Below are 46,836 nucleotides of genomic sequence, written 5' to 3'. Positions count from 1 at the left end.
CCGCATCTACATCTTCATTATCCAATGGAGATGCGGTACGCTCAATATACGAGGTCCGACATTCGGACAAACTGAGACGAAAACGGAACTTTTCAGCGTGTCCAAAGTTCCGAAATGTCCGAATGTCGGACCTGACCCCGATTTATTCTTGCTCCGGTTCGCCGGGTTTGCCGCTGTCGTCCTTGATCTTGACGCCGCGCCGGGCCAGCCCCTCCCGCAGCAAAAATTCGATTTCCGCGTTCACGCTGCGCAGGTCGCGCGCGGCGAGGCGTTGCAGCTCCTCCCATAGCGCGGGATCGATGCGCAGCGGATATGCTTTTTTACCTGGACTCGCCATGCTTTTCGGCCGCTAGTTGTAGAGGGTGCCCGTGTTGATGATCGGCTGGGTTTCCTTGTCCGAGCACAGCACCACAAGCAAATTGCTGACCATCGCCGCCTTGCGCTCGTCGTCCAACTCGACGATGCCGCGCTCCGACAATCCCTTCAGCGCCGATTCGACCATGCTGACGGCGCCGTGCACGATCTTGGAGCGGGCGCTGATGATCGCCTCGGCCTGCTGGCGGCGCAGCATGACCTGGGCGATCTCGGGAGCGTACGCCAGATGGGTGAGCTTGGCGTCGACCACCTGCACGCCGGCCTCCTCGAACCGCGCTTGCAGCTCGCACTTGAGGGCGTCGACGACCACGTCCATGCCACCGCGCAGCGTGGTTTCGCCTTCCGGCAAATCCTCGGCCTCGTCGTATGCATATTGGGAGGCGAGGTGGCGCAGCGCCGCCTCGGCCTGGATCGCGACGTAACGCTCGAAATCGTCCACTTCGAACACCGCCTGGGCGGTGTCGCGCACGCGCCAGACGATGGCAGCGCTGATCTCGACCGGGTTGCCGCGCTTGTCGTTGACCTTGAGCGTGGGCGCGTTGAAATTGCGCGCGCGCAGCGACAGGCGCCGCTTGACGTACAACGGAAACGCCCAGCGCAGCCCTTCGCTGCGGTCGGTGCCGATGTACTTGCCGAACAAGGTGAGGATCGCGCTTTCGTTCGGTTGCAGCATGAACAGGCCCGTCAGGAAAAACACTGCGGCCAGCAACAGCGCTATCGCGCCGAACAACGACGAAAAACCGCCATTCTCCCCGATTGCCGTTTTAAACATCCACGCGGCGCCCAACAGTAAAACAATGCCGGCGCAGGCCGCCAGGTAGCCATTCGTCGATGAGAACGCCGTTTCGCGGCGAGTGTTTGCACCATTCATGCTCGATTGCTCCTCAGGTAAATGACATCAAAGTGATATCACTTTAGGATCACCTTAGATTATTGTCAAGCAATTTCGGCAACGCATGCGTGGTTCCCACAATATCGATTGTTTTCCATATATAATAAACACACAACAACCACCCGCTCCGCGCGGGACTCATCAAGGAGATACCATGCCCACGTGGGGAAACACGCAGCGCGCCGCAACCTTCTCATCCGTCCTCGCCCTCGCGGCCGCAGCCGCGCCCGCCCCGGCCATGGCCGCCGAGCCGCCCGTCAAGCTGGCCAGGGTCGCCGGACCTTTCCAGCCGACCGCCGCCTCGCTCAAATCCTATCAAGTTCCCGACTGGTTCCGCGACGCCAAGTTCGGCATCTGGTCGCACTGGGGACCGCAGGCGGTGCCGCGCGCGGGGGATTGGTACGCCCGCAACATGTACATATGGAATTCGCCGCAGTACAACCATCACGTCAAGAACTACGGCCACCCGTCCAAGTTCGGCTACAAGGACATCATCCCCTTGTGGAAGGCAGAGAAGTTCGACCCCGAAGGCCTGATGGCGCTGTACAAGAAGGCCGGCGCGCGCTACTTCGTCAGCATGGGCGTGCACCACGACAATTTCGATCTGTGGGACTCGCGTCACCACGAATGGAACGCCGTCAAGATGGGGCCGCGCCGCGACATCGTCGGCGACTGGCAAAAGGCGGCGCTCAAGGCCGGCTTGCGCTTCGGCGTGTCGGAGCACCTGGGGGCCAGTTACGGCTGGTTCGCCACCAGCCACGGCTACTCGCCGATGTGGCCGGAGTTCGGCGTCGATTACGACGGCGCCGATCCGCGCTACCAGTCGCTGTACCACCGGGCGCACAACCAGCCCTACCGCGGCACCAAGAGCTGGTACACCAGCGACACCCGCTGGCACCAGCAATGGTTCAACCGCATCACCGACCTGGTGAGCCGCTATCAGCCGGACCTGCTGTACTCGGACGGCGGCCTGCCGTTCGGCCGCGTGGGGCGCACCCTGGTGTCGAACTTCTACAACGCCAGCATCGCCGCGCACGGCGGCAAGCTGCAAGCGGTCTACAACCACAAGGACATCGGCACCGGCGAGTTCATTCCCGAGGCCGGAGTGCAGGACATCGAACGCGGCGTGGCCGAAGGCATCAAGCCGCTGCCGTGGCAGACCGACACCTCCATCGGCGACTGGTTCTACAGCGAAGGCTACAAGTACAAGACGACCCCGGAAGTGGTGCACATGCTGGCCGACATCGTCAGCAAGAACGGCAACCTGCTGCTCAACGTGGTGCAGTACCCCGACGGCAGCCTGCCGCCGGAGGCGCTGACCTTCCTGTCGGAGATGAGCGAATGGATGGGCGTGAACGACGAGGCCATCTACGGCACCCGTCCGTGGAAGGTCTTCGGTGAAGGTCCGACCAAGGCGGCCTCCGGCCACTTCCAGGAGAACACCGCCTACACGCCGGAGGACATCCGCTTCACCACCAAGGGCGACGCGCTGTATGCGATCACCCTCGGCGTGCCCGGCCGCACGGTGCGCATCCAGTCGCTGGGACGCAAGGCGGGGCTGGAAGCCCGGCCGGTCAAGGCGATCGCCTTGCTGGGCAGCGCCGAAGCGCTGAGCTGGGAACAGCGCGACGACGCCTTGACGGTCACGCTGCCGTCCTCGGTGCCGAGCAAGATGGCGTCGAGCCTGCGCATTTCGTTCTGAACCGTCATTCGCCAATGGCGCCAACGATTTACTACGACGAAAGGAATGGGCCGGCGTGCCTCGACCGACGGTGCATGGCGCTTTCGGCCGGAACCACTCGACGATTCATCGGCCCCGTCGACGGCTCAAGCCGGGATGGGCCGGATGGCCGCGCGGCGGCGGCGGCCGCCAGCGTCCGCCGAGCTGAATCGGGGTGGCCGGGGACGGGCTAAACAAAGCCGTGCGAGAGCCGTCTTACACCTGCGGGCGTTGCGCACCGACAGACGCGGCGTTGCCGCCGCCGTAAGATGGCCGCACTTAACAGGAGAAACCAAGCCCATGCTCAGATCCGGCCCCCGGCCCACCTGGCGCCACGCCATGGGCGCCTTCATCGGCGTCCTCGGCCTGCTGCTGCTGACACGCGACCTGGCGCTGACGATCGCGTCGCTACCCATGCCGGCGCAACAGGCGCTGACCGCCGGTCTATGGGCCGCCGCCGCCACGGCGGTGGGCACCCTGCCCGTGCTGCTGGCGCAGAACTTTTCGCAGCGCAGCTATGACGCCGCCCTGGGCCTGGGCGGCGGCATTATGCTGGCGGCCACGTCGTTCTCGCTGGTTTTGCCGGCGATTAACGCCAGCAAGAACGCCGGCGCCAGCTCGGCCGTTGCCAGCATGACGGTCGGCGGCGGCATCCTGATCGGCATGCTGCTGGTGATGCTGCTGGGTTACCTGGTGCGTTCCGAGCAGGTGCTGGGCGACCGCGCCGACACCACCGCCATGACCCGCGCCTGGCTGTTCGTCGGCGCGGTGGCGATACACAATTTGCCCGAGGGCCTGGCGATCGGCGTCGGCTACGGCGGCGTCGACGCCGCCAAGGCGCACACGCTGGCGATGGGCATCGCCATTCAGGACATCCCGGAAGGACTGGTGGTGGCCATCGCCCTGCGCTCGGTCGGCTACGGCCGGGTGTTTTCCGCGGTGCTGGGCGCGATGTCCGGCGTGGTCGAACCGCTGGGCGCGGTCGGCGGCGCGCTGCTGATCGAGGCCAGCGCCCGCTTCCTGCCCTGGGGCCTGGCCGGCGCGGCCGGCGCCATGCTGTACGTGATCTGCCACGACGTCGTGCCCGAGGCGCACCGCCATGGCCACCGCAAGACAGCGTCCTGCGCGCTGGTGATCGGCTTCATCGTGATGATGGTGCTCGACACGGCCCTGTCCTGAGTCGGATGGCGCGGCCTCCGCTAGGAGCCGCCCAGTTGCGACTCGATCGCGGCGGCGCCCTCGGGGTCGATGGCGCGCACACCGTCGGTCAGGGTCGAGACGGCGCTGCCGCAGGCGAACACCAGCACATCACCATGGCGGCATTGGCGGTAAGCCGCGCGCAGCGCCTCGGCCGCGCCGCCAAACGTTTGCATGGTCGCCGGCCCGGCGGCGGCGCGCACGCCCTCGCCGATGACGGCCGCCGCCTCGCCCGGCGGCCGGCCACGGGCCTGCGACTCGTAGACGAACAGCACGTCGAAAGCGGCGGCGCAGGTTTCGCCGATGCGGCGCAGGTCGGCGTCGCGCCGGTCCCCCGGCGACGTCACCACGCCCAACACGCGCGCCCCCGGCGTGCGTCCCGCCATGCCGCGCGCCAGGTCGCCCAGCGCGGCGTACGCGGCCGGATTGTGCGCGTAATCGAGCACGATATGGAAGTCGCGCACCGCGAAGATATTCGAGCGCAAGGGATTGGTCGCCGCGTCGGAGACGAAACTGGCCAGCGCCGCGGCGATGTGCGCGGCGCCAAACCCGGTCGCGTGCAACGCTGCCGTCGCCGCCAGGCTGTTGGCGATGTTATAGCGGGCCATGCCGCCGACGGTGGCGGGAATGGTGGCCGCGCCGATGACCGGCTGAACGGCGCGGCCGGCGCCGTCGGCCAGCACGATCGTCTCGTCCTGCAGCCACACGCCGCTGCCGCCGCCGGCCAGATGCGCGAGCAAAGTGGCGTTGGCCGGATCCATGGAAAAGAAAATTATCCCGGCATCCGGCGCCAGGCGCGCCCGCGCGTCCACGCAGTGCGGGTCGTCGGCGTTGAGCACGGCCGTTCGCGCGCCCGCGATCACCGTCGACTTGACCCGCGCGAGATCCTCGACGGTCTCCACGCCGTCCAGGCCCAGGTGGTCGTCCGAGACGTTGAGCATGACGCCCACGGCGCAGGCGTCGAACGCCAGGCCGCGCTTGAGCAGGCCGCCGCGCGCGGCCTCGAGCACGGCGAAGTCGACTTCGGGAGAACCGAGGACGGTGCGGTGCGACCAGTAACCGGTGCAATCGCCCTGGCCGACCATGCGCTGGCCGATGAAGATCCCTTGCGTGGTGGTGTGGCCGGTGCGCAGCCCCGCCAGCCGCACGGCGTGCGCGATCATCAGGGTGGTGGTGGTCTTGCCGTTGGTGCCGGTGACCGCGATCACCGGGATGCGGCCCTGGCCCGGCTGCGCCAGCATCCGGCGCGCCCGCGTGGCGGCGTCGGCGACATCGGCCGGCGCGCCGGCGCCATCGATGGCGGTCACCAGCGGTCCTGATTCGCTTTCGACGACGCCCACCCGCGCCTCGGCCAGCCCCAGCTTGGCGGCGGCGCCGAGGCACAGATGGCGCACCTGCGCCGACGCGTGCAGGGCGCCGTCCGCGCCGACCGGCACGATGGCGAGCGGGCCGTCTTCAAAGCTGTCGATGACGACATCGCCGCCGGCCGCGTGCACCAGCGCGAACGCCGCCGTCAGCTCCGCTTCGCTGGTGCAGCGCCATTGCCGGTCGTCGCCGGTCGCAAGGCGGCGCTTGACCACCGCCTGCCAGTCGTAACGGCGGCCGACGCGCAACGCGTCCTCCAGCCGGTTGACGGTGGTGCCGGCCGGGACATCGATATTCGCCTCGACCATCAACGCCCGTGCGAGCAGGCGGTCGCGCACGATGGTGTTGGTCAGCAGCGGCGTATCGGCCACCGGCGCGTCGACGAAGCGCCACTGCCGGCTTCCCCACCCGAACTGCACCAGATCGGCGTGCTCGCTGGCGCGCAGCACGGGAATGCCCAGCGCCCGCGCCTGGCCGACCAGTTCGCCGATGCGCGGCGGCAACGCCAAGGCCCTCGACAACGCGCGCAGCGCCGCGTGGGCTCCGGCGGCGTCGTAGTCTTCGCCGCGCATGGCGGCGCCGACGATATCGGTCGCCATCGCCAGCGCCCGCTGCGCCACGTGCTCCAATGCGTACTCGATGACGACACGGCGCTGTGCCGAGCCGGGCGCCAGCGCTTCCGCATGGGCGAAATCGAGCGCGTGGCCACAGCAGCGCTGCAACTGCAACGCGGCCTGCGCCACCAGAACGCCGACGTCCGTGCTCGCGGCCGAAGGCAAAGGCGACGCCACTTGCCGCGCCACGGCGCTGGCGACGTCCGCCAGCGGCACCTCGGTGGCATCGAACGAAATGGTGGCGGCAATGCACGGAAAGCGGCTATACAGATTGGCGCCACGCAGCAAACGCTGCCGTAATACCTTCATCATCATACCTTCACCGGGCAGCGGCTTTTCTGGCCAGCAGCATGACGGCGGCGATGCGGTCGACGCCGGCATAGGCCGGGGTATCGAGTTCCTCGCCAAACACATCGGGATCGATTTCCTCGTACTTCCACGACATCCGCGCCGCTTCGAGCATGCTGCCGGCCTGTCGCAGGAACGGGTCCTCGCCATTGTCGATCGCCACGCCGGTGTACAGCAGCAAGGTACCGCCGGGCGCGAGCCGCGCGATCGCCGCCTCGACGATGCGCAGCGACAAACCGGCCCCCAGCTCGCCGCCGCCGTGGCGGTAGGCGCGCTGGTCGGGGTCGAGCAGATACGGCGGATTGGAGATGATCACGTCGAACTCGCCCTCCAGGCCCGACAGCATGTCGCTGTGCACGCAGGCGACATTGCCGACGCCGGCCAGCCGGCAATTGACGTCGGCCAGCGCCAGCGCCCGGTCGTTGATATCGACGGCGTAGACTTGCGCCTCCGGGAAGCGCTGGGCCAGCATGATCGCGCCCGGCCCCGCGCCGCAGCCGATGTCGGCCGCGCGCCGCACGCCGGCGCCGGGACTGGCGGACAGTTGGTCCAGCACCTGGCCGGCCGCCCGCACGAAACGGTAGGTGTCCGGGCCCAGAAACACCGAGTCGGCGTCGCCGGTCGGATAGGCCGAATGGAAGTACAGCCGCTGGCCGATGGTCGAGGCGCGCACCGTGCTGCGCAGAGTGCCCGCTTGTTCCCGCAGCACGCCGGCTTTCCGCATCTGCCCGAGAATCGCCGCGTCGATCTGGTCGGCGCTAAACGGCTTGTTCCAGCCGAACACGTCGCGCAGGCTGGGCGCGCCCTGCGGCGCCGCGCGGCTCAATACACGGCCGTGGGTGGCGGGCGTGACGGTGGTGAACCGGTAGCCCTGGCGCTGCAGCAGCGCGGCCAGCGCCACCAGCTCGTCACCGGCGGGGGTCGCAGGCGCCGTCATTCGGCACCGGCGGCGCTGCCGGTCTGGGCGCCGGCGCGGCCCTGGGCCGACGACAGGCGGAATTTACTGCGGCGGTCACCCATCAGGTCCTGCAGCGCGCGTACGCTAAGGCCGGTCGCCTCGTGGATGCGCACCAGCAGCGCGCCGCTGACCGGCATGCGGTGATGACGGATTTTGCTGATCACGGGGGCCTGGATATCCAGCAAGCGCGACAGTGCTGCGTCATTGCGCAGCTGCATTTTTGCCAGGATGGTGTCGAGCATCGCGTTTGGATCGTAGGGTTTGGGTTGAGACATGAAAGCTCCTTGCTAGAAATGCCTTATTATTAACATTTTACCGGGCAAAACGAGCCTTGTTCAATCGCGCGCGGCGGTAATTAACAACGTATGTGTGTGCCATCACACGATACAGGCATTTTCGTTACCGCTTTTTGCTGCGGGTGGCCCGGATCACCGTTTTTGCTTGCGCTCCCGCTCCGTCCGCGGCCGGGGTTTGCGCCGTTTATCATTGTTCGTTTGCGTTTTATCAATCCCCCCCCTCGCTGGCGGGCCAACATCGATTCGTATCAACGCACTTATTTTTACGCGCGGGGCGGACATGGACGAGCACGAATTGCGATCCCGCATGGCGGTCGAGGCGGCAGGCATGGCGATCTGGGACGCCACCGTCGTCAATGGAGACGTTATGGATGGGACCATCCACTGGTCGGCGCCCGGCGCCGCCATGGTGGGCCTGCCGGCGCGGGAAACCGACCAGCCATTCCCGCAGTTCCTGGCGCTGGTGCACGCGGACGATCGCGACTCGGTGCTGCGCACCATGCAGGAGGCCGTCGACGCGGCGGGCCAATACCACATCGGCTATTGCGTGCGCCCGGCCGACGGCGCCGTGCGCTGGCTGCGCGCCGAGGCCAAGGTGCTGTGCGACGCGCTGGGCCGGCCGGACCGTACGCTGGGACTGATCCGCGACATTTCCGAGGTGGTCGAAAAAGAACGCGTCGCCGACCAGCGCGAACGCGTGTCCGAGGCCACGCTCGACTGCATCGGCGACGGCGTCATCACCACCGACGCGCACGGCGCGACGCGCTACATGAACCGCGCGGCCGAGCGGCTGACCGGGTGGACGCGCGAGCGGGCCGCCGGACGCGACATCGTCGAGGTGCTGCCGCTGGTCGACGAGGCCGGCGGCCGCCCGCTCGACCACACCGTCTACAAATGCCTGCTCAAGCGCGAAGCGGTCGGGCCGCCGGCGCGCGCCATGCTCGTCACGCGCGACGGGCGCCGCATCGCCATCGAGGACACGGCCGCGCCGATCCGGCTGGCGGACGGCGAAATGCTGGGGGCGGTGGCGGTGTTCCGCGACGTCACCCACCAGCGCGCGCCGTCGAGCCAGTTTTCCTGGCACGCGAACCACGACGTGCTCACGGGCCTGTGCAACCGGCGCGAGTTCGAGCGGCACATCGCCAACGCGCTGCACGTGTCGAAGCAGGACGACCACACGCACGCGCTGCTGTATATCGACCTCGACCGCTTCAAGCTGGTCAACGACACCGCCGGCCCCGCCGCCGGCGACGCGCTGCTGCAGATCCTGGCCAACCTGCTGCGGCAAAAGATGCGCGAAAGCGACGTGCTGGCGCGCCTGGGCGGCGACGGGCTGGGCGTGCTGCTGGGCCATTGCCGGCTCGACCAGGCGCGCCTGATCGCCGAGGAGATCCGCCGGCTGGTCAAGGACTTCCGCTTCGTCTGGGACGAGCACAGCTTCGGGACCGGCGCCAGCATCGGCATGGTCGAGATCAGCGCCGACAGCAAGTCCGTCAGCGACGTGCTGATCGCCGCCGACGAGGCCTGCCACATGGCCAAGGACCAGGGGCGCAACCGCATCCACGTCTATTCGGAGGGCGACGCCACGCCGGCGCGGCGCCACGGCGAGATGATGTGGGTGCCGCGCCTGAACGACGCCATCCAGCGCGACGGCTTCGAACTGCACGCGATGCCGATCGTGGCGTTGCAGGGCAACCGCCGCGGCCACGAGGAGATCCTGCTGCGGTTGAAGGCCGACGGCGGCGAGGTGATCCGGCCGGACCGCTTCATCCCCGCCGCCGAGCGCTACCACATGATGCCGACGCTGGACCGCTGGGTCATCCGCGCCGTGTGCCGCCACCTCGCCGGCCAGGCGCCGGCCGGGGCGCCGGAGCGTGGCGCGGCGCCGCCTATGCTCTCGGTCAACTTGTCGGGGCCGTCGATGAACGACGACACGCTGCACCTGTTCATCATCGACCAGTTCGTCGACAACGGGGTCGACCCGGCGCGGATCTGTTTCGAGATCACCGAGACGGCGGCGATCCGCAACCTGCCGAAGGCGCAGGACCTGATGTCGCGGCTCAAGCTGCTGGGCTGCCGGTTTTCGCTGGACGATTTCCGCAGCGGCCTGTCGTCGTTCGGCTATCTGAAATCGCTGCCGGTCGATTTCCTCAAGATCGACGGCTCCTTCATCCGCGGCATCGCGCAAAATCCGGTGCACCGGGCGATGGTCGAGGCGATCCACAAGGTGGGCCGGGTGATCGGCATCCAAACGATCGCCGAGTTCGTCGAGGACACGGTGACCCTGGACGTGGTCAACAACATCGGCATCGACTACGCGCAGGGCTACGCGGTCGGCCGCGAGCGCGCCCTGCACGGCTGAGCCGGGGGCCGCCACGGCGCTATCGCCCCACAAGCATCCAACACCGCCAATCGATGGCCACACGACCTGATGTCACTACGGAGACACGTAGGGCGGATTAGCGCAGCGTAATCCGCCATGCACGCGCCGCCGGCGGCCGATCACCCGGCCAGGCCGGCCGCCCGCCCCAGCTCCTCGGCGCTGGCCGGCTTGGTCAGGTGCAGGTCGAACCCGGCTTCGGCGGCCCGCTCGATATCCTCCTTCTGCCCATACCCGGTCAGCGCCACCAGCCGCAGCGGCGCCTGGCCCTGCGCGCGCCGCAGCGCCGCCGCCAGCGCGTAGCCATCCATGTCCGGCAGGCCGATGTCGAGGATCGCCACCGCCGGCGCGTACTGGCGGAACTGCGCCAGCGCCGCCTCCGCGCTGTGCAGCACGCGCACCTCGTGCCCCAGTTGTTCGAGCAGCGCCGCGCCGGACGTGGCGGCGTCGACGTTGTCGTCCACCAGCAGCACGCGCACCCCGGCGCTGGCGCCGCGCGGCGCGTCCGGCGGCGCGTCCGCCGCCGCCCCGCTCAGCGGCAGCAACACCTCGAAGCGGCTGCCCCGGCCGGGACCGTCGCTGTCGGCCGTCACGGTGCCGCCGTGCAGCTCGACGAGCTTGCGCACGATCGCCAGTCCCAGTCCCAAGCCGCCGGTGCGGCGCTCCAGCGTCTGCGGCGCCTGCATGAACGGCTCGAACACCCGCGCCAGCAGTTCGCGGCCCATGCCGATGCCGTTGTCGCTGACCACCAGGCGCGCCCGGGCGCCGTCGGCCGCCAGCGACACGCGCGTGTCGTCGCTGCCGAAACGGACCGCGTTCGACAGCAGGTTGTTGAGCACCTGGGTCAGGCGGCTGTCGTCGCCGCGCACCCACAGCGCCGGCGGTGCCGACAACATCACCGGTTGCGGCGAAGCCGCCACCGCGTGCCGCACCACGTCGGCGAAATTGACTTGCCTGGCGTCGATGCGCAACTTGCCCGAGGTGATGCGCGAGACGTCGAGCAAGTCGTCGACCAGGCGCCGCAGGTGGTTGGTCTGGCGCCGCATCACGGCGCGCTCGCGCCGCGCGCCCGGCTCGTCGCGCATGTCCATCAAGTCGAGCGAGGTGACGATGGGGCTGAGCGGGTTGCGCAATTCGTGGCCCAGCACCGCGAGGAACTCGTCCTTGGCCCGGCCCGCCTCGCGCGCGCGCGTCAGCGCCTCCTCCTGGTTTTCCATCGCCCGCTGCAGCGAATCGAGCAGCAGGGCCCGCTCCCGCTCCTGCGCGGCGCGCTGGCGCTCGGCCTCCTCCAGCGCCGCGCCGATCAGCTGGAACTCGGCGATGCGCGACGGCACCACGGTGACCGGGGCGCCGGTGCCCAGCGCCGCCGCGCCCGTTTGCAGTCCCTTGATCGTGGTGACGATGCGCGCCGACAGCAGCGAGGCGATGCCGATGCACACGGCCAGCGAGGCCAGCATGCCGGCGCCGTAGACCGCCAGGCGCTGGTAGGCGGCGGTGCGCAACTGCGCGGCCGGCTGCCCCACCACCACCGTCCAGCCGTAATGCGACAGCGTGGTGTAGGCCGAGACCACCGTCTCGCCCTCGAGCGTGTCGGCGGTGCCGACGTTTTCCGACTTGGCGCTGCCGATCAATTGCCGTAGCGACGCGCTGGGCGTGCCGGCCACCGTGCCGTCCTGGTTGCGCGACCGCGCCACGATCTTGCCGGCGGCGTCGATGATGGAAATGACCGAGCCCTGCGGCATGCTCTGGCGCTGGATCATCTGCACGATGCGGTCGGGACGGATCACGGCGGTGAGCGTGTAGAGCTCGCCGTCGTCGTCGATCACCGGGATGCGCACCGGAAACGCGGCGCGGCCCCGCGTACCGCGCAGGATATGGCCCACCACCGGCTGGCGCGTGGCCAGCACGCGCTTCAGGCTTTCGGTATCGACCACCCTGGGCGGCGCGGCGTCGCGCCCGGCCATGGTATTGAACAGCACTTTGCCCTTGTCGTCCGTCAGGATCAGGGCCTGCCATTCGGCCTGGGCCTCCGCCAGCCGGAACGCCACGTCATAGAAGCCGTCGACGTCGCCGGCCATCAGCGCCGGCGCGCGCGCGGCGCTGGCGAGCATGGCGACCGAGGCGTCGAGTTCGGCGTCGGCCGCGCTCGACAACGCGCGCGCCAGGTCGAGCATCGATCTTTCCTGTTCCCGCAGTTGGTACTGGCTGGCCGCGTGGATGCTCCACACGCCCAGCAAGGCCATGGGCAGCAATCCGATCGCGGTCAGGATGATAAGCAGGTGCCGAAGCGACAAGGTTCGCCTGGTGAGAAAAGACATAGAAAGCGTGATGGATGATCGAACTTGTCAATCTACATCAAAGCAAACTAAACAGGGGGGCGCGGCGCGTAAAAAAACCACATGGTGGATTACCGCCACGTAATCCACCAAAAACCCCCTACTCCAGGAACGCGTCCATGATCGCGGTCGGCTTGCCGCTGTGGTCGAAGGCCCCCATCGGATAGCCTTTCCAATCGTAAGCCTGCGGTTCCCAATAGAACGCGCCGACGCCCTTGCCGTTGTCGACCTGGCGCACCTTGGCGATCAGGTCGGCGATGATGGCCTTGCCCTCGGGATGGTTCCACGGCGCGCCCACCTCGGCCAACATCACCGGCTTGCCGTAGCGGGCGGCCAGGTCGTTCATATTGTGCAGGCAGGCCGCCGTCGCCGCCCGCCAGTCCACGCCCTTGACGGTGGTCGGATAGGCGGACGCGCCGATCACGTCGAACTTGCCGCCGTGGGCCAGCAAGCCGTCGAAGTTCCAGCGGAACTGGCGGTTGTCGTGGCAGTTGTCCACATGGACAATCACCTGCGCGTCGGGGAACACTTGCTTCGTAGCATAGTAGCCGCTGGCCACGAAGCGCGCGTAGTGGTTCATGTGGACGCCGGCGGCGCCTTCCGGCCACAGCATGCCATGCGTGGTTTCGTTGCCGACTTGCACCCATTCCGGCGTGATGCCGGCCGCGCGCAGCGCCTCCAGCGTGTTGCGGGTATGCTCGCCGACGGCCTTGGCCAACTGCTCGACGCTGTAGCCCTTCCACGCGGCGGGCTTGAATTGCTTGCCCGGATCGGCCCAGTTGTCGCTGTAGTGGAAGTCGATCATCAGCCGCATGCCGGCGGCCTTGGCGCGCCGCGCCTTGGCCAGCACATCGGCCAGACCGTTGTAGCCTTCGGCGGGATCGACCCACACGCGCAGGCGCACCGCGTCCATGCCCTGTTCCTTGAGCGTGACGAACACATCCTGGCGCTTGCCGTCGCGGTTGAGGAAGGGACGGCCGGCCGCCTCCATTTCGGTGATCCAGCTGATATCGGCGCCTTTGGCGAAGCCGCCGTCGGCCGCCTGGACGCCATTATGCTGCAGTGCGGCCAGCACTATGCCGGCCGCCAGCGCCGTCGCGCGTCGCGTGATGGCGGTCATCAGTCGTGGAAGGCGTCGACGACCTTGCGTTTGCCCAGCATGAAGGCGTCGGCCACGTGGCGCAGCGGCGCCACGTCGACATCCGAGCCGCCGGTCTTGACCAGTTCGGCGAAGCGGCGGTACAGCGACGGATACTCGGCCTCCTTCTCCAGCGGCTGTTCCTCGCCGGCTATCCACAGGCGCGCGCCGCCATCGCTGAGCTTGACCTCGCCCTGCGCGGTGCCGACGACGATGTCCCAGCTCTGCTTGCCGGTCTGGCGCCAGTCGAACTCGGCGTGGACGGGCACGCCGGCGGCGTTCTTGAAATGCAACTCGGCGGCGATCGGCGCGTCGCGGTTCTCCGGGAATTCCAGGGTGGCGCCGGTCAGGAACACCAGCGACGGCAGGATCTCGGTGACGATCGACAAGGCGTTGATGCCCGGATCGAACACGCCCAGGCCGCCCGCCTGCCAGATCCAGTCCTGGTTCGGATGCCAGTGGCGCACATCCTCCTTCCAGGTCACCTGCATATTAATAGGCGGGTGCGCCGCCAGGTAGGCCTTGGCCGGCTGCACCGCCGGCGCGTAGCGCGAGTGCCAGCTGGTGAACAGGGACACGCCGTTGGCGGCGGCCAGCGCCTCCAGGTCGGCCACCTCGGACAGGGTGGCGCCGGGCGGCTTCTCCAGGAACACATGCTTTCCGGCAGTCAACGCCACGTGGGCGGCGGCGTAGCGGTACTGCGGCGGCATGCACAGCGAGACCGCTTCGATCTCGGGCATGGCGGCCAGCATTTCCTCGATCGACTTGAATCCCGGTATGCCTTCGATGGTGTGGTTGCGGCTGGCCGAGGCGACCAGCGCGAAATCGGTGTTGGCGGTGATCGCCGGCACGTGCTGGTCATGGACGATCTTGCCCACGCCGACGATGGCAAGTTTGATTGGTGACGTAGCTGACATAGATAAGCATCTTTCTGAAAAGTGAATCGCGGGCTGAACTGCGTGCCGAATTACCTGCGACGCTATCCTAAAGCCTGCATGGCGGCGCAACCAATCATTTTTATCGTTGTAAATATACTCAAATGACATGACAAATTTCCCGCCGATTGCTGCGGTGCAACAAAAAATGAGGCATCCGTACAACTCATCCTTAAATAAGTGAAAGTAAGTGTAAAAACGATAAGTGTGTGATTGAAAATGCAAATCAAAAGGTGCTACTATCGGTCTCAGTTACACCCCCCTGATGAACCACCCCCACCTTCGCCGAGGATTGATATGAAATTAAAATCTGTTGTTGCAACTGCCGTGCTTGCTGCAGCGTCGTGGAACGCTTCGGCGGCCGTCTACGACCTGGGCACCCTCGATCCATCCGGTTTCGATACGTCGAGCCTGTTCTCGGCCAAGTTCGCGGCCAACACCGCGATCAACGACACCTGGAACTTTACCCTGGTGGAGCCATCGAGCACCTCGTTCGCGGCCCTGCAGACGTTCGCAGTGAGCGCTGGCCAAATCCTGGACTTCTCGGCAGTTCTGAACGGCACCAACCTGACCCAAACCTTCGGCGCCGGTTCGCAGACGCTGAGCTGGGTTGGTAGCCTGGCTGCCGGCACCTATAGCGTCAATGTTACCGGTACCTCCGCCCTGGCCAATTCCCAGTACCTCGCCACCGTGTCGGCCATCCCGACCCCGGTGCCGGAGCCAGAGACCTACGCCATGATGCTCGGCGGCCTGGCCCTGCTGGGTGCCGTTGCCCGTCGCAAGGCCAAGAAATAATCGCGCAGACCTAGCGCTTCGGTAACAAACCGGCGCGCCGGCCAGCCATCTCCCCGATGGCCGGCCGGCGCGTTTTTTTATGCTCGTGCATTCCGTTATTACCTGCCATATGCTGCATAGCGAACATAAGACCCCGCCCTATCACCTTACAATCCAGCAATAACTGCATACTGTAAGGACACCCCATGAAAAAGCTCCTGACGGCGTTCGGCGCGATCCACGCGCTGATCGCGTTCCTGTTCGCGGCCGCCGCGCTGTTTCTCATCGCCATCAGCGCGCGCATCGGCTGGGACGCCGCCGCCGGCGAGCTCGGCCTGGCCGCCGCCCAGCAGGTGATCGAGGCGATCGGCATCCTGGCCGCCGCCGTGGTGGCGCTGCAAATCGCCGAGACCATCATCGAGGAGGAAGTGGTGCGCGACGCCGACATCAGCGCGCCGACGCGCGTGCGGCGCTTCCTGTCGCGCTTTTTCGTGGTGGTGGTGGTGGCGCTGGCGATCGAGGGCCTGGTGGCGACCTTCCACGCGGTGCATGACGATCTGGCCGGCCTGGTGTACGTGGCCGCGCTGGTGGGCAGCGTCGGCGTGCTGCTGGCGGCCTGGGGGGTGTTCGTGCACCTGAACCGCTCGGCCGAGGAACTCGAGCCCGAAGCGATGGAAAAAGCCCAGTCGGAAGACCACAAAGTGCAGACCTAAGCCCTGGCCGCGGCCGGCGGTTTTTACCAGTACTACGATCTGGTGATATCTGCCATATCGAAAAAGATATAGGACATTGTTTTTTATTCATTGGCAAGATTACGGGATTGGCTCTACCATATTCCTCCCGCTTGTTGGAAAGGAAAGATTATGGCAGCGCCCATTTCATCTGCTCGCACTATGGAGACGACCTCGTCTCCCGTTGTCAGCTATCGTGCGACGATGTCGCTGCTTGCAAGTCTGTTTTTTACCTGGGGTTTCATCACGGTAATTAACAACACGCTGCTGCCGCACCTGCGCAGCGTATTTGACCTGAACTACACGCAAACCACGCTGATCGAGTCGGTCTGGTTCATCGCCTATTTCGTCGCCTCGATCCCGGCCGCGCGCCTGATCGAACGCATCGGCTACAAGAAATCCATCGTCGTCGGCCTGGCCATCATGGCCGCGGGTTCCTTGATGATGATCCCGGCGGCGCGCCTGCCGTCGTATCCGGTCACCCTGTTCGCGCTGTTCGTGATCGCCTGCGGCATCGCCCTGCTGCAAGTGGCCGCCAATCCCTACGTCGCCGTCGTCGGTTCGCCGCAGACCGCCTCGTCGCGCCTGAACCTGGTCCAGGCGTTCAACTCGCTGGGCACCACGTTCGCGCCGTTGTTCGGCGGTTACCTGATCCTGGGCCGCTCCAACTCGGGCACGCTCGAAGCCGGCCAGGTGCTGTCCCAGGCCGAGCGCCTGGCCGACGCCCAGGCGGTGCAACTGCCGTACCTGATCGTCGCCGGCGTGCTGATCGTGCTGGCCGTCATCATCGCCCGCTTCCCGCTGCCGGAAATAAAATCGTCCAGCACCAGCCGCGTGAGCAAGGAACAGCGCGGCAAGCACTCGCTGTGGCGCCACCGCAACCTGGTGTTCGGCATCCCGGCGATCTTCATCTACCTGATCGCCGAGATCGGCGTGGCCAACCTGTTCATCAACTTCGTCTCGCAGCCTGAAATCGGCAACGTCAACCACCAGACCGCGTCGACCTACCTGTTCATCCTGTGGGGCGGCATGATGGTCGGCCGCTTCGTCGGCGCCGCGCTGATGCGCACCGTCTCGGCCGAAACCGTGCTGGCCGGCGCCAGCATCGGCGCCGCCATCGTGATGCTGATCGCCACCTTCACCACCGGCCACGTCGCCATGTGGGCGCTGATCTCGGTCGGCCTGTTCCACTCGGTGATGTTCCCGACCATCTTCACGCTCGGCATCAAGGGCCTGGGCCCGATGACCGAGGAAGGCGCCGGCTTGCTGATCATGGCCATCGCCGGCGGCGCGCTGGTGGTGGTGCAGGGCTGGCTGGCCGACATCTACGGCCTGCAGATGTCCTTCCTGCTGACCGCGCTGTGCGAAGTGTATGTGCTGTTCTACGCGTTGTGGGGCTCCAAGGCCACCAACGCCTTCCCGGACCAGGAAGCCAGCCCGACCTAAGCTGGACGCGGTCGCCGCCCTCCGCGGGCGCGACCAGGATCCAAGGCCGATGCCGATGCCGACGTTACACAACGTCCGCGTCGGCCTTTTTATTTCCGCGGCACGTCACTTCGCCCAGGCCGGATCGCGTCCTCGTTACCGTCCCCGCCGTGCGCGGCGACGATGCGCCGGATCGCGTCCTTGTAGCTGTCGCGCAGCGCCGGCGTTTCCGAATGGTAGGCGCCCACCGCGTCCCAGTTGTTGCCGTACTTGAGCATCATCTTGCGCAGGTGCCAGGCCGCGACGTAGACGCTCACGCACGGCTGCATCAACTGCTCGGCGGCGATGCCCCAGCGCTTGAGCTCGGACTGGTGGATGGAGTTGATCTGCATGATGCCGTAGTCGACCGAGCCGTTGTCGTTGCGGTGCAGCGCGTCGGCCCGGCCGTGCGACTCCTGCCAGGCGATCGCCCGCAGCACCGCCGGGTTCACGTGCTGGTAGGCGGCCGCCTCGTCGAAGCAGTCGGCGCGCGCGGCCGGCGCCAGCGCGCAGCCGGCCGCCAGCGCCAGGGCCATGGCCGGCCGGCGGCCCATCAGCCGCCCTCCGCGCGCACCGGGGCGGCCGGCGGCGGCAGGTCGGCCCAGGCCCGTATCATGTTCGGCGGCGCCGCCGTCGCGTACAGCTCGCGGTCGCTGGTCATGGTGAAGTTCGAGGTGGCCACGGCGCCGAAGTTCAGGCCGGCGACATCGCTGGCCGACTGCGCCTCGAACGCCTGGATCTGCATCGGCACCCACGAGCGCTCGTCGTTCAGTTGAGCCATCATGTGGGCCGATATCTGCGCCAGGCGCGGATCGTCCGGGTTGCGGCGATGGATGGTGGTGGCCAGCGCGGCGCTCTCGTCGAGCCCCCGGCGCACGTCGGAACGTATCCGCGAACGCATCGAGTAGTGCTGGCCAGGGCCGGCCCAGTTGTCGAGCTTGGCGATGAACTTGTCCATTTCATCCTTGGCCTTGTCCGCCCCGTGCACCGCTTCGAACACTTTCTCGTACTGGGCCTGGCGGCTCGGCTCCTGCAGCATCGCTTTGAAGTGCCCGGCGTCGCGGTGCTCGACCTCGCGCAGCGTGTACGTCTCCGACAGGCGCCCGTTCTCGACGAGGGCGCGGAAGGTCACGTTCATGCCCTGGTCCACCAGGCTGAGGTTGGCCTGCTTGCCCAGCAGCGGTATGGGCGCGTTCAGCACTTCGGAGGTGGGCCGGCCGGGATCGGGCTGGATGCTCAAGCGCTGGTCGTCGGGCGTGACGATGTGCAAGGTGGGGCCCGGCTCGCCGTTGTCGACCGGGATGCTCGGACTGGTGATGGCCGCGCCGGCCGTGAGGTTGACCTGCAGGCGCGAGTTGTGGTTGTTGCGCACCATGCGGTAGGCGCCGGTGTTCTCGGTGCGCTTGTTGTTGGCGGCCGAGGCCCAGTCGGTGCTGACGGTGAGGGTGCCGCCGATGCCGATCGATTCATACGGCTTGTGCAGCGCCACCATGCCCGCGCGCACGTTGCCCGACGCCATGGACGTGTGGCGCAACGTTTCGGCCGACTGGTTGTGCCAGCCGATCGACAGGGTCGGGCTGTCGAAGAACTCGTTGGCGATCTTCTCCCACGATTGTTCCGGCACTTGGCGCTCGCCGCCTTCCGCCTTGGCCAGGCCGAAGGCGAAGTCGATGAACCGCACCATGTCGTCGCGCGCCAGCGCGCTGTTGAAAGTCATGCCGTCGGCGTTTTCCGGGCGCAGGGTGCGCACCATCACGCCACGGGTGTAGCCCTTGTCGCCGGCCAGCGGCGTGACCGTTGCCGACGCGCCCGCCTGGGCGCTGAGAATTTTGGCGAAGCCGGCGCGGATCGAGGCGCCGAAGCCGCCGCCGAGCGCGCCGGCGCCCTGCTTCTGCGTGCCGAGGAACAGTTCGCCGCCATGGTGGCTGGTGCCGAAGCTGATCTGCGCGGTGTGGCTGCGCACGCCGCGCACGTCGGCGATCGGTCCGGCCGCCCCCGTGACCACGCCGCCGGTGACCAGGCCGCTGATCTTGCCGGCCACCTTGCGCAGGCCGACCGTCAGCGGCGCGACGTTGACACCGACCGCGCCGCCGCTGCCGGCGGTGACCACGTTGCCCCACGAGGCCTCCTGGACGAAGGTGCGCACGTACTGGTGGGCGCCGTCGGCCGTCATGGCGGCCGGACGGTTGCGGGCCGGGTCGATGGTGTTTTCCGCCTGGCGCAACGCCTTGCCGAACACGGTCTCCTTGCTCAGCGTCGGCGGTTCGCCCGCCACCGCCGCGCCACCATCGGCGTGCGCGGTCGGTACGCTTTCCGGCAGCCCGCACTCGGCGCCCCACTTGCGCAGATCGGACACCCCCACGCTGTGCCCTTCCCAATGTCCCAGCTTGGCGGCGATGGCCGCGGCGGCGTCCGGCACGCCGTGATCGGCGGCGATGCGGTCGGCGATGCTTGCCAACGCGGCGGCGTCGAACTTGTTTCCCATCGGGCGCCGCGGCGTCGCCTGGTCGGCCGGGTTCTGCAGATACGCCATCAGCGCGGTACGTTCAAGCTCCCGCGGCAGCGGGGTATTCCGGTCGGCCAGTCCGGCCTGCATCGCCTGGTGCTGCGGGCTGCCGGCCTCCGGCAGCCGGGGCGCCAGTTGCTTGCCCAGTTCGTCCATCGCGGTGCCGACGTACTGGTCGAGATTGATCACGTCGTCGTCCGGGTGCATCAGGGCGGCGTTGTTGACGCCCAGCGAACGCATCGGCGACAGCGGCGACTTCTTCTTGCCGAACACCTGGTTCACGCTGGCGGCCGTCATCCTGGCGCGCGCCTTGATGAACTTGCCGTTCTTGAGCGGATGGGCGAAGTCGAAGGCCACCGAGGCGTTCTTCTCGTGCTTGGCCGCGCGCGCCACGTATTTGCCCATCTTGGCCAGCCGGCCCTGGGTCTTCGACAGCTCGGTGCCCGGTCCGCTTTCGCGGAAACCCTGCTTCCACGAGAACACCGAGGTCTTCTCGGCCGGCGTCAAGGCGGCGTACGGGCTGGCGGCGCCCGCCACCGCCGGCGCCTTGTGCATGCGCAGCTCGATAGCCAGCACCTTCTCGGCCAAGGTCGCCCGGGTGGGGGCGGCCGACACCCTGAGCGAGGCGCGTTTGCCGCTGCCGGCCAGCGCGTTGGCGATGCCGGCGTCGGCCCCTTCCTGCGCGACCTGGCCGACGGCCGTCAACAGCCGTTGCAGGCCGGCCTGGCGCTCGGGCGCCGGCGCCGGCCGCATCATCGTCATCAGCGCGTTGAAGCCGCCGGCGGTGGACGCCAGCGTCGCCGCCGTGTGCAACGCGTCCAGCGCGGCGCCGGACAAGGTGCCGGCGTCCAGATGGCGCAGCGTTTGCTCCATCGCCTCCCCCGACGTCAGCACCCCCAGCGCCGCTTCCGCCCGCACGGCGTCGCGGCCGCACGCCAAGGCCAGGTCCTCGGCCACCAGCACGTGATTGGTGTACGAAAACCGGGTCGGCGCGGCGACGTGGACCGCGTTCGAGCCACCGGCCTCGGCCGGTTCCAGCGCGGCGAACAGCGCGTTCCGCACGCGATGCGGGTTGGTCATCGCCTGCAGGGAGCCCGGACCCGGCAGCGGGAACATTGCCCCGATCTCCGCCTCCAGCGTGGCGCGGTCGGTCAGCGCCGGCATCGGCTCGGCCGGCTTGTCGGTCATCGCCGGCTTCGGCACCTCGGGGGAGATCTGCGTGACCGCGTTGCGGATGGTCTTCTGCATCTTGTGGTGGTCGCTGTTGAGCAAGCCCTTGGCGAACCCCGCGGACACCCCCGGCGGCTCCGGCGTGCCGCGCTGCGGCGCCGGCGCCTTGGCAAACACCTCGCCGGAGATCGGCAAGTGCATCCCCTTGCCGGGCGCCTGGCTCACCCGGGCGAACAGCGACGACGTCTGCGTCGATTCGAGCTTCGGCGACGGATGGGGCATATTGGAGGCGACATCGGCGATGTTGCGAAACACCGGGGGCGCCGGCGGCTCCCGGCGCGGCGATGGCGGCGGGGTGTGGTGGGGCGAGGACGGCGCCGTCCCGAACGACGACGAGGTGTCGCTGTTGAACGAATGGAAGGAATCGTGGGACCCTTCGCTGTTGAACGAGTGGAAGGAATCGTGGGACCCTTCGCTGTTGAACGAGTGGAAGGAGTCGTGGGACCCTTCGCTGTTGAACGAATGGAAGGAGTCGTGGGATTCTTCGCTGTCGAACGAGTGGAAGGAGTCGTGGGAACTCCCCCCCGATGCCTCGCTACGCCGCGACGACGTTGCCGAGCTGCTGGTTTCTGTCTTGGCGCCACCTCCGCTGCCGCTAGATTTCGGCAACTTCCCCTTCACTCTTGGGCCGCTGCCGCCGCTACTCTTCGCCCACCGCGGTACGAACCCCTTCAATGTCGACAGCACGTGGCTCCCGCCCGCGCTTGACGAAGCCCCCTTGCCGCGACGCGGCGATCCGGTCGGACTCGGCGTGCCGCTGCGCGGATCCGGCAGCACGTCTGTATCGTGGGTTTCGACGGAACGATGCTGACTACTGAAAATGCCGCCGGTTTTAGGCATGTGTATGCTCCCTGAGTTTAATGGTGATGTCCTGCGGAACCACGTGGAGCGGATCGGGCGGGACGCCGTCATCCGCCATGTATGAGCCGCCGACGGCGCCTGGCGGATTACGCTGCGCCAATCCGCCCTACGTGGTTCCATGGTCGGTCGGCGGCGCGGTTCAATCAGCTTAGCCCGCCCCGCCGACGCCGACGCTCGGCAAACGAAGCCGGCGCTCCCTTGGCGAAGCGCCTCACAGCGGCGTGACGATGCGCGGCGTCAGCAGGAACAGCCGCTGGAACTTCTGCTTCTGGTCCTGCTTGTTGCGGAACAGCCCCCCCAGCAACGGCAGGCGCGACAGCAGCGGCACGTCGGTGTTCTGTTTGCTGCTCTGCTCGACCGAGTAGCCGGCGATCAGCAGGCTCTCGCCGTTGCGGATCAGCGCCTCGGTGTCGATCTCGCTGTTGCTCACCACCGGCAACTGGCCCACCAACTGGCCCGTCAACTGGCCGTCCTCGATGTGCACGGTCAGGCGGATCTGGCCTTCGCCACCGGCGTCGGCCGTTTGCGGCACCACCATCGGCAACACCCGCAGCGAGGTGCCGGCCGACACGCTGTACAGGTCGGACGACTGGTAGCCGGCCACCGGCACGTAGAAGGTGGTCTTGTTGTCCATCACCGCCTCCACATGGTCCAGGGTCGCGACCTTGGGACTGGCCGTGATGCGCGCCTCGCTGGCCTGCTCGAGCGCGCTGACGCGGGTCATCAGGAAGCGCCCGGCGCCGCCCAGCACGGCCGTCAGCGCGGCGCCGGTCGGCGTGGCCGCCGCGACGCCGGCGGCCACGCCGTTCGGATTGGCGAAGCCGTTCGGATCGAGCGAGCCGGGGAAGGCCAGTTGCGCGGCGTTGCCGGCGCCGGTTTCAAAGTCCACATGGCTGCTGCGCAGGCGCCAGTCGACGCCCAGCTGCTCCAGGCCGTTCTCGGTGACGTCGATGATGCTGGCGCTGATCTCGAGCACCTGCGGCCGCGTGTCGAGCGCGGCGATCAGGCGCTGGTAGTCGGCCATCTTCTCCGGCAGGTCGCGGATCAGCACCGCGTTGGTGCGCGGATCGGGCTGGATGGTCGGCATGTCCTCCTCGGCCCCGCCGCCAAGCCCGCCCCGGTCGGCGCCCCCGCCGCCCGGCAACGGCGCGGCGGCGTCGGCATAAGCGCCTTGGGCGGCGCCCTGCGCCGCCCCGGGCAGCGGCGGCTTGCGCGCGGCGTTGTCGCCGTTGCCGCCCAGGCCGGGCAACGCGGTGTTCCAGAAACTGTTCGCGGCCGGCGCCGGCGCCGCCTCGTTCCTGGCCGCCACGCTGCCGACGCGGGCCACCGACGGCGACGACAGCGGCGCCATCTGCGCCATCGGCGCGTTTTTCTGGTACATGCCGCGCAGGATGTTGGCCACGCCGGTGATGGTCACTTGCTGCCCGCCCACCTTGAGCGGATGGTCGGCCGCCCACGCGTATTGCAGCGGGAACACCCGCACCGCGAGCGCCCGCTTGTGCTGGTGGTCGACGTCGATCTTGCGCGCCAGCTCGCCGATCAATTCCACGTAGCGCGGCGGCCCGGACACCAGCACGGTGTTGGTCTGGTCGTCGTAGACGATGGCGAAGCGCGGATCGGCCACGCGCAGCCGGGCGACGGCGCTGCGCAGGTCGGCGGCGCTGGCGTGCGACAGGCCGATCGAGACGCTGCGCGCCTCGTTGGCGCCGGCGATGTAGAGCACCGTGCCGTCGTAGTACCAGACGAAGCCGAACGAGGCGGCCAGGTGGTCGAGGAAGCGCTGCGGCGACTCGCTGAAGTTGCCGGTGACGTTGCCCTCGACCTGCGGCGAGATCGAGGCCATGACGTTCTGGCTGGCGGCCAGCGCGCGCAGGATTTCCTTGAGGTCCTTGTGGTCGGCGACGTACTTGATGGAGCCGGTCTGCCAGGGGATGCGCGAGGCGGCCGGGACGGCCGGGGCGGCGGCGCGCGGCGGCGCCGGACGGTCGGCGGCGCCGGCGATGGCGCGGGCCGGCGATGCGGCCAGCGCCGCGGCCAATGACGCGGCTAACAGCGCGCGGCCGGACGAACGGCGCGGCGGGGTCGAAATCTTCATGGGTTTCCTGTATGGCGGGAGGGGATCAGCGGCAGGCGCTGGCCGAAGGCGCTTCGTTGAACTGCTTGCGGTAGCCGCGTATCAGCGACGACCGGCTTTTCAAACCGAGCCGGTTGGCGGTCTTGAGGATGCCCTCGCCGCCGCCCTGCTCGGCCAACAGCTCGGCGCGCACGGCGTCGAGCCGCAGGCGCCGCAGCACCGCCGTCGGCGACATGCCCAGGCGCTCGCGGAAGGCCAGTTGCAGCGCGCGCTCGGTGACGCCGATGTGGGCGGCGATCTCGCCCGTGCTCAGGTCGTTGTTGCGGTAGTTGTCGACGATGTAGCGGTAGGCGCGGCGGTACTTGGCCGGCAGGCGCGCGCTGATGTCGTCGCTCGGCTGGCCGACCGCCTCGCGCACCACGCCGTCCAGCGCCTTGATGACCTGGGTCTCGCTGCGCAGGCACTGCAGCGCCTCGCTGGTGTAGCCGGCGTAGAAGCGCAGCGCGTCGTCGGCGTTGCCCTTGAGCATGGCGATCTTGGCCTGGCAATAGCGTTGGTCCAGGCTCCAGCGGTGGGCCCGGCTGTCGGCGCGCTGGCCGCGCTGCAAGGTCTGCTCGGCCAGGTCGAGCTGGCCGCCGGCCAGCGCCGCCAGCGCGATCTCCACGTGCACGCCGCTCGAATACGCCAGGCAGCTCCAGCGGCGCGAGCGGTCGACATGGCGCTGCAACGCCGTCATCGCGTCGCGCTCGCCGCCGGCCAGGCGCAACAGCAGGCCCAGGCAGGCGTGGCGCTGCGCCGCCAGCTCCGGCGCCGGCCGGGCGGCGTCGCACCCGGCCATCGCGTCGGTGAAGCGGCGCAGCAGCGGCCGGGGATCGGCGGCGGCCGCGCCCGGCTGCCAGAACACGTGGTCGCGCAGGCCGGCCGAGCAGCGCACGGCCAGTTGCACGGCGCAGTCGAGCGCCAGCAGGTCGACCAGCAGCGCCCAGCGGGCGTCGTCCGCGGCCGCCGCCAGCGCGCGCGCGTGGCCCAGCGCCTCGTCGCAGGCGCCCTGCTGGCCCAGCTGATGGTGGATCAGCGCCACCCCCAGCATGGCCTCGATCTTTTGCGCCGCCGACGCCGCGCCGTCCTGGGTGACGCGGGCGAAGCATTGCAGCGCCGCGCCGTAGCGGTGCAGGCTGAGCGCCTGCCAGCCGGTGTTGCGGCACGAAACCACGCGCAGCTCGTCGTGCGATGGTTGCAAGACCCGCAGCAGCTTTTGCGCGCGGCGGAAATGTTCTTCGGCGTCGACCTCGTGGCCGAGCAGCAGCGCGGCGTCGGCCATCGCCTGGCAGGCCGGCGCGGCGGCGGCGTGGCCCGCGCCCGGCCCGTCCGGGCCGGCGCTGCGCTGCGCGTGCCGCAGCGCAGCGTCGAAGTCGCCGTCGTGCATGGCGCGGGCGTACGATGGCAGCTGGTCGGCCTGCGACAGCGCGGAAACGAGTGCGAAGTAGATCTGGAACATGGGCGTCACCTCATCGGAATAGCGGCATTGGAATGTCGTTCGTCGGTCACCCGCTGCGCGGCCGGGGCGGCGCCGGGGATGCACAGATGATGACCGGGCGCGGCGCCGCTGGCGATCCCGCAGATGTCGGGGCGACAATACCCGGCGGCGTGCGGCGGACCCGACAATTGTCGGACGGCCGCCCGCCCGCACGCTTCGCTGAATCGTGCATCTTGGCAACGTTGCAAGTGGTAAGATCACGCCCAGCCGAACGGCCATTGACACGGAGGATGGATGACGGGTGCATCGGAATTGACGATATTGCTGCTGGAAGACCAGGGGCTGGTGCGGGCCGGCATGCGCGAATTGATCCGCATCGCCCAGCCCGGCGCGCGCATCGAGGAGGCCGCCGGCTACGACGAGGCGGTGGGTAAATTGCGGGAACAGCGCTTCGACCTGGCGTTCATCGACATCGACCTGAAGTCGGCCAAGAGCGGGCTCGATCTGCTGAAATATTTGCGCGAAGAGCAGCTCGAGACGCGCGCCATCATGCTGTCGGGGCGCTCGGAGCGGCCGCTGGTGCTCGAATGCATCAACGCCGGCGCCTGCGGCTACATTCCCAAGGACATCAGCAGCGACGGCGTGTTCCAGCGCGCGCTCGACACCGTGTTCCAGGGCGGGATCTTCATCCCGGTGACGGCCATGGCACGCGACGGCGTGCCGGCGCCCGTCGCGCCGCCGGTGCCCAGCATATCGGCGGCCGAGCTGGGCGTGTCGGGGCGCTGCCTGGAGGTGCTGTACCACCTGTGCCAGGGCTTGCCCAACAAAAGCATCGCCAGCAAGATGCAGGTCGAGGAAGGCACGATACGCAAGGATTACGTGCCCAAGCTGTTCCGGATTTTCCAGGTCACGCGCCGCACCGAGTTGCTGGTCGAGGTGGCGCGGCGCGGCGTGATCATTCCGCCGCTGCCGCGTTAGATCGCGCAATCACGTAGGGCGGATCGGGCGGAACGCCGTAATCGGCCATGCATGCGCCGCCGGCGGCTCGTCAACGGCCGATTACGCTGCGCTAATCCGCCCTGCGTTTTTCCGCGACAATTTCGTCTCAAGAAACGCAATGGAGCCGTACGGCGGCCAGCAACACCTTCGGCGGCAACGGCCGGCACAGCATCGCCGCCGGCCGCCCGGCCGGGTCGGGCGCCGCCGTCGTCGCCTGCCGCAGCGCCTGCCTGGCCCAGGTGCCGGCGGCGCACACCGCGATCAGCGGCGGTGCCGCGCCGAACTCGGCGCTCACGGCCCGCCGCACGCCCTCGGCCATGCCATCGGACAGCACGTCGTCGCTCAGGATCAGATCCGGCATCCGCTCCATCCCCGGTAGCAAGCGCGCCAGCTCTGCCAGCGAGCCGGCGCTGTCGCACAACACCCCGCAGGCCTCGAGGGCTGCCGCCGCCTCCTCCCGCTCGCACTGGCGGCGCGCCACCTGCAACACGTACAAGCCGGTCAGTTCACCGCAGTCCGGTTCGGCGCGCCGGCGCAGCGCCAGCTGCGCCGCCTGGCGCGCGCCGGCCGCCGGCACGAGCAGCCGCGCGCGCGTGCCGGCGCCGGGCAGCGAGCGCAGTTCCAGTCTATGCCGCGGCAGCAACGCCAGCATCGAGGCGACGATGGTCAAGCCCAGGCCGATGCCGCGCGCGCGTTCGCGGCCCGGATTGTCGGCCTGGAAAAACGGCTTGAACACCTGCCGCTGCAACGCCTCCGGAATGCCCTGGCCGTTGTCGACGATGTCGACCCGCCACTGCCGCCCCGCGGCCACCACGCGCGCCAGCACCCTGGGCCCGCCGGCGCGCTCCGGTTCGCTGAACTTGATGGCGTTCGACAGCAGGTTGCGCAGCACCCTGGCCAGCAGCTGGCGATCGCTGCGCACCAGTGCCCGCCCCGGCCACGCCGGCAGCCGCAGCCGGACCGTCACGCCGCGCGGCTCGCTCAGCGGGCGCAGCGCCCGCACCACCTCGGCCACCAGCTCGGCCAGGTCGAAGGCCTCGTCGTCGACGGCCACCATGCCGCACTCGAGCCGCGACAATTCCAGCACCGCGTTGAAGGCGCCCCGCATGGCGTCGCCGGCCTGGCGCGCCATGCCCAGCAGCGCGCCGGTGCGGGCGACGTCGCCGCGTCCGGCCGCGTGCGCGGCCGCGCCCAGCAGGCTGCCGATGGCTTGCATCGGCTGGCGCAGCTCGTGCGCGGCGGCCGCCACGAAGCGCGACTTGGCCAGGTTGTCGCGTTGCGCCAGGCGGCGCTCGCGCTCGCGCCCGCGCACCGCGAAATACCCCAGCGACAGTCCCAGCGACAACAACAGCAGGCAGATCGCCAGCCACAGCCGCTCGGTGCGCAACGCCGCACGCTGCAGGCGGTTTTCCTGTCCCAGCAGCGCCAGGTTCTGCTGCCGCTGGCGCGCCTCCAGCGCGGCGCGGTGGCGCTGCACGCGGCCGTCGAGGATGCGGCCCTCGCGGCGCTCGCGCAGGCGCCGCAGCTCGCGCTGCGCCGCCAGCGCCTGCGGGTAGCGGCCGGCCCGCTCGTAGGCCGTGGCCATCCAGTCCAGCAACAGGGCGACGTAGCGCTCGTTCCTGGCGCGGCGGTAATACGCCAGCGCCCGCTGCACCTCGCGCTCGCCGCGCGCCAGGGCGCCGCCATCCATGTGGCACAGGCCGGCCGTCGCCAGCCAGCCGTCGGGCACCGCGCCGCCGATGGTGGCGCGCAGCGCCAGTCCCCGTTCGGCCAGCCGCAGGCAGTCGCCGTAATCGCGCCGGTCCCACGCCAGACTGGCCAACAGGTCGAGCGCGGCCGCCTCGCGGTCGCGGTTGCCCTCGTAACGCGCCCCGGCCAGCGCGCGCTGGCATTGCTCGCGGGCGTAGGCGGCCCGCCCCATCCGGCGCGCCAGGCGGCAACCGTCCAGGTCCAGCTCCAACAGCAGGCGTGGCAATTGGAAGCGCTCGGCCAGCGCCCGGCTTTCGGCGCCGTACCACAGCGCCATGCCGGTGTCGTCCATGCGCGCGTACGTGGCGCTGATGCTGGCCAGGGCGCGCGCGCGCGCGCCCGGGTCCAGGCCCTGGCGCTCGAGCACGATGCGGTGGTGGGCCAGCGCGCCGGCGAAATCGTCCTCGATCGCGGCGATCTCGGCCACCATGACGTGCGCGCGCAGCGCCATGTCGCCGTCGCCGCCGCGTTCGGCCTCGCCGAGCACCTGGCCGGCGGCCAGCAGCGCGGCGTCGATGTTGCCGTCGATGTAGCGCCATACCTGCGCCTGCAGCCAGTGCGCCCACAGCAGGCTGGCCGGATCGCCGGACTCGGCGCCGAGCACGTCGAGCTGCGCCACCACGTCGCGCAGGCGCGGATCGCGCTGGGCCAGCAGCGCGTCGGCGCGCGCCAGCAGCGCGGCCCGGGCGGCGCCCGGGCCGGCCACCGGGGCCGACGCCGTCAGCGCCAGCGCACATCCCAGCGCGCCCAGCGCGATGGCCAGCCTGCGACCTAGCGTTCGCCACATAGCGCGCGGATCTGCGTCAGCAGGGTCGCCGACGCCACCGGTTTGCGCAACACCACGGCCCGCGCCAGCTCCGGCCCCAGCGCCAGCGCCTCGCTCTCGCCGGTCAGCACGATCACCGGCAAGGCCCGCTCGAACTCGGCCGCCACCGCCCGCACCACGTCGCGCGCGGTGTGCGCGGCCGACAAGGTGTAGTCGGTCAACACCAGGTCGGGCATGCGCTCGAGGCTGGGCAGCAGGGCCTCGAGCTCGGCCAGCGAACCGGCCGGCTCGCACAACACCCGGTATTCCCGCAGCAGGGCCTCGGTCGATTGCCGCACCAGCCGGTCGTCCTCGACATAGAGCACATACAGCCCGGCGACGTCGTCGGCGCTGGCGACGGCGGCCGGCGGCGGCGGCGCGGCGATCGCCTCGTCGTGCGCGGCCACCGGCACGCCGACCGAGAAGCGGCTGCCGACGCCGTCGCGCGAGCGCAGGCGCAAGGTGTGGCGCGACAATAACGTCAGGATGGAATCGACGATCGCCAGGCCCAGGCCCATGCCGCGGTCGCGGTCGCGCCCGGGATTGTCGGCCTGGAAGAACGGCTTGAACACCTGGCGCTGCAGCGCGTCGGGGATGCCGACGCCGTTGTCGACGATGTCGATCCGGCAATGGCACCCCAGCCCGACCACGCCGACCACCACCACCGCCCCGCCCGGCTTGGACGGGTCGCTGTACTTGATCGCGTTCGACAGCAGGTTGCACAGCACCCGGCCCAGCAACTGGCGGTCGCTGCGCACGGCCAGCACGCGGCCCGGGCGCAGGCGCACCCGGATGCGGACGCCGCGCAGCTCGCTGAGCGGACGCAGCGCGAACACCGATTCGTTGACCAGCTCGGTCAAATCGAAGCTGCTGTACTCGGCCGCGATGGCGCCCGACTCCAGGCGCGACAACTCGAGCACGGCGTTGAACGAGCTGCGCATGGCGTGCGCGGCCTTTTGCGCCGTGTCGATCAGGTCGCGGCTCTTGTCGACGTCGCCCCGGCCGATGGCGTGCGAGGCCGCCCCCAGCAGGTTGCCGATGGCCTGCATCGGCTGGCGCAGGTCATGCGCGGCCTCGGCCACGAAGCGCGACTTCTTGTGGTTTTCCTGCTGCGCCTTGCGGCGCGAGCGCTCCTTGTCGCGCAGCTTGAAAAAGCCGACCACCCCCACCAGCAGCGCGATCAGGAAGCCGACCGCCAGCTCCAGCTGGCCGTTGGTCAGCTGCGCCTGCTGGAGGCGGTTCTTCTCCTGCAGCGCGACGATCTCCTTTTGCCGCGCGGTCGACTCGAACGCCGAGCGCATCTGCAAGGTGGCGCGGTCCAGCTCGCGCTGGGAGGCGGCCTCCTGCAACGCGCTGTGCTCGCGCAACGTGGCGAACGCCTCCTTGAACATGCCGGCCCGCTCATAGGCCGTCGCCAGGGTGGACAAGGTATCGCCGATGGCGGCGTCCTCCTTGCCGTCGCGGTACACCTGCAGCGCCGCGCGGATCTCGCCCTCGCCCTGCGCCACCGCCCCCAGGCCGATATGGCACAGGCCGATGTCGGCCAGCGCGGCGGCGCGCGCCCTGTCGTTGTGCTGGGCGGCGCGCAGCGCCATCGCCCGTTCGGCGAAACCGAGGCAGGCCGGATAGCGCCCGGCCTCCCAGGCGGCGTTGCCCATCATGCCCAGCAGGTCGGCCTCGATCTGCCGGTCGCCCACCTTGCGCGCCAGCGCCAGGCCTTGCCGGCAGGCCCGGTCGGCCTGCGCGGGCTGCTTGAGACGGACGTAACTGCCGCAGCGGCCCAACGCCAGGGTCGCCAGCATCGCTTGCGCGTGCAGCCCCTCGGCCACGGTGCCGGCCTGGTGGTTGTAGTCGAGCGCCTGGCGCTCGTCGCCCATCTGGCTGTACAGCGCGCTGATGTTGTTGAGCGCCACCGCGCGGTGGTACAGGTCGCGCTCGCCGTGGCCTTGCAACAGCCCGAGCGCCGTCTTCTGGTGCGCCAACGCGCTTTTGAAGTCGCCCAGTTCCTGGTGGCACATGGCGGCCGTGTCGTGCAACGCGCCGGCCAGGCGGTTGCCGACGCCGTCGGCCCGCGTCAGCGCCTGCTCGGCCAGCAGCGCGCCGTCGGCCGGCTTGGCGTCGAACAGGGCCAGCACGCGCGCGCGGTAGTTTTGCGCCCACAAGGTGCTTTCCTTGTCGCCCGCGCGCTCGCCCAGCGCCGCCAGCTCGTCGATATAACGGCGCGCCTTGGCGTCGCCGGTGTCGATGTAGAAATTGATCAGCGTGTTGAGCGTCTTGCTGCGGTCGTTGAAGGTGGCGCCGGCCGGCATCTGGTCCTGCAGCGCCTGCAACTGGGCGATGGCGCCGGGGCGGTCTTGCTGGAACAGCGCGTTGATGCGCACCAGCTCGGTGTAGACGGGGGTCGGCGGCGGTGGCGCGGCGGCGGCCCGGCCGTGCGGCCAGGCCAGCGACAGGGCCAGCGACAGGGCCGGCACGAGCGGCGCCAGCAGGCCGGAGGAAAGGAGGGATAGGGACGGTCGGGGTCGCATCCGTTCTCCTAGCGCGGCGCCGGGCCGTGCGCGCCCAGGGTGCCGCGCTGGACCAGGGCCTGGAAGTGCTCGAACGTGAACTCGGTCTTGACCTGCTCGACCAGCGCGCCCGTCAGCAGCACCAGCATCAGCAGCGCGATGGCGCCGCGCACCGGCTGGCTCAGCGACGTCGGCTCGAGCTTGTCGGCGGCCTTGGCCACCAGCCCGAAGCCCAGGTCGATCAGCACCAGCACCAGCATCACCGGCGCGGCCAGCTTGACGGTGGCGCTGGCGATGGTGTCGACCCGGCTGATCAAAAAGCTTTGCGTCATGGCGTCGAGCGAGGGCAAGCTGGCCGTCAGCGGCCACCAGCGGAACGATTCGAACAGCGCCCCGAGCAGGAACAGCATGCCGCCGGAGACGTAGAACAGCACGATGGCCATCTGGATCAGCACGTTGGAGATGGGCGTGCTCTGCTCGCCGCGCAGCGGGTTGCTGGTTTGAATATTGTTAAAGCCTGCCATATTGTCGATGATCACTCCCACACTTTGCGCTATCCAAAATACCGACGAGGCCGTATATCCGATCACCAGCCCGATGAACATTTCCTTGCCGACGATGATGAGCATGGTGAGCCCGTCGATCCTGCTCAACGTGTCGGCCGGCTGGCCGGCGGCGATGAACAGGCTGATGGCGTACACCACGCCGTTGCGCACGCCGCCCGACAGCACCTGGTCCGACGCCGCCGGCAGCACCACGAACACCACCAGGATGCGCACGCTGCACAGGGCCAGCAGCATCAGCAGCGCCAGCAAGCCCTCGTGCGAGGACCACAGCGCGGCCAGGCCGTCGTTCAGGGTCACGCGGCCTCCCCGGCCTCGGCCTGTGCTGCGGCGGCCTCGGCAGCGCGCTTGGCCAGCATGCGCGCCAGGCCGGTGTCGGCCGCCTCGTCGTCCTGCGCGTCCTGCGACGCCGCGTCGGCGGCGCGGCCGGCCGCCGCCAGGCGCTCGACGATGCCGTCGCGCCGCGCCGTGGCGGCGCCGATCTCGCGCTGGGTCTGTTCCAGCTCGCGCCGCTTTTCAATAATTATAGCTTCTGCCGCTTTCTGCGCGGCAATTGCCGTATCGTGCTCGCCGGCCAGGCGGGCGCGCCAGGCGTCGTGCTCCAGGTACAGCCGGGGCGTCAGGGCGGCGCCGCCGGCCAGCAACGCGTCGAGCCGGCCGGCGTGCGCGTCGAGCGCATCGCGGCAAACGCCGACCTCGTCGGCGCGCCGCCGGGCCGCCTCGACGCCGGCCGCCAACGCGGCGCGGCGCTCGGCCAGCAACCGCTCGAGCCGGCCGATGGCGCGCGTCTTGACGTCGCGCAGGGTGCGCCAGGCGCGCAGCGCGGCCGGCCTCACCGGGCGATCCCGGCCAGCCGCCGCAACGTGTCGTCCGGCGCGGCGCAGTCGTCGGTCTCCTGGCACAGGAAGGCGTGGATTGCGTCGTGGCGGGCGATGGCCTCGTCGGCCATCGGATCGGCGCCGGCCTGGTATTCGCCGATCTGCAGCAGCGGTTCGACCTCGTCGTACTTGGCCATCAGGCGCCGCAGCCGGCCGGCGTGGGCCCGGTGCTCGGGGTCGACGATCTGGCTCATCACACGGCTCAGGCTGCCGAGCACGTCGATCGCCGGATACTGGTTGCGGGCGGCGATCTGGCGCGACAGCACCAGGTGGCCGTCGAGGATGCCGCGCACCTCCTCGGTGACCGGGTCGCTGCCGCTCTCGTCCTCGGCCAGCACCGTGTACAAGGCCGTGATCGAGCCGTGTTCGCCCATGCCGGCCCGCTCCAGCAGGCGCGGCAGCTCGGCGAACACCGACGGCGGAAAGCCGCGCCGGGTCGGCGGCTCGCCGGCGGCCAGGCCGATCTCGCGCTGGGCGCGGGCGAAGCGGGTCAGCGAATCCATCATCAGCAGCACCCGCAGCCCCCGGTCGCGGAAGTGCTCGGCGATGGCGGTGCCGGTCTGGGCCGCCTTGGCGCGCTCGATCGCCGAGCGGTCCGAGGTCGCGCACACCACCACCGTGCGCGCCATGCCCGCCGGGCCCAGCACCAGCTCGATGAACTCGCGCACCTCGCGTCCGCGCTCGCCGATCAGCACGATCACGTTGACGTCGGCGGCGGTGCCGCGCGCCAGCATGCCCAGCAAGGTGCTCTTGCCGACGCCGGCCGGCGCGAACACGCCCATGCGCTGGCCCTCGCCCAAAGTGGTCAACGCGTCGATGATGCGCACGCCGGTCGGCAGTGGCGTATCGACCAGGCGCCGCGTCATCGGATTGGGCGCCGGCGCCTGGATGCTGGCCAGCTGGTCGCAGCGCAGCGGCCCGGCGCCGTCGATCGGCTCGCCCAGGCCGTCGACCACGCGGCCCAGCAGGCCGTCGCCGACCTTGATCGACAAGGCCCGGCCGTGCCCGCTCACGCGGGTCTGGCGGCACAGGCCCTCGACGCTGCCGAACGGCGCGAGGATCGCCTGGCGGCGGTTGAAGCCGACCACCTCGGCCCGCTGCAACAGGGTACCGTCGGCCTGGCGCAGGTCGCACAACTCGCCCAGCTTGACGGCCAGGCCGCCCACGCGCAGCAGGGTGCCGGTGACCTCGACCACCTTGCCGACGGCGGCGTGGGTCGGCTGGACGGCGATGGCCGCTTCGATGGCGTCGGCCAGCAGGTGCAGCCGATGCGGGACGTCGCGCTTCACGGCCGGTCTCCGCCGTCGCCGGCCGCGTCGTCGCCGGCCTCGCCGTCATCGGCCGCGCCCGCCTCCTCCAGCGCCTGCCGCAGCGACTTGCGCAGCGCCGCCAGTTGCGCCGGCAGGCCGGCGTCGAGCACGCCCGAATCCCATTCGCACAGGCAGGCGCCGACACCGGCGCCCGCGTCTTCGATGATGGTCGGGCGCAAGGCCAGGCCGGCTTCGCCGAACACCTGGCGCACCTTGTAGGCGTCGTCCGGATGCACCGTCACCGACAGGAAGGATGCCTGTTCCAGCTCGGCGCCGACGATTTCGGCGGCGCGCTGGAACAGGCCGTCGCGCCCGGTGCAGGCCAACAGCCGCTGCACCGCCTGGTGGACTATGGCGGCCAGGCGTTCGCGCATGGCCATCAAGGTGGCGCGCTCATCGCGCATGCGGGTTTGCATGCGCGCGTGGTGTTCGTCGAGCGCGCGCTGGCGGCCGGCGGCGTAACCGAGGCGCGCGCTGTTGGCGCTGCGCCGTTCGGCGTCGGCGACGATGGCGCCGGCCTGCTCCCCGGCGGCGGCGACGATGGCGGCCGCGCGCGCGCGCGCGTCCTCCAGCAGGGCCGCGCCGCGCTGTTCGATCGCCTGCCAGCCCTGGTCGAGCTCGAGCACCTGCGCCAGTTGTTCGCGGCGCACCACGTCCGTACCCAGGCCCAGCGGACCGGCCTCGCCTCTCAGCCAAATAACCATGTCAACTCCGGAAACAATGTTGGTAACAGCGCCAGCAGCGCGTCGCTGTCGGTGGCCGCCGGCGCCGCGCGCGCGATTCTGTCGTCGGCCGCCGCCACGGCATCGGCGGCGGCAGGCAACACCAGTTCGATCAGCCGGCGCAGGCTGGGGTCGCGCCAGACGGCGTCGCGCTCGAAATGGCCGTAGCCGTCGATGGACCACGCCAGCAGGTCGGCATGGGCCGGCAGCGGCGACGGCGCGACCGCCGCGCCGTCGCCCGCAGCGGCAAAAGCGGCGGCGCGCAGGCCGGACAGCGCCACCGGCCCGAACAGCGCGCGCAATCGCGCCAGCACCGTGCCGTCGACGCACAGGCCTAGCGCGGCACGGTGCGCGTACAGCGCCCGCGCGGCCAGCACCAGTAGCAGCGACGGCTTGTCCAGCACCGCCAGGCGGTGCGCCGCCGGCGTAAAACTATCGGGCGCGACCGGCGCCAGGCCCAAACGGCCGCGCAACGACGCGCCGCGCCGGGCCAGCGTACCGCCCGACGGCAACGGCGGCAGTCCCTCCTGCAGCTCCAACCGCCGCAACCAGCTGGCGTCGATATCCTCGGCCAGGCACATCAGCCGGCCCTGGTAGGCCAACAGCAGCGGCGCCAGTTGCTCGACCTGCAGCATCGCCGGGCCATCGGCGCCCGTTTCGCCTGGCGGCGAACCGGCCGCCATCAGACCACCCCGCGCGGACCGGCGCGGCGCGCCTGCAGCCAGCGCGTCGCCGCCGCCTGGCCCGGCAGCGGCACGCCGCGCCGGCGCAGCAGCAACGCCGCCAGCCCCAGCAGGGCCAGCGCCAGCGCGGCGCCGCCGCCCCATAGCAGGCCGCGCGGCAGCCGTTGCGGCCTGGCGCCGACGGGCGCCGGCGTGGCGCCGGCCACCATGACCACGCTGACGTTTTCGTAGCTCAAGCCCTCGACGCTGTGCACCACCAGGTTCTTAATGCTGGGCACCAGCGAGGCGACATCGGTGTTGGCGCGGTACTTGATGAACACCGACGCGCTGGGCGGCTTGACCACGCTCGACAACGGATCGTTGTTGGGCAGCGCGATCTCGACATGGGCCATGGCCACGCCGTCGATATCGTTGAGCGTGCGCGACAGCTGCTGCGAGACGCCGAAGATGAAGCGCACCCGCTCCTCGGTCGGGGTCGAGATCAGGCCGTCCTTCTTGAACATCTCGCCCAGGTTGGTGTACTTGGCGTGCGGCAGGCCGTGCGCGTGCAGCGCCTCCATGGCGCGCGCGAAGTCGTCCTCGTCCACGCTGATGAGCCAGGTCTTGCCGTCGTCGGGCGAGCTTTTGTCGGCGTCGATATCGGCCTGCAGCAGCACCGTCAGCATGTCGTTGGCGTCGGCCTCGCTCAACTGCGCGAACAGTTGCTTGCCGCAGCCGGACAGGGCCGCCGCCAGGCACAAGGCCAGGCAGACATGCGCCGCAATGGCCTTGCCGCGTTGCAGGTGGCGTTTCACATCGGACTCCCGGTACGTGGCGTTCATGGGCTTATTGGTTCTTCATCAAGGTCTGGACCGCCGACTTGCTGGACTCGGCCATCGTGTTGACCATGTTCAGCTTGAACGACAGCATGGCCATCTCGCTTTGCATCTTCATGACGCCGGCGGCCGCTTCCGGCCCGCTGCCCAGGTCGCTGATCGACAGCGACTGGATGTTGTCGAAGGTGGTCCTGGCGGCCAGGTCCTGGTCGTCTATCATCCGGTGCAACTGCGACGGACCATGCGCGTGCACGCGGCCGGCCGGACCGTGGCCGACCTCCTGCATCAACGCGCTGAAGCGGTCGACCAGGGCGGGCTCGGGCGGTGCGGGGACCGCCGGCGCGGCGGTGGCAGCGGTGGCGGCGGTGGCGGCGGTGGCCGGCGCGGCGCCGACCGGGGGAATCGGGGGAATGGCGGCAATCATGACGGTCTCCTCAGGCGCGCAGGTAATAGGAATGGGAGATCGCCTCGTCCACGGCCGGCACCGGCGACGCGGCGCCCTCCCCCGCATCGTCCTCGGCCGGTTTGCCGAGCATCAGGTTGACCAGGGCGACGGCGTCGGGGTCCTCGTCGCGCTCCAGCACCTCGTTGGCGCTGATGCGCCAGGCCGGATCGCCCGAGGCGTACAGGCAACAGGCGTGCAGCGCGGTGCAGATCGGCAGGTTTTGCAGCCCGCTGTTGCTGTGCAGCGTGCGCAGCACATGGGTCGCCTCGATGTATTGCCGGCGCTTGATGAACAGCCAGGCGTCGAAGGTATCGAGCTCGCGGAATTTCGGCCGCAGCACGCGCAGCGCGGCCAGCAACGCCTCGGCCTCGGCCAGGCTGCCTTGATTGATGCCGGTCATTAATATCTCGATCAAGCCGGTGGCGACCGTCCGGTCGCAGTTGCTGTAGTCGTTCTCGCTGTGGTTCATGATCTTTCCTGGTGGTGATGGTCATCGGCAGCTACCCGGGCGACATGCCTGTCCTGCGTCTGATGGCGACAATAGCCCGCCGGCGCGGCCCGGCCCGGCGCCAAAGCGAACCGGCGCGCCGCCAAACGAAGACGGCGCCGGGGCTTCGGCACCGGCGCCCGCGCTTCGTTTGGCGCCCCGCCGCCGCCGGCGCGGCGCCCGACAATCGGCCGTACGGGTTGCCACCCGACCTCCCACCCTCGACCTCCACCGGCGGCCATGTCAGACGAAAAAACCGAACAACCCAGTAGCCAGAAACTGGAGGATGCCAAGCGCGACGGCAAATCGCCCAAAAGCACCGACGTCGTCGGCGCCGCGGTGCTGCTGTCGAACGCGGCGCTGATGGTCATGGCCGGCCCGGCCCTGGGCGCGCGCCTGCGCGCGCTGCTGGCCGGCGCGCTCGACATCGGCGCCATCGCCCGTCCCGACGCCGACCTGCTGCTGTACGCGCGCCGCATCGGCCCGGACGCGGCAATGTTGCTGGCGCCGTTCCTGCTGGTGAGCATGCTGGCGGCGGTGGTCGGCAACTGGATGCAGACCGGTATCAACCTGTCGATGAAGCCGGTCGAGTTGAAGTTCGACGCCGTCAACCCCGGCGACGGCCTGACCCGCATCTTTTCGATGCGCTCGATGATCGACCTGGGCAAGATGACGGTCAAGGCGGCGCTGATCGGCTGCGTCATGTGGAAGACGCTGATCGCGCTGGCGCCGCTGATCGTCGGCGTGCCCTACCAGCCGGCGCTCGACGTGGCCCAGCTGGCATGGCAGATGCTCAACCGTTTCCTGCTGGTCGGCGGCGTGCTGTTCCTGCTGATCGGCGGCGTCGACTTCGGCATCCAGCGCTGGCTGTTCATGCGCGACCAGCGCATGAGCAAGGACGAGGTCAAGCGCGAGTACAAAGAGTCCGAGGGGGACCCGCACATGAAGGGCCAGCGCAAGGCCATGGCCAAGGAGATCGCCGAGGGCCCGGCGCCGGTCGCCCCCGAGCAGCTGGCGCGGGCGCAGGCGGTGATCGTCAATCCGACCCACTACGCGGTGGCGGTCAGCTACGACCCGCACGGCTTCGGCCTGCCGCAGGTAGTGGCCAAGGGGCTCGACGGGCAGGCGCTGGAGATCCGCCGCCTGGCCCAGCAAATGTCCATCCCGATCATCGGCAACCCGCCGCTGGCGCGCGCGCTCTACACCGTGCCGCTCGACGACGCCATTCCCGAGGCGCTGTTCGAGACCGTCGCCGCCGTCCTCAAATGGGTGCGCGACATCGGCACCCCCGACGCCGGCGCCCTGCCGCCGTCGCACTCTCACCTGGTGGAACCGCTATGAACGTCTTGAAAAAAATGGAAGTGGGCGGCGAGGTCGCCGTCGCCGCCGTGGTGGTGGCCGTCATCGCGCTGATGATCCTGCCGCTGCCGACCTTGGCCATCGACGGCCTGTTGGCGCTCAACATCGCCATTTCCGTGATCCTGCTGATGATCACGATGTACATCCCCAGCGCCGTGTCGTTCTCGTCGTTCCCGACCTTGCTGCTGTTCACCACCATGTTCCGGCTCTCGCTCAACATCGCCTCGACCAAGTCGATCCTGCTGCACGCCGACGCCGGCCACATCATCGAGAGCTTCGGCCAACTGGTCGTCGGCGGCAACATCGTGGTCGGGCTGGTGGTGTTCCTGATCATCGCCACGGTGCAGTTCATCGTCATCGCCAAGGGCTCGGAACGGGTGGCCGAGGTGGGCGCGCGCTTCACCCTGGACGCCATGCCGGGAAAACAAATGAGCATCGACGCCGATCTGCGCGCCGGCAACCTCACGCCCGACGCCGCCCGCAAGAAGCGCGCCAACCTGGCCACCGAGAGCCAGCTGCACGGCGGCATGGACGGCGCCATGAAGTTCGTCAAGGGCGACGCCATCGCCGGCCTGATCATCACCATGGTCAACATCCTGGCCGGCATCGTGGTCGGCGTCACCTACCACGGCATGAGCGCCGGCGAGGCCGCCAACCGCTTCGCCGTGCTGTCGGTCGGCGACGCCATGGTGTCGCAGATCCCATCGCTGCTGATCTCGGTGGCGGCCGGCATCATGATCACCCGCGTGGCCGACGAGCACGCCGAGGGCGAACAGTCGCTCGGCGCCGAGATCGCCCGCCAGCTGACCGGCAACGCCCGCGCGCTGTACACCGCCAGCGCCCTGCTGAGCGCGTTCGCCTTCGTGCCGGGCTTCCCGTCGGCCATGTTCCTGATACTGGCCGCGCTCGTGGCCGTGGCCGGCGTGGTGCTGCGCCGCAAGGAAAAAGCGGCCGGCGGCGGCGGCGTCGAGCTGCCCGCGCTCAAGCGCCTGGCCGGCACCGAGGACAAGCAGGGCATGCCGACCATCGCCGACAACGCGCCGGACTTCTCGCCGCAGATCGCGATCCGGCTCTCGCCCGCGCTGGCCGCGCTGCTCGACGCCGACGCCCTCAACGGCGCCTTCGACGCCGCCCGGCTGCGCCTGGTCGAAGAGCTGGGCCTGCCCTTCCCCGGCGCGGCGATGTGGAAAAGCGCGGGGCTGGCCGGGCTGTCGTACGAACTGGCGTTGCAGGACGTGCCGATGGGCGTGCTGACGCTGGAGCCGCCGGCCGCCGCCGGCGCGCTCGAGGACGCCATCGTCACGCACACGGCCGCCACGCTGCGCGCCCACGTGCAGCTGTTCGTCGGCCTGCAGGAGACCCAGTGGCTGCTCGAGCGGGTCGGCGCCGACTATCCGGGGCTGGTCGAGGAGGTCAAAAAGGCGCTGCCGACGCAGCGCATCGCCGACGTGCTGCGGCGCCTGCTGGAGGAGCAGATCCCGATCCGCAACATGCGCGCCATCCTCGAGAGCCTGGTCGCCTGGGGGCCGAAGGAGAAGGACATCCTGACCTTGAGCGAATACGTGCGAGGCGACCTCGGCCGCTTCATCGCGCACCGCGCCACCGGCGGCCAGCGCAAGCTGCCGGCCATCATGCTCGACGCCAGCGTCGAACAGCTGATCCGCCAGGCCATCAAGGCCACGCCGGCCGGCAACTACCTGACCTTGCCGCCGGACCAGGTGCAAGCGATCATCACGCGCATCGAGCAGATCGCCGGCCCGGCGCCGGCGCCGCTGCTGGCGGTGGTGACGTCGATGGACATCCGGCGCTACGTGCGGCGCATGATCGAGCACAAGCTGGGCTGGCTCAACGTGTATTCGTTCCAGGAGCTGGGCGGCGACGTCGACCTGCAGCCGCTGGGCAAGCTGGTGCTGTAGAGGGGCGCCAGGCATGCCGATCAAATCGCCCCCGCCGCAAACGGTGCGCCTGCTGCCCCGCACCGACCCCGCGCCGGCCGGCGCGGGCCGCCAGCGCGCGCTGCGCCAGCAATTCAAGAACAGCTACGCCAGCCCCCCGCAGCCACCGTGCACCGAAGGCAGCGAACCGGACGAGTTCCACGTAGGGCGGATTAGCCGGCACGGCGTAATCCGCCAAGAGCCGTCGGCGGCCGACGACGAACCACGCGACCCCGGCCGGCCCGGCGAACCCACGCCGGCCGAACCCACGCCGCCGCCCGCCGCCGCCGCCACCCTCTCCAACCGCATCGCCCGCGCCTGCCTGCGCGACGAACAAACCAACCTGCGCAACGGCCGCCTGGCGGCCATCATCGCCCGGTTCTGCAACGCCCCCGGCATTTTGGACAGCGGCGGCTGGCACCTGCAGATCGCCATCGACCCGGCGCTGCTGCCGGCCACCCGGCTGCACCTGACGCTTTCGTCCTGTCGCCTGTTACTTCGGTTTGAGACCGGCGACCACGACGCCCATCGCTTAATCTTAGACAACAGCAAGGAGTTGCAGCATCGTCTGCACGCCCTGCTGCCGGCGCAGATCGAAGTGGACATCGTCTGCTGGTGACGCCGGCACCGACAACCAGGAATCGTCATGCCCCGAGATAGCAAAACCATACAGCCGTTGCGGGCCAGGGTGGCATCGCTGGCCGCGCCGCTGGCACGGCTCACGCGCAGCCTGTTCGAGCGCCGCACCAGCGCGCTGGCGGCGCAGCTGGGCATCACCATCGCGCCGCTGCCGGCGCCGCCCGGCGTTGGCGCCATGAAGCGTCCCGCCAGCCTGCAACTGCACAGCCCGCAGGGCGATCTGAGCTGCGCGATCGACCTGTCCAAACACCCGGCGCTCGAATGCGCCGCACTGGCGCCGTCCGGCCGCTGGCGCGCCACGCTGGCCGACGCCCTGCTGCAACCGTGGTTCGCGCTGCTGCGCGAGCAAGGCCTGCCGGCCCTGTCGGTGACGGCGCTGCTGCCGCTGACCGACACCGGCGACGCCATGGACCACGCGCTCGCCGCCGGCCTGGCGCTGCAATTGCGCTATGACGAAGACGAGGACGGCGCCACCACGCTGGTGGTGACCGACATCGACGCCGCGCTGGTAGCCGCGCTGGAAGCGACGCCGCGTCCGCAAGTGCTGTTGCCGGAATGGCTGGGGGCGCTGCCGCTGGCCGGCGGCGCCGTGCTCGCCGCCCGCCGCTGCCGCGCCGACGTGCTGTCGTCGCTGCGCGAAGGCGATGTGCTGCTGGGCTGGCGCGCCGGCCTCGCCGACGGCCTAGCCACCCTGCCCGGCGTCACCTTGCGTTGGGGCGCGCCACAGGGCCTGCACTACCGCGCCGCCGCCGGCATCGCCGACGGCGTCATCATCCTCGACGCCCCCCCCACCCTTTGCCTGGAATCCTCGACCATGGACCACACCACCACCAACGGCGCGCCAACCGACCTCGGCGCGTTGGAATTGCCCGTCACACTGGAAATCGTCACCCTGGCCATGCCGCTGCAGCAGATCGGCATGATGCAGCCGGGCCAAGTGCTGGAACTGCCGCTGTCGCTGGCCGACGCCCGCGTGCGCATGGTCGCCTGCGGCCAGACCCTCGGCCACGGCACGCTGGTGGTGGTCGGCGAACAACTCGGCTTTCAAATCGGCGCGATGGTGAACACCGATGAACCAGACGCCTGATTTCGCCTCGCTGATCCTGGCGGTCTTCGCGCTCGCGCTGCTGCCGTTCGCCGCCATGGTGGTGACCTCGTACACCAAGATCGTAGTGGTGCTGGGCCTGCTGCGCAACGCCATCGGCGTGCAGCAGGTGCCGCCCAACACGGTGCTCAACGGCATCGCCATCATCGTCTCCTGCTATGTGATGGCGCCGGTGGGCATGGAGGCGATGAAGCAGTCGCAGGCCCATGGCGCGGAGACCGGCGGCAACGGCATGGTGCAGCTGCTCGACAACGCGCGCGAACCGTTCCGCCAGTTCCTCGTCAAACACACCAACGAGCGCGAAAAAGCGTTCTTCCTGCGCTCGGCCGCGCAGGTCTGGCCGGCCGACAAGGTCGCCCAGCTCAAGCCGAACGACCTGGTGGTGCTGGCGCCGGCGTTCGCGCTGACCGAGCTGACGGCCGCGTTCAAGATCGGCTTCCTGCTGTATCTGGTGTTCATCATCATCGACCTGGTGGTGGCCAACATCCTGATGGCGATGGGCCTGTCGCAAGTCACGCCCAGCAACGTCGCCATCCCCTTCAAGCTGCTGCTGTTCGTGGTCATGGACGGCTGGTCGACGCTGATCCACGGCCTCGTGCTGACCTATAAGTAACATTCACGGGAGAATTTATGGACTTTGACAATATCGGCCGCATGACCTCCACCGCCATGACGCTGTGCCTGCTCGTGTCGCTGCCGGCGGTGCTGGTGGCCGCGCTGGTCGGGCTGGTGGTGTCGTTCCTGCAGGCGGTCACGTCGCTGCAGGACTCGAGCATCTCGCACAGCATCAAGCTGGTGGCCGTCTCGGTGACCGTCATGCTGGCCGCGCCCTGGGGCGCCTCGGCCGTGCTGCAGTTCGCGCGCAGCGTGATGGAATCGATCTTCGTATGAGAATCGGCGGGTCCGGTCCCAGCGACCTGCAACAGTTGCTGGCGCAGGCCGACGTCGAGGCCAGCAACCGGCCGACCATGACGGCGGCGGCGGCGGCCCAGCGCAGCCTGGCCGGCCGCCGCGCCGGCCACCACCACTTGTCCGCCGCCGCCGAGGAGGCGGCGCGGCCCGACCGGGTGCTGGCGCCGCTGAACAACGCCCACATCGCAGCCCTGCTGGCCAGGCTGCGCGCGCGCCAGAAACGCGGCGCGCCCACCCCGGAGGCGAGCGACAACGCCGGCGAACTCGAAGAGCTGTTATTGATGCTCGAATCGCAGGCGCGGGCGCAACCGCCGCAGCGCCCGGTGATCCGCGCCGGCGCCCGGCAACACCAGGGCCAGGCGGGCGGGCAAGCCTGGCAAACGCCGCGCGACGCCTGGCGCGGCGACGACCGCGGCGCCACAACGGGCGAGAAGGCAACGGCGGCGCCGCCGGACGACACCATCGACGCCATCGGCGCCGTGCTGCGCGACCATCTGGCGCCGGCCGCCAACCAAACCGATCCGGCCGCCGGCGCCCACGCGCTCGAGCAGGCCCTGCTGGCGCTGCACACGCTGCAACGCGCGCCGGCGCCCAACCCGCCGCTGACCGCCTCGCTGCTGCGCCTCACCCATGCCTATCTGAGCCAGCCCGGCGCCACCGGACCCGGCACGCTGGCCGCCGTCAAGCAACGCCTGATGGCGCTGTTGCCGCCGCCGGCGGGCCCTTGCTCGCCCGCGCTGCGCCAGCTGCACCTGTTCCTGCCGGTGCTGCTGCTGAACGCGGCGCGTCCGCGCACCGCGCGCCAGCGCGACCTGGCGCTCGCCAAGATCGCCGTGCTGCTGGCCGGCGCGCGCCGCGTTTCTAAACTCTAAGCTTTAAGCTTTAATCCACAAATACGAACCGTTGGCGACCTGCTCGAACATGTCGTCGTCCATCTGGAAGATATTGTCGCGCCAATAGCGGCCGTGCTCGGCGTAGTGCGCCAGCAGTTCGGTCAGCCAATCACCGCCCACCTCGTCGCCAAACTCCACCCGCACGATCATGACGATGCCGCCGGTCTCCGCGTCCATGCCGAGCTGGGCCTGGTCCTGGGCGTAGATCACCAGGTTCGCCTCCAGCAGCAGCCGGAACGCCTTGAGCGTGCGTCCGCTGCTGACGATGCCGTAGTTGAAATGAAGATAGAGCGCGTGCGGGTCGACCTCGACATGGTCGACCATCACGTCGAAGCCTTCGACCTCCAGCATGCGGTGCTCCAGCACCGCGTCGGCGTCCGGGATCTCCATGCTGACGCACAAGTCACGGAGGACGGCTTCAAAGCGTGCTTCGCTCACGATGGGGGCCCGATCAAAAAGAAGATGTAAAAAAACCGGCTGGCGCCGGTTGCAAAGGTGGAGGGGCGGAACACGGACCTGGCGGTACCGCGTCCCGCGCCGCCGCCGCGCCATCGGGCGCGACGGGATGCAGATTATTGCGCCAGCGCCTTGACGCCCTTGCCAATTTCTTCTTGCACGTGGCACATGGCTTCGTTCAGTGCGATGGCATTCTGGATTTTGGCCATCTCCACCTGGGCGGCCATGGCGATGGCTGCCGACGCCTGGGCGGCGCTGATGCTGGCCATCGCGCCTGCTGCTTCGGCACCGGTGCCGAGAAGGGCGCTGCCTGCCGCGACCCCAGGAACAACGTTAGGGTTAGGAGTTGCTGGTGGTGGGGTGTTTACTTTGTCGACCATGGTGATACTCCTTAAAATTAGAAAAAGTTAAATACGACTGGACAACGTGACTGCGGGTGTTGCGGGTACTGCGGGTACTGCGGGTGCTACGGTTTAAACTTGTTGCCGCGACGCTGGCTGGCAAATCTTGGCGGCCGCCAACAACCCTGCGTGCAAGGTTTGTTTTTCCTTGCGCAGCATGGGGTCGGCCTCGATGGCCCAGTTGGCGAAGGCGTCGGCGCTACGCTCCAGCGCGGTGGCAACGGCCAGGCAGCGCGGATCGGCGGGATCGACCTCGAGCAGCTCCTGGAAGCGCTCCATGTCGGTCAGGACGTTAGTGGTTAGAAATGGAAACATGTAGCGCTCCAGGGTCAGTGGGCGACGGCCAGGGCCGCCGGATCGGCGCTGGCGGTCAACGCCGGCGCCGGGAAGTGTTTGCTGCCGTCGAGCGACTGCACGTAGCGCAGGCCGCCGGCGTCGAGCGCGGAGTCGCTGTCGGCCACGCTCCAGCCGGGCCGCACCTCCGTCACGCGGGCCTCGAGCTGGCGCACGGCGGGGCCGAGATCGGCGGCCAGCTGCGCCAGATGTTTGTGGACGATGGCGCTGTCGCGGGTGGTGCCGGTGACGACGAAGCGGCCGTCACCTTCATAGCCGGCGTTGAGCGTCGGTTCGCGCAGCGATTCGGTGATACTGGCAAGCACGTCGTTGACTATGGCCAAGTGGGCGATCGTCTTGTCCGGCGCGGTCCGATGCAGCAAGTCCCGCACGGCGGTCGCGTCGGCGCCGGTGCGCACCACGCCCCGCACCACGATCAGGCCGTTTTGTTCGTTCACCTGCAAGCCGGTCTGGCCGATGCCGGCCAACAGGCCCGGTATCTGGCGGCGCAGGCTGTCGAGTTGCGGTGCGGCCGGGCTCACGTGCGCCGGCTGCATCGCCAGCAAGGCGGTGCTCAGCATGGCGGCGGGCACCGCCACCGCGCCCAGCGCCAGCCAGCGCGTCAAGCCGTTGCGGGACGACTGCGCAGGCGCGACCGGCGGGACCGGCTTGGCGAGCTCCAGCGGCGCGGCGGCGACAACCTGGTCCGGGTCGCCGATGCTCAGTGCGATATCGTTGAATTGGATGGTTTGGTGTTCGATGACCGGGACCGCCGTGTCGGCGTCGCCGCCGGTCCAGCAGATGCGGCCGTCCTCGGCGATGGTCAAGGTGACCGGGGCGTGCAGCCAGTCGCTGATGTGGACGCTGGCGGCATCGTCGGCGCCGATGCGCCAGCTTCCCGCCGCGAGCCGCAGTGCCGCGCCCCGATGGCGCCCGCTCAAAATCCGGATTTCCTTGATCATGTGCCCACTCCTTCTACCGTTCCGCCGCATGATTGCCGCAGTCCATGAGTGGTACTGTATCGTCCCCATCCAACGCCGCCGGACGCGAAACCGAACTTCTATCGCGAATTCCGCATCTCCCAAAAAAAACGGGGGTCAGGTCCTGAGCCTTCCCCTCAAATATTGCTTGTAAACAGAGTGGGTACCTGTTAACTTTCAATCCTAAAAA

The 46,836-nt window shown here is 69.1% G+C and carries 41 protein-coding genes; 15 read left to right on the top strand and 26 right to left on the bottom strand.

What is annotated here, in order from left to right; all coding sequences use genetic code 11:
• Positions 1-142: 142 nt before the first annotated feature.
• Positions 143-337, bottom strand: coding sequence for a type II toxin-antitoxin system antitoxin (locus AC07P1_RS32725; protein ID WP_494699771.1), 195 nt, complete (start codon positions 335-337; stop codon positions 143-145).
• Positions 338-349: 12 nt separating this feature from the next.
• Positions 350-1,246 carry an SPFH domain-containing protein gene (locus AC07P1_RS32720; RefSeq protein WP_494699770.1) on the bottom strand — a complete coding sequence of 299 codons (897 nt, stop codon included), beginning with the start codon at positions 1,244-1,246 and terminating at the stop codon, positions 350-352.
• Between the two features lie 175 nt (positions 1,247-1,421).
• Here AC07P1_RS32720 and AC07P1_RS32715 point away from each other — a divergent pair, with 175 nt between their 5' ends.
• Positions 1,422-2,969 (top strand): alpha-L-fucosidase, encoded by a 1,548-nt coding sequence (locus AC07P1_RS32715; protein WP_494699769.1) that lies wholly within the window; start codon positions 1,422-1,424, stop codon positions 2,967-2,969.
• Positions 2,970-3,287: 318 nt separating this feature from the next.
• Positions 3,288-4,166 carry a ZIP family metal transporter gene (locus AC07P1_RS32710; RefSeq protein WP_494699768.1) on the top strand — a complete coding sequence of 293 codons (879 nt, stop codon included), beginning with the start codon at positions 3,288-3,290 and terminating at the stop codon, positions 4,164-4,166.
• Between the two features lie 20 nt (positions 4,167-4,186).
• Here the strand turns inward: AC07P1_RS32710 and AC07P1_RS32705 are convergent, their stop codons facing one another.
• The 3 genes from AC07P1_RS32705 to AC07P1_RS32695 are packed head-to-tail and all read right to left on the bottom strand — an operon-like array spanning position 4,187 to position 7,744.
• A complete protein-coding gene (locus AC07P1_RS32705) occupies positions 4,187-6,475 on the bottom strand; it encodes a Mur ligase family protein (protein WP_494699767.1) in 2,289 nt (762 codons plus the stop codon).
• Between the two features lie 7 nt (positions 6,476-6,482).
• Positions 6,483-7,448 carry a class I SAM-dependent methyltransferase gene (locus AC07P1_RS32700; RefSeq protein ID WP_494699766.1) on the bottom strand — a complete coding sequence of 322 codons (966 nt, stop codon included), beginning with the start codon at positions 7,446-7,448 and terminating at the stop codon, positions 6,483-6,485.
• Positions 7,445-7,744, bottom strand: a complete 300-nt coding sequence (locus AC07P1_RS32695; RefSeq protein ID WP_494699765.1) for a hypothetical protein — start codon at positions 7,742-7,744, stop codon at positions 7,445-7,447. Before AC07P1_RS32695 ends, AC07P1_RS32700 begins: the two co-directional genes overlap by 4 nt.
• Positions 7,745-8,045: 301 nt before the next feature.
• Here AC07P1_RS32695 and AC07P1_RS32690 point away from each other — a divergent pair, with 301 nt between their 5' ends.
• Complete coding sequence (locus tag AC07P1_RS32690; RefSeq protein ID WP_494699764.1) at positions 8,046-10,127, top strand: EAL domain-containing protein; 2,082 nt, start codon at positions 8,046-8,048, stop codon at positions 10,125-10,127.
• Positions 10,128-10,267: 140 nt separating this feature from the next.
• Here the strand turns inward: AC07P1_RS32690 and AC07P1_RS32685 are convergent, their stop codons facing one another.
• From AC07P1_RS32685 to AC07P1_RS32675, 3 genes are all read right to left on the bottom strand, one after another.
• Positions 10,268-12,439 (bottom strand): hybrid sensor histidine kinase/response regulator, encoded by a 2,172-nt coding sequence (locus AC07P1_RS32685; protein ID WP_494699763.1) that lies wholly within the window; start codon positions 12,437-12,439, stop codon positions 10,268-10,270.
• A gap of 142 nt (positions 12,440-12,581) precedes the next feature.
• Positions 12,582-13,601: a glycoside hydrolase family 53 protein gene (locus AC07P1_RS32680; RefSeq protein WP_494699762.1), complete on the bottom strand. Its 1,020-nt coding sequence runs from the start codon at positions 13,599-13,601 to the stop codon at positions 12,582-12,584.
• On the bottom strand, positions 13,601-14,536 hold the full coding sequence (locus AC07P1_RS32675; RefSeq protein ID WP_494699761.1) for a Gfo/Idh/MocA family protein: 936 nt from the start codon (positions 14,534-14,536) through the stop codon (positions 13,601-13,603). The genes AC07P1_RS32680 and AC07P1_RS32675 overlap by 1 nt, the downstream gene beginning before the upstream one ends.
• 315 nt (positions 14,537-14,851) lie before the next feature.
• Here AC07P1_RS32675 and AC07P1_RS32670 point away from each other — a divergent pair, with 315 nt between their 5' ends.
• The 3 genes from AC07P1_RS32670 to AC07P1_RS32660 all read left to right on the top strand — a co-directional run bounded on the left by AC07P1_RS32670 (position 14,852) and on the right by AC07P1_RS32660 (position 17,505).
• On the top strand, positions 14,852-15,349 hold the full coding sequence (locus tag AC07P1_RS32670; protein WP_315212506.1) for an FxDxF family PEP-CTERM protein: 498 nt from the start codon (positions 14,852-14,854) through the stop codon (positions 15,347-15,349).
• Positions 15,350-15,534: 185 nt separating this feature from the next.
• Entirely contained in the window at positions 15,535-16,041 is a 507-nt protein-coding gene (locus tag AC07P1_RS32665) for a hypothetical protein (RefSeq protein WP_494699760.1), read from the top strand.
• Between the two features lie 222 nt (positions 16,042-16,263).
• Positions 16,264-17,505 carry a sugar MFS transporter gene (locus AC07P1_RS32660; RefSeq protein WP_494699759.1) on the top strand — a complete coding sequence of 414 codons (1,242 nt, stop codon included), beginning with the start codon at positions 16,264-16,266 and terminating at the stop codon, positions 17,503-17,505.
• Between the two features lie 89 nt (positions 17,506-17,594).
• On the opposite strand, the gene AC07P1_RS32655 is transcribed toward AC07P1_RS32660, so the two are convergent.
• Complete coding sequence (locus tag AC07P1_RS32655) at positions 17,595-18,077, bottom strand: lytic transglycosylase domain-containing protein (protein WP_494699758.1); 483 nt, start codon at positions 18,075-18,077, stop codon at positions 17,595-17,597.
• A complete protein-coding gene (locus tag AC07P1_RS32650) occupies positions 18,077-21,514 on the bottom strand; it encodes a hypothetical protein (protein ID WP_494699757.1) in 3,438 nt (1,145 codons plus the stop codon). The genes AC07P1_RS32655 and AC07P1_RS32650 overlap by 1 nt, the downstream gene beginning before the upstream one ends.
• Here AC07P1_RS32650 and AC07P1_RS32645 point away from each other — a divergent pair.
• Positions 21,501-22,070, top strand: coding sequence for a hypothetical protein (locus tag AC07P1_RS32645; RefSeq protein WP_494699756.1), 570 nt, complete (start codon positions 21,501-21,503; stop codon positions 22,068-22,070). The two genes, AC07P1_RS32650 and AC07P1_RS32645, sit on opposite strands and share 14 nt — an antisense overlap.
• Positions 22,071-22,331: 261 nt before the next feature.
• Here the strand turns inward: AC07P1_RS32645 and sctC are convergent, their stop codons facing one another.
• Positions 22,332-24,215 (bottom strand): type III secretion system outer membrane ring subunit SctC, encoded by a 1,884-nt coding sequence (gene sctC / locus AC07P1_RS32640; RefSeq protein ID WP_494699755.1) that lies wholly within the window; start codon positions 24,213-24,215, stop codon positions 22,332-22,334.
• A 25-nt stretch (positions 24,216-24,240) separates the two neighbouring features.
• Entirely contained in the window at positions 24,241-25,692 is a 1,452-nt protein-coding gene (locus AC07P1_RS32635) for a helix-turn-helix transcriptional regulator (protein ID WP_494699754.1), read from the bottom strand.
• Between the two features lie 273 nt (positions 25,693-25,965).
• On the opposite strand from AC07P1_RS32635, the gene AC07P1_RS32630 reads away from it, so the two are divergent.
• Positions 25,966-26,649, top strand: a complete 684-nt coding sequence (locus AC07P1_RS32630; RefSeq protein ID WP_494699753.1) for a response regulator — start codon at positions 25,966-25,968, stop codon at positions 26,647-26,649.
• 127 nt (positions 26,650-26,776) lie between these two features.
• On the opposite strand, the gene AC07P1_RS32625 is transcribed toward AC07P1_RS32630, so the two are convergent.
• Genes AC07P1_RS32625 through AC07P1_RS32580 form a run of 10 tightly spaced genes read right to left on the bottom strand, consistent with a single transcriptional unit; the run spans position 26,777 to position 37,616 of the window.
• A complete protein-coding gene (locus tag AC07P1_RS32625; protein WP_494699752.1) occupies positions 26,777-29,206 on the bottom strand; it encodes an ATP-binding protein in 2,430 nt (809 codons plus the stop codon).
• Positions 29,191-31,752 (bottom strand): hybrid sensor histidine kinase/response regulator, encoded by a 2,562-nt coding sequence (locus tag AC07P1_RS32620; RefSeq protein ID WP_494699751.1) that lies wholly within the window; start codon positions 31,750-31,752, stop codon positions 29,191-29,193. The genes AC07P1_RS32625 and AC07P1_RS32620 overlap by 16 nt, the downstream gene beginning before the upstream one ends.
• A gap of 8 nt (positions 31,753-31,760) precedes the next feature.
• On the bottom strand, positions 31,761-32,594 hold the full coding sequence (gene sctT, locus AC07P1_RS32615; RefSeq protein WP_494699750.1) for a type III secretion system export apparatus subunit SctT: 834 nt from the start codon (positions 32,592-32,594) through the stop codon (positions 31,761-31,763).
• Positions 32,591-33,130, bottom strand: coding sequence for a hypothetical protein (locus tag AC07P1_RS32610; protein ID WP_494699749.1), 540 nt, complete (start codon positions 33,128-33,130; stop codon positions 32,591-32,593). Before AC07P1_RS32610 ends, sctT begins: the two co-directional genes overlap by 4 nt.
• Positions 33,127-34,461, bottom strand: coding sequence for a type III secretion system ATPase SctN (gene sctN / locus AC07P1_RS32605; RefSeq protein ID WP_494699748.1), 1,335 nt, complete (start codon positions 34,459-34,461; stop codon positions 33,127-33,129). Before sctN ends, AC07P1_RS32610 begins: the two co-directional genes overlap by 4 nt.
• Positions 34,458-35,186: a type III secretion system stator protein SctL gene (sctL, locus tag AC07P1_RS32600; RefSeq protein WP_494699747.1), complete on the bottom strand. Its 729-nt coding sequence runs from the start codon at positions 35,184-35,186 to the stop codon at positions 34,458-34,460. Before sctL ends, sctN begins: the two co-directional genes overlap by 4 nt.
• Positions 35,171-35,887: a type III secretion protein HrpB4 gene (locus AC07P1_RS32595; RefSeq protein WP_494699746.1), complete on the bottom strand. Its 717-nt coding sequence runs from the start codon at positions 35,885-35,887 to the stop codon at positions 35,171-35,173. The genes sctL and AC07P1_RS32595 overlap by 16 nt, the downstream gene beginning before the upstream one ends.
• Positions 35,887-36,708, bottom strand: a complete 822-nt coding sequence (gene sctJ / locus AC07P1_RS32590; protein ID WP_494699745.1) for a type III secretion system inner membrane ring lipoprotein SctJ — start codon at positions 36,706-36,708, stop codon at positions 35,887-35,889. Before sctJ ends, AC07P1_RS32595 begins: the two co-directional genes overlap by 1 nt.
• Before the next feature lie 4 nt (positions 36,709-36,712).
• The gene (locus AC07P1_RS32585) at positions 36,713-37,126 is read right to left on the bottom strand and encodes a hypothetical protein (RefSeq protein ID WP_494699744.1); all 414 of its coding nucleotides are present in this window, start codon (positions 37,124-37,126) and stop codon (positions 36,713-36,715) included.
• A gap of 10 nt (positions 37,127-37,136) precedes the next feature.
• Positions 37,137-37,616: an HrpB1 family type III secretion system apparatus protein gene (locus AC07P1_RS32580; RefSeq protein ID WP_494699743.1), complete on the bottom strand. Its 480-nt coding sequence runs from the start codon at positions 37,614-37,616 to the stop codon at positions 37,137-37,139.
• A 258-nt stretch (positions 37,617-37,874) separates the two neighbouring features.
• Between AC07P1_RS32580 and sctU the strand changes: the two genes are divergently transcribed.
• Genes sctU through AC07P1_RS32545 form a run of 7 tightly spaced genes read left to right on the top strand, consistent with a single transcriptional unit; the run spans position 37,875 to position 44,455 of the window.
• Positions 37,875-38,975 carry a type III secretion system export apparatus subunit SctU gene (gene sctU / locus AC07P1_RS32575; RefSeq protein ID WP_494699742.1) on the top strand — a complete coding sequence of 367 codons (1,101 nt, stop codon included), beginning with the start codon at positions 37,875-37,877 and terminating at the stop codon, positions 38,973-38,975.
• Complete coding sequence (locus AC07P1_RS32570) at positions 38,972-40,909, top strand: FHIPEP family type III secretion protein (protein ID WP_494699741.1); 1,938 nt, start codon at positions 38,972-38,974, stop codon at positions 40,907-40,909. The genes sctU and AC07P1_RS32570 overlap by 4 nt, the downstream gene beginning before the upstream one ends.
• 13 nt (positions 40,910-40,922) lie before the next feature.
• Positions 40,923-41,546, top strand: coding sequence for a type III secretion system protein SctP (sctP, locus tag AC07P1_RS32565; RefSeq protein ID WP_494699740.1), 624 nt, complete (start codon positions 40,923-40,925; stop codon positions 41,544-41,546).
• Between the two features lie 27 nt (positions 41,547-41,573).
• Positions 41,574-42,653, top strand: coding sequence for a type III secretion system cytoplasmic ring protein SctQ (sctQ, locus tag AC07P1_RS32560; protein WP_494699739.1), 1,080 nt, complete (start codon positions 41,574-41,576; stop codon positions 42,651-42,653).
• The gene (gene sctR / locus AC07P1_RS32555) at positions 42,637-43,284 is read left to right on the top strand and encodes a type III secretion system export apparatus subunit SctR (protein WP_494699738.1); all 648 of its coding nucleotides are present in this window, start codon (positions 42,637-42,639) and stop codon (positions 43,282-43,284) included. Before sctQ ends, sctR begins: the two co-directional genes overlap by 17 nt.
• A gap of 17 nt (positions 43,285-43,301) precedes the next feature.
• A complete protein-coding gene (sctS, locus tag AC07P1_RS32550; protein WP_494699737.1) occupies positions 43,302-43,562 on the top strand; it encodes a type III secretion system export apparatus subunit SctS in 261 nt (86 codons plus the stop codon).
• Positions 43,559-44,455 (top strand): hypothetical protein, encoded by an 897-nt coding sequence (locus AC07P1_RS32545; protein WP_494699736.1) that lies wholly within the window; start codon positions 43,559-43,561, stop codon positions 44,453-44,455. Before sctS ends, AC07P1_RS32545 begins: the two co-directional genes overlap by 4 nt.
• A gap of 3 nt (positions 44,456-44,458) precedes the next feature.
• On the opposite strand, the gene AC07P1_RS32540 is transcribed toward AC07P1_RS32545, so the two are convergent.
• The 4 genes from AC07P1_RS32540 to AC07P1_RS32525 form a co-directional block, all read right to left on the bottom strand.
• A complete protein-coding gene (locus AC07P1_RS32540) occupies positions 44,459-44,914 on the bottom strand; it encodes a type III secretion system chaperone family protein (RefSeq protein WP_494699735.1) in 456 nt (151 codons plus the stop codon).
• A gap of 134 nt (positions 44,915-45,048) precedes the next feature.
• Positions 45,049-45,312 (bottom strand): hypothetical protein, encoded by a 264-nt coding sequence (locus AC07P1_RS32535; RefSeq protein ID WP_494699734.1) that lies wholly within the window; start codon positions 45,310-45,312, stop codon positions 45,049-45,051.
• A gap of 93 nt (positions 45,313-45,405) precedes the next feature.
• Positions 45,406-45,648 (bottom strand): hypothetical protein, encoded by a 243-nt coding sequence (locus AC07P1_RS32530; RefSeq protein WP_494699733.1) that lies wholly within the window; start codon positions 45,646-45,648, stop codon positions 45,406-45,408.
• Positions 45,649-45,662: 14 nt separating this feature from the next.
• Positions 45,663-46,628 carry a hypothetical protein gene (locus AC07P1_RS32525; protein WP_494699732.1) on the bottom strand — a complete coding sequence of 322 codons (966 nt, stop codon included), beginning with the start codon at positions 46,626-46,628 and terminating at the stop codon, positions 45,663-45,665.
• Positions 46,629-46,836: the final 208 nt, after the last annotated feature.

This window comes from Duganella sp. GW821-FHT07F09 (assembly GCF_059418705.1).
Note: the sequence above shows the minus strand (reverse complement) of the source record. Positions and strands in the feature narration are given on the sequence as shown.

What these genes read in the sequence shown, in the direction of transcription:
- AC07P1_RS32645 (WP_494699756.1), top strand. Translation starts at nt 21,501, where the DNA reads ATGTTGCGAAACACCGGGGGCGCCGGCGGCTCCCGGCGCGGCGATGGC.
- sctP (WP_494699740.1), top strand. Translation starts at nt 40,923, where the DNA reads ATGCCGATCAAATCGCCCCCGCCGCAAACGGTGCGCCTGCTGCCCCGC.
- AC07P1_RS32715 (WP_494699769.1), top strand. Translation starts at nt 1,422, where the DNA reads ATGCCCACGTGGGGAAACACGCAGCGCGCCGCAACCTTCTCATCCGTC.
- sctQ (WP_494699739.1), top strand. Translation starts at nt 41,574, where the DNA reads ATGCCCCGAGATAGCAAAACCATACAGCCGTTGCGGGCCAGGGTGGCA.
- AC07P1_RS32675 (WP_494699761.1), bottom strand. Translation starts at nt 14,536, where the DNA reads ATGTCAGCTACGTCACCAATCAAACTTGCCATCGTCGGCGTGGGCAAG.
- AC07P1_RS32700 (WP_494699766.1), bottom strand. Translation starts at nt 7,448, where the DNA reads ATGACGGCGCCTGCGACCCCCGCCGGTGACGAGCTGGTGGCGCTGGCC.
- AC07P1_RS32595 (WP_494699746.1), bottom strand. Translation starts at nt 35,887, where the DNA reads ATGGCGGCCGGTTCGCCGCCAGGCGAAACGGGCGCCGATGGCCCGGCG.
- AC07P1_RS32535 (WP_494699734.1), bottom strand. Translation starts at nt 45,312, where the DNA reads ATGGTCGACAAAGTAAACACCCCACCACCAGCAACTCCTAACCCTAAC.
- AC07P1_RS32665 (WP_494699760.1), top strand. Translation starts at nt 15,535, where the DNA reads ATGAAAAAGCTCCTGACGGCGTTCGGCGCGATCCACGCGCTGATCGCG.
- AC07P1_RS32635 (WP_494699754.1), bottom strand. Translation starts at nt 25,692, where the DNA reads ATGTTCCAGATCTACTTCGCACTCGTTTCCGCGCTGTCGCAGGCCGAC.
- sctC (WP_494699755.1), bottom strand. Translation starts at nt 24,215, where the DNA reads ATGAAGATTTCGACCCCGCCGCGCCGTTCGTCCGGCCGCGCGCTGTTA.
- AC07P1_RS32525 (WP_494699732.1), bottom strand. Translation starts at nt 46,628, where the DNA reads ATGATCAAGGAAATCCGGATTTTGAGCGGGCGCCATCGGGGCGCGGCA.
- AC07P1_RS32720 (WP_494699770.1), bottom strand. Translation starts at nt 1,246, where the DNA reads ATGAATGGTGCAAACACTCGCCGCGAAACGGCGTTCTCATCGACGAAT.
- AC07P1_RS32705 (WP_494699767.1), bottom strand. Translation starts at nt 6,475, where the DNA reads ATGATGAAGGTATTACGGCAGCGTTTGCTGCGTGGCGCCAATCTGTAT.
- AC07P1_RS32670 (WP_315212506.1), top strand. Translation starts at nt 14,852, where the DNA reads ATGAAATTAAAATCTGTTGTTGCAACTGCCGTGCTTGCTGCAGCGTCG.
- AC07P1_RS32690 (WP_494699764.1), top strand. Translation starts at nt 8,046, where the DNA reads ATGGACGAGCACGAATTGCGATCCCGCATGGCGGTCGAGGCGGCAGGC.
- AC07P1_RS32580 (WP_494699743.1), bottom strand. Translation starts at nt 37,616, where the DNA reads ATGAACCACAGCGAGAACGACTACAGCAACTGCGACCGGACGGTCGCC.
- AC07P1_RS32545 (WP_494699736.1), top strand. Translation starts at nt 43,559, where the DNA reads ATGAGAATCGGCGGGTCCGGTCCCAGCGACCTGCAACAGTTGCTGGCG.
- AC07P1_RS32585 (WP_494699744.1), bottom strand. Translation starts at nt 37,126, where the DNA reads ATGATTGCCGCCATTCCCCCGATTCCCCCGGTCGGCGCCGCGCCGGCC.
- AC07P1_RS32630 (WP_494699753.1), top strand. Translation starts at nt 25,966, where the DNA reads ATGACGGGTGCATCGGAATTGACGATATTGCTGCTGGAAGACCAGGGG.
- AC07P1_RS32660 (WP_494699759.1), top strand. Translation starts at nt 16,264, where the DNA reads ATGTCGCTGCTTGCAAGTCTGTTTTTTACCTGGGGTTTCATCACGGTA.
- AC07P1_RS32620 (WP_494699751.1), bottom strand. Translation starts at nt 31,752, where the DNA reads ATGCGACCCCGACCGTCCCTATCCCTCCTTTCCTCCGGCCTGCTGGCG.
- sctU (WP_494699742.1), top strand. Translation starts at nt 37,875, where the DNA reads ATGTCAGACGAAAAAACCGAACAACCCAGTAGCCAGAAACTGGAGGAT.
- sctR (WP_494699738.1), top strand. Translation starts at nt 42,637, where the DNA reads ATGAACCAGACGCCTGATTTCGCCTCGCTGATCCTGGCGGTCTTCGCG.
- AC07P1_RS32680 (WP_494699762.1), bottom strand. Translation starts at nt 13,601, where the DNA reads ATGACCGCCATCACGCGACGCGCGACGGCGCTGGCGGCCGGCATAGTG.
- sctL (WP_494699747.1), bottom strand. Translation starts at nt 35,186, where the DNA reads ATGGTTATTTGGCTGAGAGGCGAGGCCGGTCCGCTGGGCCTGGGTACG.
- AC07P1_RS32530 (WP_494699733.1), bottom strand. Translation starts at nt 45,648, where the DNA reads ATGTTTCCATTTCTAACCACTAACGTCCTGACCGACATGGAGCGCTTC.
- sctS (WP_494699737.1), top strand. Translation starts at nt 43,302, where the DNA reads ATGGACTTTGACAATATCGGCCGCATGACCTCCACCGCCATGACGCTG.
- AC07P1_RS32655 (WP_494699758.1), bottom strand. Translation starts at nt 18,077, where the DNA reads ATGGGCCGCCGGCCGGCCATGGCCCTGGCGCTGGCGGCCGGCTGCGCG.
- AC07P1_RS32570 (WP_494699741.1), top strand. Translation starts at nt 38,972, where the DNA reads ATGAACGTCTTGAAAAAAATGGAAGTGGGCGGCGAGGTCGCCGTCGCC.
- AC07P1_RS32625 (WP_494699752.1), bottom strand. Translation starts at nt 29,206, where the DNA reads ATGTGGCGAACGCTAGGTCGCAGGCTGGCCATCGCGCTGGGCGCGCTG.
- AC07P1_RS32725 (WP_494699771.1), bottom strand. Translation starts at nt 337, where the DNA reads ATGGCGAGTCCAGGTAAAAAAGCATATCCGCTGCGCATCGATCCCGCG.
- AC07P1_RS32710 (WP_494699768.1), top strand. Translation starts at nt 3,288, where the DNA reads ATGCTCAGATCCGGCCCCCGGCCCACCTGGCGCCACGCCATGGGCGCC.
- sctJ (WP_494699745.1), bottom strand. Translation starts at nt 36,708, where the DNA reads ATGAACGCCACGTACCGGGAGTCCGATGTGAAACGCCACCTGCAACGC.
- AC07P1_RS32695 (WP_494699765.1), bottom strand. Translation starts at nt 7,744, where the DNA reads ATGTCTCAACCCAAACCCTACGATCCAAACGCGATGCTCGACACCATC.